Source organism: Clostridium muellerianum, assembly GCF_012926525.1.
Lineage (GTDB): Bacteria > Bacillota > Clostridia > Clostridiales > Clostridiaceae > Clostridium_AM > Clostridium_AM muellerianum.
Genome location: NZ_JABBNI010000015.1, coordinates 1 through 57,671 on the forward strand (window position 1 = coordinate 1; position 57,671 = coordinate 57,671).

52 protein-coding genes and 1 riboswitch (1 of these 53 running past the window's edge) are annotated in these 57,671 nt (G+C 29.7%); of the genes, 38 read left to right on the forward strand and 14 right to left on the reverse strand.

Annotated features, from left to right (window positions below):
• From HBE96_RS09080 to HBE96_RS09135, 12 genes are all read left to right on the forward strand, one after another.
• The coding region (locus tag HBE96_RS09080; protein ID WP_169297458.1) for an ankyrin repeat domain-containing protein at positions 1 to 764 on the forward strand (764 nt) is incomplete at its 5' end.
• Positions 765 to 955: 191 nt separating this feature from the next.
• The gene (locus tag HBE96_RS09085) at positions 956 to 1,174 is read left to right on the forward strand and encodes a hypothetical protein (RefSeq protein ID WP_169297459.1); all 219 of its coding nucleotides are present in this window, start codon (positions 956 to 958) and stop codon (positions 1,172 to 1,174) included.
• Positions 1,164 to 1,565, forward strand: coding sequence for a hypothetical protein (locus tag HBE96_RS09090; protein ID WP_169297460.1), 402 nt, complete (start codon positions 1,164 to 1,166; stop codon positions 1,563 to 1,565). Before HBE96_RS09085 ends, HBE96_RS09090 begins: the two co-directional genes overlap by 11 nt.
• 119 nt (positions 1,566 to 1,684) lie before the next feature.
• Positions 1,685 to 2,047 carry a hypothetical protein gene (locus tag HBE96_RS09095; RefSeq protein WP_169297461.1) on the forward strand — a complete coding sequence of 121 codons (363 nt, stop codon included), beginning with the start codon at positions 1,685 to 1,687 and terminating at the stop codon, positions 2,045 to 2,047.
• Between the two features lie 202 nt (positions 2,048 to 2,249).
• Complete coding sequence (locus HBE96_RS09100; protein WP_169297456.1) at positions 2,250 to 2,471, forward strand: hypothetical protein; 222 nt, start codon at positions 2,250 to 2,252, stop codon at positions 2,469 to 2,471.
• Positions 2,472 to 2,774: 303 nt separating this feature from the next.
• Positions 2,775 to 3,080, forward strand: a complete 306-nt coding sequence (locus tag HBE96_RS09105) for a hypothetical protein (protein WP_169297462.1) — start codon at positions 2,775 to 2,777, stop codon at positions 3,078 to 3,080.
• 14 nt (positions 3,081 to 3,094) lie between these two features.
• Positions 3,095 to 3,415: a hypothetical protein gene (locus HBE96_RS09110; RefSeq protein ID WP_169297463.1), complete on the forward strand. Its 321-nt coding sequence runs from the start codon at positions 3,095 to 3,097 to the stop codon at positions 3,413 to 3,415.
• A gap of 24 nt (positions 3,416 to 3,439) precedes the next feature.
• Complete coding sequence (locus HBE96_RS09115; protein ID WP_169297464.1) at positions 3,440 to 3,748, forward strand: WXG100 family type VII secretion target; 309 nt, start codon at positions 3,440 to 3,442, stop codon at positions 3,746 to 3,748.
• A 9-nt stretch (positions 3,749 to 3,757) separates the two neighbouring features.
• On the forward strand, positions 3,758 to 5,128 hold the full coding sequence (locus HBE96_RS09120) for a hypothetical protein (RefSeq protein WP_169297457.1): 1,371 nt from the start codon (positions 3,758 to 3,760) through the stop codon (positions 5,126 to 5,128).
• A gap of 18 nt (positions 5,129 to 5,146) precedes the next feature.
• Entirely contained in the window at positions 5,147 to 5,932 is a 786-nt protein-coding gene (locus HBE96_RS09125; RefSeq protein WP_169297465.1) for a hypothetical protein, read from the forward strand.
• A 77-nt stretch (positions 5,933 to 6,009) separates the two neighbouring features.
• Complete coding sequence (locus HBE96_RS09130) at positions 6,010 to 6,462, forward strand: GyrI-like domain-containing protein (protein WP_169297466.1); 453 nt, start codon at positions 6,010 to 6,012, stop codon at positions 6,460 to 6,462.
• Positions 6,463 to 6,478: 16 nt separating this feature from the next.
• Positions 6,479 to 6,919 (forward strand): DUF5085 family protein, encoded by a 441-nt coding sequence (locus HBE96_RS09135; protein WP_169297467.1) that lies wholly within the window; start codon positions 6,479 to 6,481, stop codon positions 6,917 to 6,919.
• Between the two features lie 215 nt (positions 6,920 to 7,134).
• Here HBE96_RS09135 and pdxT read toward each other — a convergent pair whose 3' ends face one another.
• Entirely contained in the window at positions 7,135 to 7,710 is a 576-nt protein-coding gene (pdxT, locus tag HBE96_RS09140; protein ID WP_169297468.1) for a pyridoxal 5'-phosphate synthase glutaminase subunit PdxT, read from the reverse strand.
• A gap of 3 nt (positions 7,711 to 7,713) precedes the next feature.
• Positions 7,714 to 8,583 (reverse strand): pyridoxal 5'-phosphate synthase lyase subunit PdxS, encoded by an 870-nt coding sequence (gene pdxS, locus HBE96_RS09145; RefSeq protein ID WP_169297469.1) that lies wholly within the window; start codon positions 8,581 to 8,583, stop codon positions 7,714 to 7,716.
• Between the two features lie 665 nt (positions 8,584 to 9,248).
• Here pdxS and HBE96_RS09150 point away from each other — a divergent pair.
• The 5 genes from HBE96_RS09150 (at position 9,249) to argH (ending at position 14,619) form a co-directional block, all read left to right on the forward strand.
• Positions 9,249 to 9,794, forward strand: a complete 546-nt coding sequence (locus HBE96_RS09150) for an NADH peroxidase (protein ID WP_169297470.1) — start codon at positions 9,249 to 9,251, stop codon at positions 9,792 to 9,794.
• A gap of 525 nt (positions 9,795 to 10,319) precedes the next feature.
• Positions 10,320 to 10,967, forward strand: coding sequence for an amino acid ABC transporter permease (locus HBE96_RS09155; RefSeq protein WP_169297471.1), 648 nt, complete (start codon positions 10,320 to 10,322; stop codon positions 10,965 to 10,967).
• Positions 10,968 to 10,986: 19 nt separating this feature from the next.
• A complete protein-coding gene (locus tag HBE96_RS09160) occupies positions 10,987 to 11,763 on the forward strand; it encodes an amino acid ABC transporter ATP-binding protein (RefSeq protein WP_169297472.1) in 777 nt (258 codons plus the stop codon).
• Between the two features lie 331 nt (positions 11,764 to 12,094).
• Positions 12,095 to 13,300: an argininosuccinate synthase gene (locus HBE96_RS09165; protein ID WP_169297473.1), complete on the forward strand. Its 1,206-nt coding sequence runs from the start codon at positions 12,095 to 12,097 to the stop codon at positions 13,298 to 13,300.
• Between the two features lie 2 nt (positions 13,301 to 13,302).
• Positions 13,303 to 14,619, forward strand: coding sequence for an argininosuccinate lyase (gene argH / locus HBE96_RS09170; protein ID WP_169297474.1), 1,317 nt, complete (start codon positions 13,303 to 13,305; stop codon positions 14,617 to 14,619).
• 332 nt (positions 14,620 to 14,951) lie between these two features.
• On the opposite strand, the gene HBE96_RS09175 is transcribed toward argH, so the two are convergent.
• Positions 14,952 to 15,179 (reverse strand): DUF378 domain-containing protein, encoded by a 228-nt coding sequence (locus tag HBE96_RS09175; RefSeq protein ID WP_169297475.1) that lies wholly within the window; start codon positions 15,177 to 15,179, stop codon positions 14,952 to 14,954.
• A gap of 96 nt (positions 15,180 to 15,275) precedes the next feature.
• Positions 15,276 to 15,758 carry an Lrp/AsnC ligand binding domain-containing protein gene (locus HBE96_RS09180; protein WP_169297476.1) on the reverse strand — a complete coding sequence of 161 codons (483 nt, stop codon included), beginning with the start codon at positions 15,756 to 15,758 and terminating at the stop codon, positions 15,276 to 15,278.
• Between the two features lie 330 nt (positions 15,759 to 16,088).
• On the opposite strand from HBE96_RS09180, the gene HBE96_RS09185 reads away from it, so the two are divergent.
• The 10 genes from HBE96_RS09185 (at position 16,089) to HBE96_RS09230 (ending at position 30,759) form a co-directional block, all read left to right on the forward strand.
• A complete protein-coding gene (locus HBE96_RS09185) occupies positions 16,089 to 19,130 on the forward strand; it encodes an AAA family ATPase (RefSeq protein ID WP_169297477.1) in 3,042 nt (1,013 codons plus the stop codon).
• 251 nt (positions 19,131 to 19,381) lie between these two features.
• Positions 19,382 to 20,278, forward strand: a complete 897-nt coding sequence (gene ftcD / locus HBE96_RS09190) for a glutamate formimidoyltransferase (RefSeq protein WP_169297478.1) — start codon at positions 19,382 to 19,384, stop codon at positions 20,276 to 20,278.
• Positions 20,279 to 20,646: 368 nt separating this feature from the next.
• The gene (locus HBE96_RS09195) at positions 20,647 to 22,680 is read left to right on the forward strand and encodes a urocanate hydratase (protein WP_169297479.1); all 2,034 of its coding nucleotides are present in this window, start codon (positions 20,647 to 20,649) and stop codon (positions 22,678 to 22,680) included.
• 116 nt (positions 22,681 to 22,796) lie between these two features.
• Complete coding sequence (hutI, locus tag HBE96_RS09200) at positions 22,797 to 24,050, forward strand: imidazolonepropionase (protein WP_169297480.1); 1,254 nt, start codon at positions 22,797 to 22,799, stop codon at positions 24,048 to 24,050.
• Positions 24,051 to 24,086: 36 nt separating this feature from the next.
• Complete coding sequence (locus HBE96_RS09205; RefSeq protein WP_169297481.1) at positions 24,087 to 24,725, forward strand: cyclodeaminase/cyclohydrolase family protein; 639 nt, start codon at positions 24,087 to 24,089, stop codon at positions 24,723 to 24,725.
• 39 nt (positions 24,726 to 24,764) lie between these two features.
• A complete protein-coding gene (gene hutH / locus HBE96_RS09210; RefSeq protein ID WP_169297482.1) occupies positions 24,765 to 26,288 on the forward strand; it encodes a histidine ammonia-lyase in 1,524 nt (507 codons plus the stop codon).
• Between the two features lie 249 nt (positions 26,289 to 26,537).
• On the forward strand, positions 26,538 to 27,935 hold the full coding sequence (locus tag HBE96_RS09215) for an APC family permease (RefSeq protein WP_169297483.1): 1,398 nt from the start codon (positions 26,538 to 26,540) through the stop codon (positions 27,933 to 27,935).
• Between the two features lie 184 nt (positions 27,936 to 28,119).
• Positions 28,120 to 28,491, forward strand: a complete 372-nt coding sequence (locus HBE96_RS09220) for a hypothetical protein (protein ID WP_169297484.1) — start codon at positions 28,120 to 28,122, stop codon at positions 28,489 to 28,491.
• Positions 28,492 to 29,302: 811 nt separating this feature from the next.
• Positions 29,303 to 29,944, forward strand: a complete 642-nt coding sequence (locus HBE96_RS09225) for a hypothetical protein (protein ID WP_169297485.1) — start codon at positions 29,303 to 29,305, stop codon at positions 29,942 to 29,944.
• A 395-nt stretch (positions 29,945 to 30,339) separates the two neighbouring features.
• Positions 30,340 to 30,759, forward strand: a complete 420-nt coding sequence (locus tag HBE96_RS09230) for a hypothetical protein (protein ID WP_169297486.1) — start codon at positions 30,340 to 30,342, stop codon at positions 30,757 to 30,759.
• A gap of 770 nt (positions 30,760 to 31,529) precedes the next feature.
• Here HBE96_RS09230 and HBE96_RS09235 read toward each other — a convergent pair.
• Together HBE96_RS09235 and HBE96_RS09240 are read right to left on the reverse strand one after the other, a co-directional pair.
• Positions 31,530 to 33,203 carry a cellulase family glycosylhydrolase gene (locus HBE96_RS09235; RefSeq protein ID WP_169297487.1) on the reverse strand — a complete coding sequence of 558 codons (1,674 nt, stop codon included), beginning with the start codon at positions 33,201 to 33,203 and terminating at the stop codon, positions 31,530 to 31,532.
• Positions 33,204 to 34,401: 1,198 nt separating this feature from the next.
• Positions 34,402 to 35,271 (reverse strand): hypothetical protein, encoded by an 870-nt coding sequence (locus tag HBE96_RS09240; RefSeq protein ID WP_169297488.1) that lies wholly within the window; start codon positions 35,269 to 35,271, stop codon positions 34,402 to 34,404.
• Positions 35,272 to 35,451: 180 nt separating this feature from the next.
• Here HBE96_RS09240 and HBE96_RS09245 point away from each other — a divergent pair, with 180 nt between their 5' ends.
• Positions 35,452 to 36,153, forward strand: coding sequence for a hypothetical protein (locus HBE96_RS09245; RefSeq protein ID WP_169297489.1), 702 nt, complete (start codon positions 35,452 to 35,454; stop codon positions 36,151 to 36,153).
• 381 nt (positions 36,154 to 36,534) lie between these two features.
• Here HBE96_RS09245 and HBE96_RS09255 read toward each other — a convergent pair whose 3' ends face one another.
• Both HBE96_RS09255 and HBE96_RS09260 read right to left on the reverse strand, forming a co-directional pair.
• Positions 36,535 to 36,897, reverse strand: a complete 363-nt coding sequence (locus tag HBE96_RS09255) for a reverse transcriptase N-terminal domain-containing protein (RefSeq protein ID WP_169297535.1) — start codon at positions 36,895 to 36,897, stop codon at positions 36,535 to 36,537.
• Positions 36,898 to 37,850: 953 nt separating this feature from the next.
• Positions 37,851 to 40,889 (reverse strand): vitamin B12-dependent ribonucleotide reductase, encoded by a 3,039-nt coding sequence (locus HBE96_RS09260; protein WP_169297490.1) that lies wholly within the window; start codon positions 40,887 to 40,889, stop codon positions 37,851 to 37,853.
• 243 nt (positions 40,890 to 41,132) lie between these two features.
• On the opposite strand from HBE96_RS09260, the gene HBE96_RS09265 reads away from it, so the two are divergent.
• Both HBE96_RS09265 and HBE96_RS09270 read left to right on the forward strand, forming a co-directional pair.
• Positions 41,133 to 41,324 carry a hypothetical protein gene (locus tag HBE96_RS09265; protein ID WP_169297491.1) on the forward strand — a complete coding sequence of 64 codons (192 nt, stop codon included), beginning with the start codon at positions 41,133 to 41,135 and terminating at the stop codon, positions 41,322 to 41,324.
• 122 nt (positions 41,325 to 41,446) lie between these two features.
• Positions 41,447 to 41,947 (forward strand): gamma carbonic anhydrase family protein, encoded by a 501-nt coding sequence (locus tag HBE96_RS09270; RefSeq protein WP_169297492.1) that lies wholly within the window; start codon positions 41,447 to 41,449, stop codon positions 41,945 to 41,947.
• Positions 41,948 to 42,202: 255 nt separating this feature from the next.
• Here HBE96_RS09270 and HBE96_RS09275 read toward each other — a convergent pair whose 3' ends face one another.
• From HBE96_RS09275 to HBE96_RS09300, 6 genes are all read right to left on the reverse strand, one after another.
• Entirely contained in the window at positions 42,203 to 42,379 is a 177-nt protein-coding gene (locus HBE96_RS09275) for a hypothetical protein (protein WP_169297493.1), read from the reverse strand.
• A gap of 25 nt (positions 42,380 to 42,404) precedes the next feature.
• Positions 42,405 to 43,370: an ABC transporter ATP-binding protein gene (locus tag HBE96_RS09280; protein ID WP_169297494.1), complete on the reverse strand. Its 966-nt coding sequence runs from the start codon at positions 43,368 to 43,370 to the stop codon at positions 42,405 to 42,407.
• Positions 43,367 to 44,347, reverse strand: a complete 981-nt coding sequence (locus HBE96_RS09285) for an oligopeptide/dipeptide ABC transporter ATP-binding protein (RefSeq protein ID WP_169297495.1) — start codon at positions 44,345 to 44,347, stop codon at positions 43,367 to 43,369. The genes HBE96_RS09280 and HBE96_RS09285 overlap by 4 nt, the downstream gene beginning before the upstream one ends.
• A gap of 12 nt (positions 44,348 to 44,359) precedes the next feature.
• Positions 44,360 to 45,271, reverse strand: coding sequence for an oligopeptide ABC transporter permease (gene opp4C / locus HBE96_RS09290; RefSeq protein WP_169297496.1), 912 nt, complete (start codon positions 45,269 to 45,271; stop codon positions 44,360 to 44,362).
• A 12-nt stretch (positions 45,272 to 45,283) separates the two neighbouring features.
• Entirely contained in the window at positions 45,284 to 46,243 is a 960-nt protein-coding gene (locus tag HBE96_RS09295) for an ABC transporter permease (protein ID WP_169297497.1), read from the reverse strand.
• Between the two features lie 143 nt (positions 46,244 to 46,386).
• Positions 46,387 to 48,105: a peptide-binding protein gene (locus tag HBE96_RS09300; RefSeq protein ID WP_169297498.1), complete on the reverse strand. Its 1,719-nt coding sequence runs from the start codon at positions 48,103 to 48,105 to the stop codon at positions 46,387 to 46,389.
• A gap of 361 nt (positions 48,106 to 48,466) precedes the next feature.
• On the opposite strand from HBE96_RS09300, the gene HBE96_RS09305 reads away from it, so the two are divergent.
• From HBE96_RS09305 to kce, 8 genes are all read left to right on the forward strand, one after another.
• Complete coding sequence (locus tag HBE96_RS09305; RefSeq protein WP_169297499.1) at positions 48,467 to 49,366, forward strand: ADP-ribosylglycohydrolase family protein; 900 nt, start codon at positions 48,467 to 48,469, stop codon at positions 49,364 to 49,366.
• Positions 49,367 to 49,460: 94 nt separating this feature from the next.
• Entirely contained in the window at positions 49,461 to 50,345 is an 885-nt protein-coding gene (locus HBE96_RS09310; RefSeq protein ID WP_169297500.1) for a S1-like domain-containing RNA-binding protein, read from the forward strand.
• Between the two features lie 137 nt (positions 50,346 to 50,482).
• Positions 50,483 to 51,304: an MBL fold metallo-hydrolase gene (locus HBE96_RS09315; RefSeq protein ID WP_169297501.1), complete on the forward strand. Its 822-nt coding sequence runs from the start codon at positions 50,483 to 50,485 to the stop codon at positions 51,302 to 51,304.
• Positions 51,305 to 51,459: 155 nt separating this feature from the next.
• On the forward strand, positions 51,460 to 53,169 hold the full coding sequence (locus HBE96_RS09320) for a sigma 54-interacting transcriptional regulator (protein WP_169297502.1): 1,710 nt from the start codon (positions 51,460 to 51,462) through the stop codon (positions 53,167 to 53,169).
• 395 nt (positions 53,170 to 53,564) lie between these two features.
• Positions 53,565 to 54,506, forward strand: a complete 942-nt coding sequence (locus tag HBE96_RS09325; protein ID WP_169297503.1) for a 3-hydroxyacyl-CoA dehydrogenase family protein — start codon at positions 53,565 to 53,567, stop codon at positions 54,504 to 54,506.
• 522 nt (positions 54,507 to 55,028) lie between these two features.
• Positions 55,029 to 56,585: an acyl CoA:acetate/3-ketoacid CoA transferase gene (locus tag HBE96_RS09330; RefSeq protein WP_169297504.1), complete on the forward strand. Its 1,557-nt coding sequence runs from the start codon at positions 55,029 to 55,031 to the stop codon at positions 56,583 to 56,585.
• Between the two features lie 186 nt (positions 56,586 to 56,771).
• Positions 56,772 to 56,954, forward strand: a riboswitch (Lysine riboswitch).
• 153 nt (positions 56,955 to 57,107) lie between these two features.
• A complete protein-coding gene (gene kal / locus HBE96_RS09335) occupies positions 57,108 to 57,488 on the forward strand; it encodes a 3-aminobutyryl-CoA ammonia lyase (RefSeq protein WP_169297505.1) in 381 nt (126 codons plus the stop codon).
• A gap of 20 nt (positions 57,489 to 57,508) precedes the next feature.
• Positions 57,509 to 57,671: the 5' end (the start) of a 3-keto-5-aminohexanoate cleavage enzyme gene (kce, locus tag HBE96_RS09340; protein WP_169297506.1), read on the forward strand. 653 nt of this gene lie beyond the right edge of the window; the window shows 163 of its 816 coding nt (coding positions 1-163); the start codon lies at positions 57,509 to 57,511; the stop codon falls past the right edge of the window.

Below are 57,671 nucleotides of genomic sequence, written 5' to 3' on the forward strand. Positions count from 1 at the left end.
CTGTAAAAAATGAAAATGTTAATAAGATAGAAAAAATAGCAAAAAACAAGCCAGAATTGTTAAATTATCAAGATCCTAAGTATGGAGCAACCTTGCTGCTATGGTCAGTAGGATCAGAAAAATATAAGTCAGCAGAAGCATTATTAAAATGTGGTGTAGACCCTAATATAGCAACAAAGGTTGCAGGAGAAACTCCACTTTTTCGAGCAGCAGGTTTTTCATGGGTAGATAATGAGGTGAAAAAAGATCCTAAATATGTAAGACTATTATTAAGTTATCATGCAGATCCAAATAAAAATTATATAGGAAGAAATGATGATGATATAAAAAGTGGTAAAAGTCCTTTGATGAATTCAGTTTCAGCTGGAATTGAGAAAACAAAAGCTTTAGTGGAAGCAGGAGCTGATATAAATTATAAAACAAAAAAAGGAAAGACTGCAGCGATTTGTGTATTGGATATCGGAGGAGGAAATGTTACAGAGGAAATGAGGAGATATGCATATTATTTAATTGCAGAAAAAAAAGCAAAAGTAAATGAATCCTATTATATTAGTAATCCTAATAGAAAATTCTATCCAGTAGATAGCTTAAGAGACTGGACTATTGAATTAGGATCAGAAGAATATAAAATGAAAATGGCAATTGTTAAAGAATTTGCTAATCAAGGAGTAAATTATTGGGACACTAAGATTTCTGATGATACACTTGAACATATAAAACAAATCCATCCTAACGATTGGGAAGAATATATAAAGAAATATTAGGACTGTGCTTAATTAAGGCATATTAATAAAGATAACAAGTCAAAGGTTTGTATATTTGATTTGTTATCTTCTTTATATGAAATTAGTAAAAAAGCTATTAAAGGAGTAAAGAAAGAAGGCATAAATGCGAAGAAGACTAATTATTATTATGTCAATTCTAGTAATTATAATATGTGCTGGTTTTGCAATAAATGATATTAAAGTGTGTAATAACTAAAGATCCAGTATTCGATGTTAAAAGCTTTAATCCTAGTAACATAACTAAAAAAGATTTTATTTATACTGGTGTTGATATACGAAATACTTTTAATGAAAATGGCACAGTGAAATCCTGGACTGACTCAGCTGATACTTATATTAAATCTAATCCAGACTTAGCAAAGGTATATGGTGGCAATAATGAAAAATAATAAAAAAGAAACAAGTTTAAAAAAAGAAAATAATTTAAGCAAGAATAAATATGAATACAAATTAATCTATTATGTAATTTGTTATGGGATTGGATATGTTATATCATTATGTGTTACTGGTGTACCTAACTTAATGTATTTAATACCTATTAAACTAGATGCAATATTTATATCTGTAATGATAGGTACATTTTGTAATATATATCATTATAATATACCTGGAGATAGAGGACGTCATTATATGTTTAGACCATTAATGATAGGAATATTATTGATATTCATAATACTTATCATAACTAAGGTATTACTTTTATTTGGAGTAATTGTAACACCAGATCCTTTTGGTGGAATGCTTGGAATGAATGACAAGTATCAAACAAAACTGTTCTAATTTTTGTAAGGAATCAGGCACCATTACAAAGCTTGGAAGTTAACAGACAATCTCTGTTGCTACAGTTGATACTTATATTAAATCTAATCCAGATTTAGCAAAGGTATATGGTGACAATAATGAAAAATAATAAAAAAGAAACAAGCTTAAATAAAGAGAATAAAAAGAAATACGAATACAAATTAATTTATTATGTGGTTTGTTATGTGATTGGATATATTATATCCTTGTGTGTTAGTGGTGTTCCTAGTTTAATATATTTGATACCAATAAAAGAAGATTCACTAGCAATATCTACAATTATGGGTACTATTTGTAATTTGCATCATTATAATATATCTGGGAATAGTGCACGTCATTATATGTTTAAACCAGCATTGATATTAATTGTAACAACAGTAATAATGCTTATCATAATTAAGGTAGCAATTGCACTAGGAGTAATTACAGATCCTAATCCTTTTTTTGGGTTTATCAAATAAAGGCTCAGGATAATTTTAGCTATAGGTATTGTGACTACATGACATATGAACAAATCAAAAGTTTGTATATTTGATTTGTTATCTTCTTTTGATTATTCGTAGAAGGGCAAATCTTAAATTTAAAGAAAGACTAAATTTAACAAGAAGTTTTGCTTGAATATTAGTTCCTATTTTTAAATCAATTACTAAGAATCTATAGGATTTGCAGATTAAGGGGGGAAAATTATTCTTTGGAGATATAAAGCAATGGTCATTTGGATTTAAAGAATTAAAGTTTTTTTTATTTAAGAAAAAGATTTATAAAATTTGTGGAAGAAAACAAATAGATAGTGAAACAAAGAAGGAATGGTGTAAAAACTATTCCTTTATTTATAATGTGATTTTTAAGTATGAAACGAGTTTAACAAATAGAAAGTTCTTATAAGTAAATATATTTTAAAACTAGGTTAAAGTTTAAAGAATAACTATTAACAAAAATTTAAAGCAGAATCAATATATTTACATTTTAGTCATGTTATAATAATATTTGAATAATATGTAACCTAGGATGATTATAAATAAAAAGTAGATTTTGTTTAAAAATTAGGTTAATAATAAGTTCTTACATTATGTGAAAAAATAATCTTTATCTTAGATTTTAGAAATCATATAATAATTTTTAAAACAATTATGAATTGATAATTAAAACATATATGCATGGAATTTATAAGTTTATAGTGAGGTAATTATGGGAAAGAGTGATGAAAAAAAAGTAAATTATGAGTTATTTGAAAAAACAATATCTGAACTTACTGATTTACACAAAGAATTAGAAAATGAGAAAAAAGAATTACAGAATAATAATACTACATTAACAGAAGAATCTAATTGGAAAGGTGTTTCAAGAAATTATTATAAAAATATAACTGTAAAACAGGAAAAAGCTTTTGAAAAAATAAATGATTCATTTAAAAATTTAATATTGAGTTTAAATGATACATTAAAGAAGTTTGACAGTTTGGATAAAAATATTTCAAATAAGTTTGAAAAATAGTAAGGAGGAGAGCAATGGGGTGTCATTGTAGAGAAATATCAATAATTGAGAGTGATCTTGTAGTAATTAGAAATGCTGTTTCAAAATTAGGAAATATGGTTACAAGCAGTGGAGAAATATCAAAGAATACATTTAAGTATGCAGAAAATCTTAATAGTAATATCGATATGACCAATAAGCAAAATGTAGTATTCACATTAAAGGATTTAAATAAAGATGAACCTAAGGGAATATCTAGTTGTGAAAAAGAATGTACAGATTACAAGATACAACTTGAAAATAGACTAGAAATTTTAAAAATGGAAGATACATATTATCATGAACATGATGATTAAAAAGGTTGAAAAGGAGGTATATACATGGCTGGATCAGATAGAGATTATTTGGTAGAATTACAAACTTTAGTAGAGTGTATACTTAAGTATTCTGAAATACATAATAATATTTCACAGAAAATAAATTCAGCTAAGAGTTCTGTTGAAGGACTATATGAAGTTGGCTGGAAAGGTGAAAGCAAAGATGCATTTAAGAAAACATTTGATAATTGGATAAAGGATGCTAAGGCTTTTAATGAAAATTTAGCTCAACTTGAAAATGCACTTAAGGTTATGTATGAAAAGGATACAGAACTTAAGGATGAAGGAGGAAAATTATTAAGATTTTTATAGGAGGCAAAAATGAGTAAACTTGCAATAAAATATGCAGGTTGTCAAGATACTGTGGACAACCTAAAAAATATTAGTTGTGTTAAATATGAAGATTTAATAAATAATTTGACTTATGTACTGAATTCATTAAATAAATTGACATATAAACCAGATACATCTCGAATAAGTAATTCTATTAACAAGGCTAAGGAAAATCAAAAAAAATTAATGAATTTTGCAAATGGATTAGAAAGTTATGCAAGAGAGTTATATGCATTTGATAATACATTTTACAATAATTTTGTTTTATTAGATGGGACAAACCTAAAAAGTTATAAAAACAATATAGGAACCATGGAAATAAGTGATGAAGAAATAGAAAAGATATTTTTTAGTGACAAGAACAGTTTGGAAAGATATTTATATTTGCTTTCAAAAGCGTTAAGAAATGATTTGAGTTCAAAAGATAATTCTTTAATCAATGCAATAGGAAAAGAAATGTTTAAATTTTCAATAGATCCAGGAAAGATGAAAGCATTAAAATTTCTTTTAGGAGGAAATTCATTTGAAATAATAGAGAATGGTGAGAAGATATTTATTAAATTAAAAAATAGCAAATTAAATCCTAATGATTTAGGAAAATGTGCTAAGTATTTTCACGATGAATTTAAAATGTTAAGGGATAAAGAGTTAAAGAGAATTTTAACTGGACGAAGCTCTAAAAACATTAATAAATTGAAAGATTATGTAGATAAATTAATAAATAAAGGTGTAGAAATTTATGATGGTGAAAGTGAAAAATGGACTAAAGATGCAAATAAAATATTAAAAGGGCGGTATGATGATTTAAATAAATATATTAAAATGGCTAATCTAGAAGATGAAGAACGTATTTTTACCAATGCTAAGGATGGTGCAATAGAAGATTTATTAGGAGAAGTAAAATACATTAAATCAGGTCAAGTTATTAAGGATGTAAAAAACATTAAAATACCGGTAAAGCATATAAAAGATATTAAAATATCATCAGGAGTAAACTTGTTTGGGAAAGCTTTTGGTGTTTATGATAAAGGGAAGACTATTTATAATAATGCAAATGATGATCTTAAAGATGAAAATGGAAAGTGGACTTTAGCTAATGGTGAAAAAACTAAGAAATTTGTGGTAGATACAACAGTTGATCTAGGCTCTAGCGCAGGAGCAGTAGCAGCAGGAGCAGCAATCGGATCTATAGTGCCAGGTGCGGGAACTGTAGTAGGAGCAGCAGCAGGAGCAACAATAAATGTATTGATAAACTATAAATACGGAGAACCACCAGAAAGTACTGTTGACAAAACGAAGAAGTTAGCTAATAAAGCTGTAGATAAAATAGGAAGTTATATAGGAAAAGTATTTCAGTAGTAATTTGGAGGAAATATTATGTTAGGATTAAAAAAATGTTCAGAAGAAGATTTTCATCAATTTATATATTCAAATTCAAAGTATCATCCTAGAAATACAGATGGTAAATTAATTGGTAACTTAATTGCTATTTTGATTTTTTCAGGACTAGGATGGTTTTATATTGAACAGAGTCATATAAATTGTCCTTATTTGATAAGTATAATAATTAAAATAATTATTATAGGAGATATTGGTCTTTTTATATTTAGTAGAATAAATAAGAAGAAATATGCATTTAAGTTTCAAAAGTTTTTTATAATTATTATAGCAATAAATTGGTTTGTATTTTCTTTACTTGCATATCCAATGCCATTAATTGTATTTTATTGCCATAATAATGTTTTGTTTAAGATAGTAATATACACAATTATATTAGTATGCATATATTCAATATTTGTTTTTATAAGACTTATAATTTTAATTAGAAAAGGTGAAATGGGAAAAGATTGCGTTGGACTGAATGAGAGACTTTTTGGTAAAAAAATAAGATATTTAGGATTTTCGATTCCAGTAATAGTCATAGCAAGCAAATTAGGACGTAGAGCAACAATAGATATGCAGAATAGAGGTATTAATATGGGACCACCAATATTAGTGTTTGTATTAGCGTTTATAATACAGGTAGCATTAGTCAGTATTATTCCAGAATGCATTATAGTGGTATATTGTAAATCAAGATTTGAATCCTTTAATTTCTCATATGAATCATATTTAAATAGAGGAAAAAAAGGAAAAAAACCAATGAGGCAAAAAAATAAATGATACCAAAATAGAGGATATTTTGGTATGACATAATATAAAGGAAAAATTAAGAAGTGGTAAATGGAGGGAACATTAAAATGAAGATTAAACGAAATCCGTTAATTTTTCATAATGTATTAAGTATAAAAGTAATTTGTAAAACAAATGAATGGGTAAATCATGCAAGGGAATTAAGAAACTCAATTATTAAAAATGGTCTTTATGTAACAGGACCAGTAATATATACAGTTGAAGATGTAGATAAAGAGAATAATACAGCTAAAGTTGGTATATATGTACCTATAAATACAGAGATTGATTTAGAACCAAATAATAAATATGTATTTATAGAAGAAATGAAATTTGAAGATGGTTTGATACTTAGACATGCTGATTTAGATGATGATATTGAGACTGTTACTTATGATACGTTAAGAGCGGCTGCTGGAAATTACAATTTAAAATTAGTAGAACCTTTTTATAATATATATTTAGATGTTTTTGGTGGTGGTGTAATTGATGTTTATGCACCTATAGAAAAAAGTATGTAATTTAGTGGAGGAAAAAATGATTAATAAGCATGACTATATTAGATTAACAAATGTAATTTCTCAAAAGTATTACTTTAATTATAAAGATTTTGAAAATGTAATGAAGGAGTTTCTTGATGAAGTAAATGCTCTAAAAGTGCACATAAAAGGGTTTCCGTTTTATTCTATTAATATGTTTCCAACTATAAATGAAAATGTAGGTATGGAGTTCTTTATTTCAGTAGAAGAAGATTACATAGATGTACCAGAAGGTATGGATTTTCATAGTTATTTTAGTATTGAAAATATGGTTTCTACTACTGTATTTAATGACTATGAAAAAAACAGTGAAGAAGCTTATTCAAAGTTACAAAGCTTTATAAAAGAAAATAAATTAGAACAAACAACACCATTTTTTAATGTGCCATCAGGTGATGATACATTACAATATGTGTTTTTAAAGATTGGGGTTATTTAAGTAAATAATACTGTTTCCTTTTAGTATAAAGTAAGTCTAATTATATATTTATAGTATTAACAAGAGCTAATGATTTTCATCAAATCATTAGCTTTTGTTATTATGTCTAGAAAATTTAAAGTAGCAAAGAATTATGATAAATGAGCTGACACAAAGATTTAAAATACATCTAGAGAGATATGGAAAAAGCGTAAAAACAATTTCCCTTTTGATTTTTATACATTTTTATCACACATTGATAAAAAGTATTTATGAAACTCAAGATTTTCAGTAAGTTCAGGATGAAATGATGTAGCAAGAATATTATTTTCTCTAGCAGCCACAACATTTTCATTAACTTCACAAAGGATATTTACAGTATTGTCATAACTAGAAATGTAAGGGGCTCTTATAAAAATAAGAGGAATGGGGTTAGGTGAAACTTCTTTAATTATTTTTTTAGTTTCAAAGCTATCAATCTGGCTTCCATATGCATTTCTTTTTACTTTTATATTCATAACCGAAAGATAGTTATTTTTATCATTTTCAATTTCTTTTGCAAGTAATATCATACCAGCGCAGGTTCCCCAAACAGGCATACCTTTTAATATTTTTTCTCTTAGCGGGGTAAGTAAGTTAGTTTCTTTTAGAATTTTACCAATTACAGTACTTTCTCCTCCAGGAAGAATTATACCATTAACATTTTCTAAATCACATAAGGTTTTAACCTCTAAGGTATCACAACCTATGGATTTTAAATGATTTATATGTTCAATAAATCCACCTTGAAGAGATAGGACTCCAATCTTCATGGCTTACCAGCCCCTTTCAGCATACCTGTTGTCTAAATCTCTTAAATCAAGACCTTTGATTGGTTCGCCTAAATCACTAGAAACTTCAGCAAGTACTTTGGGGTCATTATAGTAAGTAGTTGCAAGTACAATAGCTTTTGCTCTTTTTTCGGGATTAGAAGATTTGAATATACCAGAACCTACAAATACACCTTCAGATCCAAGTTGCATCATAAGGGCTGCATCTGCTGGAGTTGCAATTCCGCCAGCTGCAAAATTAACTACGGGAAGTTTGCCTTCCTTCCAAACATATTTAATAAGATCATAAGGTGCACTTAGTTCTTTAGCAAGAGTCATAAGTTCTTGCTTGGAAGAATTTTTAACTTTGCTTATTTCATCCATCATACATCTCATATGGCGTACGGCTTCTACAACATTTCCAGTACCTGCTTCACCTTTTGTTCTAATCATTGAAGCACCTTCGCCTATTCTTCTTAAGGCTTCGCCAAGGTTTCTTGCACCACAAACAAAAGGTACTTTAAAATCCCATTTGTTAATATGATAAGCTTCATCAGCAGGAGTTAATACTTCACTTTCATCGATGTAATCTATTTTAAGATCTTGAAGAATTTGAGCTTCTACAAAATGGCCTATTCTAACTTTAGCCATAACTGGAATTGATACTGCTGATTGTATTTCTTTAATCATTTTAGGATCAGACATTCTAGCTACTCCACCTTGTTTCCTTATATCTGAAGGAACTCTTTCAAGTGCCATTACGGCACAAGCTCCAGCTTTTTCTGCTAGTTCAGCTTCTTTAGGATTTACAACGTCCATAATTACACCGCCCTTTAACATTTGGGCTAAATTTTTATTTAATTCATATTTCTCCATGAAAAAAACCTCCAAATTTAAAAAATATAAAAAATTAAAAAGGCCTTATTAATAATTACCATGGTTTATACTAGTATACTAAAACAAAAGCAAAAATTAGTAAAATGTATGCATACACTTTAAAAACCAACCTGATATAGGGTTTAATAGCTTCTATATCTAAAGTTACAATATAAAAATAATGTGACGCAAAGGTACAGTGGAAGTTTGTATTTTAACTTTTACTCCGTGATATATGATAAGTGTTTCATCACTGCTAAATGTTTCTAATTATTCTAAAGCTCAAAGTTTGTGAAAACCTAAGAACTTTGTCAAACTCGGTTCCCTCAAACAAGACTAAAGTTCTAAGGCTTTCACAAACTTTTCTCTAAGAATAATAAGAAACAATTTAGCTAATGTGATGAAACACTTATCATATATCACTACATAAAAGTTAAAATACAAACTAGTAACTTCAAGCGTATACATATAATTAAATATCAATATTTATGGAGCTAGAAGTATTACTACCATAGGCGTGAGGTAAATTGTAGAAAAATATGAAAAGAATTTTAAAAAAAACTCTTGCAATCTAATAATGATTATTATATAATAGTAAATGTAAAAGATATAAAAAATAAAAATAAGTTGAAGATAAAAATTATTTTGAATTGGAGGAATTAGTAATGAAAAAATTTGTTTGTTCAGTATGTGGATATGTTTATGAGGGGGAGGAAGCTCCAGAAGTATGTCCTCAATGTAAGGCTAAAAAAGATAAATTTGTTTTAAAAGTAGATGGAGAAATGTCTTGGGCTGATGAGCATAAAGTAGGTACTGCTAAAGATGTTGACCCTGAAGTTATAGAAGGTCTTAGAGCTAATTTTACTGGAGAATGTACAGAAGTTGGAATGTATTTAGCAATGAGTCGTCAAGCTGATAGAGAAGGTTTCCCTGAAGTAGCTGAAGCTTATAAGAGAATAGCTTTTGAAGAAGCTGAGCATGCTGCAAAATTTGCAGAATTATTAGGTGAAGTTGTAGATTCTAGCACAAAGAAAAACTTAGAAGCAAGAGTAGAAGCTGAGCATGGTGCATGTCAAGGTAAAAAGGATTTAGCTACTTTAGCTAAAAAATTAAATTACGATGCAATTCATGATACAGTTCATGAAATGTGTAAAGATGAAGCTAGACATGGAATGGCATTTAAAGGATTATTAAATAGATATTTTAAATAAAAAAAGACCATCATCTCTATTTAAATAGATGCCTGTATCTGAAATATGATACAGGTTTTTTTATTTATCATTTTATATAGTTTTTTATTATAACAAAGTAAAAATTTTATGCAGAATATATACAAAATTAATGATTAAATGTATATTGTATTAATTCATAAATAAACACGTAAATGTTAAGGAATATCTATGTGTAAACATATACAAAGTGTTGACAAGTAAGATACACAGCTTTTTAGTACAAATCTAAGTGTAATTTTATGCTATAAATGAGAATAAAAAATATTAAAAAAACATTGCATAATTATAATTAAAGATGTATAATTATTACATCAATCTAAGGAGTAAAAAAGTTTAATTAAAAAAGGGGAGAAAGGTATGGAAAGGTTAAGAAAATCAGAGGAATTTATGATGTCAGTAATTTTGATTAATGAATTGTTAAGGGGATAGAAAATAAATTAAAAGACAATGAAAAACATTATTTTTATTGTACTATAGTTAAAAATTTGAATTGGAGTGAAAGTATTGGATACAGGAATAATAATAAAAGTATTACCCCTACTTTTAAAGGGAAGTGTAATGACAATAGAACTTACTGTCATTGCATTAATTACAGGAACAGTACTTGGAATATTTTTAGCACTTTTAAAGCTTTCTAAAAATGCAGTGTTTAGAATAATATCAAGTTTATATACATGGATATTTAGAGGAACTCCTCTTCTTTTACAATTATTTTTCTTTTATTATGGTTTACCTTTTATAGGAATAGAACTAACACCCTTTGGAGCAGCATCAATAGGATTAAGTTTAAATTGTGGTGCTTATATGGCAGAAATAATAAGGGGTGGAATTCAATCTATAGATAAAGGTCAGTTTGAAGCAGCAAAGGCTCTAGGATTTACTTATGGTGATACTATGAGAAAGATAATATTACCACAAACTTTTAAGGTAATAATACCACCTGTAGGAAATGAGTTTATAGCAATGTTAAAGGATACTTCATTAGTATCAACTATTGCTATGGTAGAGCTTATGAGATCTGCACAACAGATATATGCAAGTACTTTTAAACCTATAGAAGTATTTTTTACAGCGGGCGTTTTATATCTCTTATTAACTACTATATTTACAGGTGCATTTGGAATATTTGAAAAGAAACTTTCTGTTTATTAATAATAAAGGAGAAATTTTTATGGAAAATATAATCGGAAACAATTGTATAGATTTTAATGCTAAAAATCTTATGATAGAAGCTACAAATTTAACTAAGAAATTTAATGATTTAGTTGTATTTGAAAACTTAAATGTTAATGTGGCAAAAGGAGAGGTTTTAGTTGTAATAGGACCTTCTGGATCAGGTAAAAGTACGTTCCTAAGATGTCTTAATCATCTTGAAGAAATAGATGGTGGCAAAGTAGTAATTGAAGGTGAAGAATTAAATTCAAAGGATAAAAAGCTTATAAGAAGAATAACTACAAAAATGGGTATGGTTTTTCAAAATTTTAACTTATTTCCACATATGACAGCCATACAAAACGTAATGGAAGCACCAATTATGGTGAAAAAAGAAAATAAGAGTGAGGTTTTGGAAAGAGCTAAGAAGCTTCTTGAAAAAGTTGGACTTTCAGACAAAGTGGATTATTATCCATCAAAGCTTTCTGGTGGACAGAAACAAAGGGTTGCCATAGCAAGAGCACTTGCTATGAAGCCAGATATAATGCTTTTCGATGAACCTACATCTGCATTAGATCCTGAACTTGTTGGAGAAGTTTTAAGTGTAATGAAGGATCTAGCTAAAGAAGGAATGACTATGGTAGTTGTAACTCATGAAATGGGTTTTGCTAAAGAGGTTGCAGATAGAGTTATATTTATGGATGGTGGAAAAATTGTAGAACAGGGACCACCAGATCAAATATTTTCTCATCCAAAGGAACAGAGAACTAAAGCATTTTTAGAAAAAGTACTTTAAAAAATTAGTGTAAAGTAAGTGTCAGCTGCAGACAACGAAGTTGGCACTTATTTATAAAATTAAGTGTTTGAAAAATAAAAATATCAAGTGATTCTTAGACTCAGGTGGAGTTTTCTTGTGAGGAATACCTCTTACCAGAGCAGAGCTCGTAAAATGCTATTTAGGCATTTTACCCATCTGAGTCTTAGAAGAACTTATCCAGGCGCGTAGCAGTGCTTATTCCCCACTTAAAGAAGATGGGGTATTAGCAATGGTAGCGATCGGATAAAAATGATTTGTACTAAAAATAATGTTATAAATTATCAATGCGGAAAGACGGAGGTATTTTTTTATGAAAGATAAAGTTATATTAGCATATTCAGGTGGATTAGATACATCAATAATAATTCCTTGGCTTAAAGAAAACTATGATTTGGACGTTATTGCAGCATGCATGAATGTTGGCCAGGGTGATGATATGAAAGAAGTTGAAGCAAAGGCTATAAGAACTGGAGCTTCAAAGGTATATATAGAAGATTTAATTGAAGAGTTTGTAACTGATTATTTATTTAAGGGTATAAAAGCAGGAGCTTTATACGAAGAAAAATATATGCTTGGAACTTCTTTTGCAAGACCTTTAATGGCAAAAAGATTGGTTGAAATAGCACATATGGAAGGAGCAAAATATATAGCACATGGATGCACTGGAAAAGGAAATGACCAGGTGCGTTTTGAAATTGGTATAGCAGCATTTGATCCTACAATAAAGGTAATTGCACCATGGAGAATATGGGATATAAAATCAAGAGAAGATGCAATAGATTATGCTAATGCCAAAGGGGTAGAAGTGCCAGTAACTAAGGAAAAAATATATTCAAGGGATAGAAATTTGTGGCATTTAAGTCATGAAGGTGGAGAATTAGAAGATCCTAAAAATGAACATAATCAGGGAATGTATCTTATGACAACACCACCAGAAAAGGCAAAGGATGAAGTTACTTATATAGAGTTGTATTTTGAACAAGGAATAGCTAAGAAATTAAATGGTAAAGATATAGCTCCAGTTGAATTATTAGAGACATTAAATAAAATAGGTGGAGAAAATGGAATAGGAATAATTGATATAGTAGAAAATAGATTAGTAGGAATGAAATCAAGAGGAATATACGAAACTCCAGGTGGAACAATTCTTTATTCAGCACATAAAGAATTAGAACGATTAACTCTTGATAAACCTACATTCCATTACAAACAAACTATAGCTCAAAAATATGGAGAATTAGTGTATGATGGTTTATGGTTTACTCCATTAAAAGAAGCATTAGATGCTTTTGTAGATGTAACACAGAAAAATGTAACAGGTTCAGTAAAATTAAAATTATATAAAGGAAACATAATGGTAGCTGGAGTAGATGCACCATATGCACTTTATGATGAAAGTATATCTTCTTTTGGTGCAAGTGAATTATATAGTCACAAAGATGCAGAAGGTTTTATAAATTTATTCGGGCTTCCAAGTAAAATACAATCTATGACTAACAAGAAGAAGGTAAAATAATTATGAAACTTTGGGGTGGCAGATTTAAAAAAGCTGAAAATAAACTTATGGAAGATTTCAATAGTTCTTTAAGTTTTGATAGAAGACTTTATTATGAAGATATACAGGGAAGCAAAGCACATGTTGAAATGCTTGCAAAATGCGGCATATTAACAAAGGAAGAAAAAGAAAATATAAGAAATGGATTAGATTTAATACTTTCAGATATAGAAAATGATGTACTTCAATTAGAAGGTGATTATGAAGATATTCACAGTTTTGTGGAAACCAACTTAATAGAAAGAATAGGTCAAGTTGGCAAAAAACTTCATACTTCAAGAAGTAGAAATGACCAAGTGGCTGTGGATTTAAGACTTTATGCAAAGAAAAAAGCTTTTGAGGTTATAGAAAACATAGATGAGCTTAAGAATGTAATAGTAAAACTTGGAGAAGAAAATAACTTTTTAATGCCAGGATATACTCATCTTCAAAGAGCTCAGGTAGTAACCTTTAAGCATCATATTATGGCTTACTATAATATGTTATCTAGAGATAAAAAAAGGGTTCAAAATGCTATAGAAATTATGGATGAAAGTCCTCTTGGATGCTGTGCTTTAGCTGGAACTACATACAATATAGATAGAAGCTTTACAGCTAAAGAATTAGGGTTTAAAAAACCAGTAGATAACTTTTTAGATGGAGTAAGCGATAGGGATTATATCATAGAACTTTTATCCTGTTTTTCCATAATCATGATGCACTTAAGTCGTTTAAGTGAGGAATTAATCTTATGGAGTAGTAAAGAATTTGACTTTATTTTGATAGATGATGAATTTTCAACAGGAAGCAGTATAATGCCTCAAAAGAAAAATCCAGATGCTGCAGAACTCATAAGAGGCAAAACAGGGAGAGTATACGGATCGCTCATGTCACTGCTTACCACTATGAAGGGCATTCCCCTTGCCTATAATAAAGATATGCAGGAAGATAAAGAACAGTTTTTTAACTCCTTAGACACAATATTAAGCTGTTTGAAGATAATGAGCGGTATGCTTTCCACCTTAAAGGTTAAAAAGGAAAATACTTTTAATGCAGTAAAAAAAGGCTTTTTGAATGCTACAGAGGCAGCAGATTATCTTGTAAACAAGGGTATGGCATTTAGAGATGCTCATAAGGTAATAGGCGAAATAGTACTTTACTGTGAAGAAAAAGGTAAACCTATAGAAGATATTAATTTAAAAGAATTGAAAAATTTTAGTCAATTATTTGAAGATGATGTTTATCAATTCATAGACTATGAAAATACTTTAAGCAGGGGAATTAAAACAGAGTTAAAATAATAAGGCATATTCAAAAAAATAACAAGTCAGTATGTTAGTATATTTTGCGTCATACTGCGTCAACAGAACCCTTTGATAGAACAACTATCAGCGGAACCTGTTTCCTTATCCATCGCAAAATATACTAACATCTTTGACTTGCTACTTTCTTTCATATGCCTAATTAAGAAAATGAAAAGTTGTTTTAAATTTTTAATGAAATACTTTTTTACTCAGTAAAATAAAGAATATATCTAAGAAAAGCTATGAAATTAGAGTACTAAACCTAGTTTCATAGCTTTTAAATTTAAAATGAAATTTATATTATTATTTTCGCAAAGCATATTTTCATGTTATTTAACATCATGTCTGTCTCTGTTAACATCTCTGTCTCTATCTCTACCAAAGAAAGAAAAAGCATATAAACCAGCAATACCAACAAGAGCATATATAACTCTAGTAAAGCTGGACATTGTTCCAAATATCATAGCAACTAAATCGAAGTTAAAGAATCCAATTAATCCCCAGTTTAGGGCACCTATGATAACTAGTATTAGTGCAATAGCATCCAATGTTCTCATAATTACATCTCCTTTATAATTTTATATAATGTTATTATTCGCATATTTTTAAAAATTATAAGTAATAAAAAAACAGGGAAAAAATTTCCCCTGTTCTTATTCTTTATTTATAATATTTAATTCAATATTCCTATCAATAGGTTGAAATAAAGAAATAAAAGTATTTGTTCTTTGAATACCCTTAACTTTTTGAATTTTAGTCATCAGTAAGTTTTGAAGATCTGCTATATTTTTACAAATAACTTTCATGAATATGGAATATTCTCCTGTTGTATAATGAAGTTCAACAATTTCTTTTATAAGTTTTAAGTCATCTAATGCATCATTAAAGGTTTGAGCTTTATCTAAATATATACCTATAAAACAACAAACATCATAACCAAGCTTTGAATTATCGACAATCAGCTTAGTGCCTTTAATTATTTGGAGGTCTTCCATTTTCTTCATTCTCACGTGAATGGTTCCGCCGCTTACATGACATTGTCTAGCTATTTCTAGAAATGGAGTTCTAGAATCTTTTATAAGAATATCCAATATTTGAAGATCTAATTCGTCTAATCCGTTAACCTTTAAATTCATTGGTATCACTCCTTTTATAATTAGTTTAATAAGTAATTTATAACAAAAACATAGTAATTAAATATTATACAGATAATAAAAATATTAGCCAACTAATATTATAGCAGAAAAAATTGTTAAATTGATAACTTAAAACGATAACAAAAAAACAATTTTTTTGAAAGTTGATATACAGATTATTAAAATGATGTTACTGGTGATTTTTTATGTATTACACAAACATTGATGGTTTTAAGTAGCATTTGAATAAGTTGTTTAAAATTGACAAAAAAATTTGCAATATTTATAATAAGTGTAGAATATGTAAAGTGCGATTTAAGAGGTGATGGTATGGATTACATCCATGTAAAACTACTTGGCAACTTTATTGCAACGTTTAATGGAAAAAGTGTATCATTCCCATATAGTAAAGTACAAGCTTTATTTTGCTATTTAGTAATAAAGAAACAAACCACAAGAGACGAGTTATCAGGACTTTTATGGCCGGACATGGAAGAAAGTACTGCAAGGAAAAATTTGAGAAATGCTATATATAAATTAAAAAAGGTTTTTGGCAAACAGCAAGTAATAGATTTTTTAAATAAGTCTACAATTATATTTAATGAAAATACAAAAATAGATACAGATGTGGAAAAATTTATTAATAACGAAGATGAAGTAGACATATATCAAGGGCAATTCTTAAAAAGTTTTATGCCTAAGGGTGCAGAAAACTTTGAAAAGTGGATGTGTGAAACAAGAGAATACCTTGAAGGCATATATTTAAAAAGACTTAAAGATCAAATAAAAGTAGAAGAAAATCGTGGTAACAATGAAAAGATTGAAAAATATTGTAAATTAATTATAAAGACTGATGAGTTTAATGAAGAAGCATATAGACAATTAATTTATTGTTATAAAAATCAAAGAAAATTTAATAATGCTATTGAACTGTATAATAAGCTTTCAGACATATTAAACAAAGAACTAGCTATAGTTCCTGATATAAAAACAACAAAAGCTTTTAATGAAGTGCTGGATTTAATGAATGAAAGGCATAAAAGTGAAAGTAATGAGAGTTATTTCTATGGAAGACTTAATGAATTAAGATTAATGGAAAATAATTATTATAATTTTATCAAAGGTAACAGCTCAAAATCTATGTTAATAAAAGGTGAAATGGGTATAGGAAAAACAAGCCTTAAAGATAGATTTCTTGAAACTATTGATAAAAATAAAATATATGTTTTTGAAACAAACTGTTATCAATTTGAAAGTGAATACGCATTAAAACCTTGGAGAAATATCATTTCCAGACTGGCTTGCACTATAAGTGATAATGAAATTAAAACTTCAGATACTTTAGAAAATATAATAAAGAAACTTGTACCTGAAGTGAATAATGCTAATTGTTCAGAAACAATTAAATTAGAGGACACCATAGAATTATTAAAACATGATGTAGTTGGAAATATAATAACCTATATACTAAAAAAAGTATCTATAGATAAAAAGATTTTATTAGTATTTGAAGATATTCAATGGATGGACTCAGCTAGTGTTTCATTACTTACAAGCATTATGTCTAAATATGAAGGAAATAATATAATGTTTTTGCTTACATTTAGAAATGAATTCAATCATTATGTAGATAGATTTTTAGCTTCTACTAAAAAATATGACAAAATTCAAATCATAGAGCTTAACAGATTTAGTACTATTGAAGTTGAAAATTTCATTAATAAGGTTTTTCCAAAACATAATTTATCCAAAGAGATTATAAATAAGATATATAGGGAAACGGAAGGAAATGCTTTTTTTATAAAAGAATATCTTAATATTATAAAATCAAAAAATAATATAAATATAATAACATCTAAAATGCAGGATGTTTTAAAAAATAGATTCATGGATATATCAGGTGATGAAAAAAAGATAGTTGAAATAGCATCATTATTTCATGATGAGGTGCCTTTGTTTATTTTAAAAGAATTGACACAAAAAGATGAGCTAGAAATTATGGACATAATAGAAAAACTTGAAGGAAGATTTATTTTAAAAGAATCAAAAAATCAAAATGACATATGTTTTAAATTTACCCACCAGAAACTAAGAGAATTTCAATATATGAATTTATCTCAAGCTAAAAAAAGAATACTTCATAATAAAACAGGTCAAATATTAGAGAAGACATTAAAGAATAATACCAAGGATATTAACATCTATTATAAATTAATATATCATTTTGAAAATGCACATAATTTTGAAGCAGCTCTTAAATATAGGATTAAAAATTTAAACGTTTATCTTAATTTTAGCCATGAACTTTTTCCAATAATTTATTATAATAATAAATCTTACGATGAATTATATTTCAACGATAGTGAAAGTATAAAAAATCTTAAAGAAATTGAACATAGTTTAGAAAAATTAAGAAGCGAAGAGGGAAATTCAGATGGAGTATTAAAACTTGAAGTGAGTGTATTACATATAAAAGGAAGGTATTTAATAAGAAAAGGTGAGTATGAAGAAGGAATAAAAAACATTCAAGATATGATATGTAAGGCTAATGATATTAAATATACTGACTATGCCATAGAAGGCTATAAGCAGATGATTTACTATTGTATTCAAACAAATAAAACGGAGGAAATGATAAAATATATTAATTGTGGGCTTGAGATTGCTGTTAGTTGTAATTACTATGAGGAAGTTGGAATAATATTAAGACTTAAGGCATTGTATAAGAAGATGGTTGGAGATTATGAGGAAGCACAAACTTTAATGCAACAGTCTATAAATACATTAAGTGGGACTAAAAATACTTTGGAAAAATATGCACTAAATATAGCTGCTTGTTATAATTATATGGGTGATATAAGAAAGAAAAAAGAAAATTTTTTGGAAGCTTTAGATTATTATAATAAAGCTATTGAGATATGTGAACAAAAAAATGTACTAACCAGTCTTGCTTTATTTTATACTAATGCAGGGGAAACAGCCTTTTGTATTAGTGACTATAGTTTATCAACAAAGTATTTTAAAAAAGCTTTAAATATTTATAAAAAGTTTGATATTATATGGGGAAAGTCCATAGCAGAAGCTTTTATGTCAATAATTTTGATGAAAGATGGAAATTTTGAAGAGTCTTTAAAGTTCTTAAAAAATGCGGATGTAAATTCAAAGATTTTGAAGAATCCTAAGGAAATAGGTACGGTTTTTAGAGCTAAGGCAGAAATACTGCTAAATGTAAAGGATAATACATATTTTGAACATATATTTGGTGGATATTTAAATGAAGATTTTCAGGAATATGTTAATCAGGGAATAATATATTTAAAAGAAGCTAGAGATGAATACAGTGCTAATGCTTTAAAGAGACTAAAAAATTAAAGATAAACAGAATTGCATCAAAAGTGTAATTAAAAAGCTATGAAATATGGAGTTAAATCCATAATTTTATAGCTTTTTGTGTGTATTATTGTTTTTCAGACAAAATTTGCATTCATATGAGAATTTTACCGTCGATAGAAATATTCTAATTTTATATAAAATTCAAAAAAATATATAAAAATAGACGTTATGTAGATGTGTAAACGTTATAATAAAGACAAATAAAGAAAGAAACTAAGGGGGAAGTACATATGGCAAAATTAGTAGAATGTGTACCTAATTTTAGTGAAGGTAGAGATAAAGAAATAATTGAGAAAGTTGTAGATGAAGTTAGAAAAACAGAAGGTGTAAAGCTTTTAGACTATTGTTCAGATAAAGATCACAATAGATCTGTTGTAACTTTTATAGGTGGTCCAGAGGAAACAAAAGAGGCTGCTTTTAAACTTATTAAGAAAGCAGCAGAACTTATAGATATGAGTAAACACTCAGGAGCACATCCAAGAATGGGTGCTACAGATGTAGTTCCTTTTATTCCTATAAGAGACATAACTACTGAAGAGTGTGTTGAAATTGCTAAAGATTTAGGGAAAAAGGTTGGAGAAGAATTAAACATACCAGTTTATTTGTATGAAGATGCTGCTACAGCACCAGAAAGACGAAATTTAGCAGAAATAAGAAAAGGTCAATATGAAGGTTTCTTTGAAAAAATAAAGAAGCCAGAATGGAAACCAGATTTTGGTCCATGCGAAATGAATAAAAAGAGTGGAGCTACTGTTATAGGAGCAAGATTCCCATTAATAGCATATAACGTAAATTTGGGTACAGATAATATTGAAATAGCTAATAAAATAGCTAGAAAAATAAGACATATAAGCGGAGGCTTAAGATATGCTAAAGCTGTTGGAGTAATGTTAACTGAAAGGAATATAGCTCAAGTTTCAATAAATATGGTAAATTATGAAAAAACGGCTGTATATACTATTCAGGAAATGGTTAAGATGGAAGCAAAAAGATATGGGGTTCCTGTAGTTGGAGCTGAAGTTATCGGATTAATTCCAATGAAAGCTTTAATTGATTGTGCAGAGTATTATCTTCAAATTGAAAACTTTGATATTAAACAAGTTTTGGAGACAAATTTAAGTGAATAACTGCTCATATAGTAAGTAAGGTGCAGTGAAAGTTTGGATTTTAACTTTTACTACGCGATATACAATAAATATTTAATCACTGCTAAATGTTTTTAATTAGTCTAAAAATTAAAGTTCAGGAAGACTTAAGAACTTTGCTAAACTCGCTTAGGATCAAACAAGGCTAAAGTTTTAAGATATTCCTGAACATATCGCTAAGACTAATAAAAAAGTAATTTAGATAATGTGATGAAACATTTATTGTATATCCTTATGTAAAAGTCAAAATTTAAACTAGTAACTTCAGTTATATATTTAATTTTATGATAGTAGTTGAGTGACATTATGTTTAGAATATAAATTTGGTTAATAAACAAGGAGGAAACAAAATGATTAATAATATTAACATTAAAGAAGCTATGACTATAAAACTGGATGATGAATTCCCTGAAATGCCTAAATTTATTGAAGGCATAAGAAGAGCACCAGATAGAGGATTTCATTTAAGTAAATCACAAACTGAGATTGCTTTAAAGAATGCTTTAAGATATATTCCACCTAAATATCATGAACAATTAATACCTGAATTTTTAGAAGAGCTTACTACTAGAGGAAGAATTTACGGATATAGATTCCGTCCAGAAGGAAGAATTCATGGAAAGCCTATTGATGAATATAAAGGAAAATGTACAGAAGGTAAAGCTTTTCAAGTTATGATAGATAACAATCTAGATTTTGAAGTAGCATTATATCCTTATGAGCTAGTTACTTATGGTGAGACAGGAAGTGTATGTCAAAACTGGATGCAGTACAGGCTTATAAAGAAGTATTTAGAAGTTATGACTCAAGATCAAACCTTAGTAGTTGAATCTGGACATCCTCTTGGATTATTTAAATCAAAGCCAGATGCACCAAGAGTAATAATAACAAATGCTATGATGGTTGGAATGTTTGACAACCAAAAAGATTGGGAAATAGCAGAAGAAATGGGAGTTGCAAACTATGGACAGATGACTGCAGGTGGATGGATGTATATAGGACCACAGGGAATAGTTCATGGTACATTTAATACACTTCTTAATGCAGGAAGAATGAAACTTGGAATTCCAAATGATGGTGATTTAAGGGGTCATTTATTCATAACTTCAGGCCTTGGAGGAATGAGTGGTGCTCAGCCAAAAGCTATAGAAATAGCAAATGGAGTAGGTATAATAGCAGAAGTTGATCAGTCTAGAATAGATACAAGACTTAACCAGGGATGGGTTAAAGAATGTTCTTCTGATTTAGATAAAATATTTAAAATTGCACATGAATATATGGAGAAAAAGGAACCTATGTCCATTGCTTATCATGGAAACATAGTAGACTTACTAGAATATGTAGTTAAAAATGATATAAAGGTAGAATTATTATCAGATCAAACTTCCTGTCATGCTGTATATGAAGGTGGTTATTGTCCACAGGGAATTACTTTTGAAGAAAGAACAAAACTTCTTGCAGAGGATAGAGAAAAATTTGATAAATTAGTAGATAAGAGCTTAAAGCGTCATTTTGAATTAATAAAAGCTTTAGTAGATAAAGGAACGTATTTCTTTGATTATGGTAATTCATTCATGAAAGCTGTATATGATGCTGGAGTTAAAGAAATATCTAAAAATGGAGTAGATGAAAAGGATGGATTTATATTCCCTTCTTATGTAGAGGATATAATGGGACCTCAACTATTTGATTATGGCTATGGACCTTTCAGATGGGTTTGCTTAAGTGGAAAAGAAGAGGATTTAATTAAAACAGATAAAGCTGCTATGGAATGTATAGATCCAAATAGAAGGTATCAAGATAGAGATAACTACAATTGGATAAAGGATGCAGAGAAAAATAAATTAGTAGTTGGAACTCAAGCAAGAATATTATATCAAGATGCTATTGGAAGAATAAACATAGCACTTAAGTTTAATGAAATGGTAAGAAAAGGTGAAATAGGGCCTGTAATGATGGGAAGAGATCATCATGATGTTAGTGGAACAGATTCTCCTTTCAGAGAAACTTCAAATATTAAAGATGGAAGTAATGTAATGGCAGATATGGCTATTCAATGCTATGCAGGAAATGCAGCTAGAGGCATGAGCTTAGTTGCACTTCACAATGGTGGAGGCGTTGGAATAGGAAAATCTATAAACGGAGGCTTTGGACTAGTATTAGATGGAAGTTATAAAGCAGATGAAATAATTAAATCAGCACTTAGCTGGGATGTTATGAGTGGTGTTTCTAGACGTTCTTGGGCAAGAAATGAACATTCTATTGAAACAGTAATAGATTTTAACAAAACTCATTTAGGTACAGATCATGTAACACTTCCATATTTAGTTGAAGGAGAAGGCATAAAAAAGGAAGTGGATAAGTACTTTAGTAAATTGAAATAAGAATACTAACTTAATATAAGCATAGTGCGAAGCAAAGCTTCGCGATATGCTTAAACTGTAAAAGTTAAATTATTAACTAAAGAATTAATAATACTAAGTTTAGTGGAGGTGATAAAGTGATAATTAAGAATATAGGTTGTCTAGTAACCTGTGCAGGAGCTTATCCTAAAAAAAAGGATGATTTAAAAGATGCAGGTATAATTGAAAATGGATATATAATAATACAGGATAAAACTATAGTAGATGTAGGCAGTGGAGAAAGATACAAAAAGTATTTAAAAGATGATGAACAGGTGATAGATGCACAAGGTAAAACTATAACTCCAGGTCTTATAGATAGCCATACTCATGTAGTTTATGCAGGTTCTAGGGAATTTGAGTTACCTTTGAAGCTTAAAAACATGCAGTATATAGATATATTAAATGCTGGAGGCGGAATTTTAAGTACTGTAAGTAATACAAGAAAAGCTTCAATGGAAGAATTAGAGCAGGGAACAAAAGAGCGATTAGATTTAATGCTTGCTCATGGTACTACTACAGTAGAAAGTAAGTCAGGTTATGCTTTAGATTTTGAAAATGAAATCAAAATGCTAAAAGTAAATAGTGATTTAAATAAAAAACATCCTATGGATATAGTTTCAACTTATCTTGGGGCTCATGCTGTGCCTAATGAATTTAAAAAAAATAGAGAGGGTTACATAAAGCTTATAATTGAAAAGGTGATTCCTTATGTTAAAGAACATAACCTAGCAGACTTTGTTGATTGTTTCTGTGAAAAAGGTGTGTTTACTATAGAGGAAAGTAGAAAAATTCTAAAAACTGCTCAAGCATTAGGACTTAAAGCTAAAATTCATGTAGATGAAATAGAGTCTATAGGGGGAGCGGAATTATCAGGAGAAATAAAAGCAGTATCTGCTGAGCATTTAGTAGCAGCTTCAGATGAAGGGATAAAGGCTATGGCAGAAAATAATGTGGTTGCAGTACTTTTACCAACTACATCCTTCTATTTAATGTTGAATAAATTTGCAAGAGCTAGAAAAATGATAGAAGAGGGAGTTGCTGTGGCTTTAGCTACAGATTGTAATCCAGGAACTTCTCCTACTGAATCATTACAAAGTACAATGACTTTTGCATGTTTTGGACTTAAAATGATGCCTGAGGAAATAATAAATGCAATGACTATAAATGCGGCTTGTGCAGTTGGACGTGAAAAAGAAATAGGAAGTATTGAAAAAGGAAAGAAAGCTGACATAGCCATATTTGATGCCAAAAATTTAAATTATTTAATGTATCATTTTGGAGTAAATGCAATAGATACAGTAATTAAAAATGGAGCTATTGTAGTTCGAGAAGGAAAAACTGTATATTAAAGTTAAGACATATTTCTAAAATTGGAGGAATATAAAATGCTGCAATACATGACTGTAAAAGGTTTTACAGATGAATTAGGTTCTAAGTCACCAGCACCAGGAGGCGGGAGTATAGCTGCTCTTTCTGCTTCATTAGCCAGTGCTCTTGCAAGTATGGTATTTAACCTTACTGTGGGCAAGAAAGAATATATGGAATATGAAAAAACATTAAAAGAAAATATTGATGATTCTTTAGAAAAAGTTAATGTATGTAAAGAAGAATTTTTAGAGCTTATGGAAAAGGATACAGATGCTTTTTTATCACTGATGACAGCATTTAAGATGCCTAAGAATACAGAGGAAGAGATTAAAAGCAGAAAAGAAAAGATAGCAGAAGGAAATAAGAAATCTTTAGAAATTCCATTAGAAGTTGCAAATAAAGCATATGGACTTTATAACTACATATATGTAGCAGTAAAGTATGGAAATAAAAATGCACTATCAGATGCAGGAGTTGCAGCTTCATTAACAGAAACTGCTGTAGAGGGTGCAATATTAAATGTAAAGATAAATATCATGGGTTTAAAAGATGAAGCATACAAAGAAGAATTAAGGAATAAGTGTAATACTTTATTAGAAAATAGTAAAAGCAAAAAAGCAGAAATTATGGGGATAATAGAAAGTAAATTGATGTAATTACAAAATAAATTTATGAAAATTTGGGGGAGTATAATAATGAAAACTGTTAATTTAAAAGGCGAAAATCTTACTTTAGAGGACATTGTAAACGTTGCATATCATGGATATAAAGTTTCTCTTACTGAAGAAGCTAAGGAAAAGGTTAATAAGTCTAGAGCTATAGTAGATGATATAGTTGATAAAAATAAAATAGTATATGGAATTACAACAGGGTTTGGAAAATTCTCAGATGTAACTATAACAGGAGAGCAGTGTAAAACACTTCAAAGAAACTTAATAATATCACATGCATGTGGTGTTGGACCAAAATTCCCAAAGGAAATAGTAAGAACAATAATGCTTTTAAGAGCAAATAATTTATCTAAAGGATATTCAGGAATAAGATTAAGTGTACTTGAAACTTTATTAGATATGTTAAATAAAGGTGTACATCCTTCTATACCAGAAAAAGGTTCTTTAGGAGCATCTGGAGATTTAGCACCTCTTGCACACATGGTATTACCTATGCTTGGTGAAGGAGAAGCTGAATTTGAAGGTGAAATTTTATCAGGAAAAGAAGCTATGGAAAAGGCAGGAATACAAACAGTAGAGCTTGTAGCTAAAGAAGGTTTGGCACTTATAAATGGAACACAGGTAATGACTGCAGTAGGTTCATTAGCTTTACATAAAGCTATAAATCTTTTGAAACTTAGTGATATTACTGCAGCAATGACTATAGAAGCATTAAGAGGAATAAGAGATGCTTTTGATCCAAGAGCTCATGCAGTAAGACCTCATAAGGGACAAATTCAAACAGCTAAGAATATACTTAATTTAATAGAAGGTAGTACTTTTGCAACTAATCAAGGAGAATTAAGAGTTCAAGATGCTTATGCTTTAAGATGTGTACCACAAGTACATGGTGCAAGCAAGGATGCTATAAACTATGTTAAAGAAAGAGTAGAAATTGAAATAAACTCTGTTACAGATAATCCTATCGTATTTGAAAATGGAGATGTAATATCAGGAGGAAACTTCCATGGACAACCTATGGCTTTAAGTTTTGATTTTCTTGGTATAGCAGCATCTGAAATTGCTAATATATCAGAAAGAAGACTAGAAAGATTAGTAAATTATCAATTAAATGATTTACCACCATTCCTAGTAAAAAATGGAGGACTTAATTCTGGATTTATGATTACACAATATGCAGCAGCAGCTTTAGTATCAGAAAATAAAGTGCTTGCACATCCAGCTAGTGTAGATTCCATTCCTTCATCTGCTAATCAGGAAGACCATGTAAGTATGGGAACTATTGCTGCTAGAAAGAGCTTACAGATTATAAATAATGTAACTAGAGTAGTTGCAACAGAACTTATGGCAGCTTGTCAAGCTATAGATTTTAGAGATGGACTTAAATTAGGTAAAGGTACTCAGGAAGTATATAAAGCAGTAAGAAATAAGGTAGACTTTATAGCAGAAGACAAGGTTATGTATAAAGAATTAGAGAAATGTGAAGAGCTTTTAACAAGTGGAGAACTTTTGAAAGCAGTAGAAGAAAAGGTAAAAGTAGAAATATAAGGATAGTAATTTAAAAGAGTATTATTTGACTTAAGCATTGGAACCCTATGAAACATATAGGGTTCCTCAATAATAAAAGGGGAAAATTTAATCCTAAGATGAAGTTTTTTATCATATAAAAAGTTATTTATCACTGTGATACAATTTTGCTTTATCAAGATGCAGTAATGTTTATTATCTGATATAATAGAATGGCTGTTTATTTAAAGATGTATTCACATATTTATTTTTTATATAGGGAGGAAAAACATGGATAAGGAACAAGGAGTAGAAAATTCAGGTGGGGGTAAATTAAAGAGGGAATTAGGATTAGCTGCTGCTACTGCAATCGTAGTAGGAAATATTATTGGTTCTGGAATTTTTATGGCACCAGCATCTTTGGCAAGAGCGTCTAATCCGAAAACTGCTATTTTGGCGTGGATTATTACGGCTATAGGATCTTTATTAATTGCATTAAGTTTTGGTAATATGGGAGCAGCTATACCAAAAACAGGTGGACCTATTGTTTATACAAGGGCAGCTTTTGGAGATTTTGCAGGTTTCTTAATTGCATGGACTTATTGGATAGCAACTTGGGTTGGAAATGCAACTATTATTACTGCTTTTATGAGTTATTTTGTTTATTTTGTTCCTCAAGCGGGTACACCAATTATTGCGTTTTTAGTAACATCAGCAGTTCTTTGGATTTTTACTATAATTAATATTTTAGGTGTAAAAAACGCTGGATTTATTGGTATAGTTAGTACAGTGCTTAAAGTAGCAGCATTAGTAGTATTTATAATTATTGCTGGAACTCATTTTAATCCTAGCTTTTTAAATACTGTAGCTAAACCAGAATTATCAGGAATGGGAAGCTTATCTGGAGCTATAGCTATAGCATTATGGTCCTTTGTAGGACTTGAAAGTGCTACAGTTCCAGCTGGAGAAATTAAGGATCCAGAAAAAAATATAAGAAAGAGTACTATATATGGTACTTTAATCTCAGCAGCTATTTGCATTCTTATTAGTGTTGTTGCTATGGGAGCACTTGACCAAGCCTCACTTGCTAAATCAGATGCACCACTTGCAGATATTATAAATAATGTAACAGGTGGTTCATGGGGCGGTGCATTTATTGCTATAGGAGCTATTATATCAACTTTAGGAGGAACTTCTGGGTGGATTATGACTACAGGTAGAAGTGCTTTTGCAGCAGGAGAGGATAGATTATTTCCAAAGGTATTTGCGAAAATTCATCCAAAGTATAATACACCAGCTGCAGCATTAATTATCAGTGGTATATGTGCTAATGTAGTATTAGTAATGAATTATGTTGGTACTTTAAGATCAGCCTTTGATTTTATGATGTTACTTGCAACTTTAGCATTTTTGCCAGCATACACTTTTACAACTGCAGCAGAGATAGTTCTTTTAAGTAAGCATTCAAAGGATTTCAATTTATGGAACTTCTTAAAAAGTTCATTTATTACATTAATTGCATTGGCATACTCAATATATGCAATTTTTGGAACAGGAGCAGAAACAGTAATGTATGGATTTTTACTATTACTTATTGGTATTCCAGTTTACGTATATATGATGCTTCAAAATAATAAAGAAGATAAATCTGTAGATAAACTTAGAAAATCAGCAGGTTTAGATGTATAGGATGTTATTTATCTGATAAATTATGAGAAATACTGTCTCTTAAAATTAAAAAAAGAGGCAGTATTTTTTATTTATAAGCATATTTACATCAAATTGGAAGAATATTAATTAAAAAGGTATTGATATAAAAGGGAAAATATATAATAATATAGTTAAAAGACATAAAGTAAAGGGGGAAAAACATATGCCTTTATGGATGCAGGTAACCCTACAGGTTTTATTTATCGTAGTAATTTTTGTAGTGGCATATAATCAATTAAAAATTCACATATTATCAAAATTTCATCCCAACAAATGGATTATTCTAGCAATAGCAATAATAGCATTTTTTGTACCTAATATAATAGCCAGCTATTTTAAATATAATTTAGGTGGAAGTGTATGGCAGTATGTGCAGTCTACAATATTTATAGTTTTCTTTTTATGGTTTGTAGATTTAAGAAGTGGAGCTATATACAGGGTGCCAGGTAAAAGTGCTAAAGGAAAAGATGTGGTTATAAAACCTAAAGCAAAACCTAATAGAGTAAATAGAAATAAATCTAACAGTAAAAAATAGAATAATAAATAAAAGTAATAGAGGGGCCGCTGCATTAAGAATAAATATTACAACATATTGAGCTTGTTATTGAGTACAAAGAAATATATTGTATATAAGTTTCTTAATACACGAGCTCCTCTATTGTATGAATAAAAAGCAAGAAAATGCTGTCGAAATGTAATACTTTTTTATCAAAATGTATTGACTAATTCTATATTAAATGTTATTATCTTATTTGTAAAATAAGTCGAAAATTATCAATAATACTATTATCGTGGACAAGCTAAGTTTTATTGACAAGTCGAATCTTATTTTATTAATTAATATCCCCTATTAAGCCGCATGTTCCCCCATGTAGGCTTTTTTTTATTGTATAGGAATAAAGTATGATTAACTTAAAATTTCGTACTTTAATAAAAATATCACGCCATAAATGTAATAATTTAGGATAAAAGGTATTCTTTATAGCACAGAATCAATGTACTATATTTATAGTAGAATACATAAAACAATACATTCAAATTCACAACAATAAAAATGTCTATAGAAACAATGCCTATAAGCCCTTATATATAAATGGTTTATAATCTCTTCATAAATGTATTGTTTTATCTAAAATATTACATTCATTTTTTAAATAATTTACATATATATTTTAAAATTATAAAAATGACATAAAATACCACAGACAATAACATAACCATAAAAATAAATTGACCTACGGAGATTAATTGCATATAAATACACCTCTCTTTCATAAGTATTTGATCTAGGATTATATATTGTAATATATTTACTTATATGTTATATTATTCATGGGGGCGTTGTTGTGAAAAAATATATGAAATCATTAATATCAATGTCAGTGGCTGGATTAATTGTGTCTTCTTTAAGTTTTTCAAATGTATTTGCTCAAACATTAGATTCAAAAAGTAATGTACAAGTTAAAAGTACTGTTCTTACAAAAACTCAAAATAATGAAATGGCTAAGGCATTTAGCAAAGAAAATGTACAGGATGCATTAAAAAAAGTTGATTTCAACAAAAACAATGTTGTACAAACTATAAAACTAAGTGATAATTGTTCACTTAATGTTAAGGTAACATCAATTGTAAATAAAAATTCGCCAAATAAAAACTTGTATAGTAGCAATTCAATAACTAAGTCCGTTTATATTGATGCAAACGCTTTTGTAGGTTGGAAAATTTGGAGTTTACAAGTTGCAGGAACATTCGGTTATGATGGCTATAGCTCATGGGTACAAGATACTAATATTAGCCCTAATACTTTTGTTGCTGGTTGGAGTTATTGTGATTCAAGTGTTAGAGGTGTACAAATTTCTTCACATGAAGCAAAAGTTATAGGAAGTGCAAAATTTTATTTAGGATTACAAGGCACACCTATACAAAGCTTTACGCCAGTTATTGCTGTAGGGTGTGATCAAAATGGTGGAACTATCACATACAACTAAAAATATTCTGTGCAAAGAAAGAGTGTCAAAAGTTTTTGACACTCTTTCTTTGCACAGGATTATTTATGTTATCTTGAATATTAGTGTTAGCAATATTGATATTTTTTAAAACATGAATGTAATATTTTGTTTAAAAATTTACTCTATTATTTAACTATATGTTGTGATTTTTTTAGTATAAAAATCAATATATAGTAACTGAATAGTTACAGTAAAAATACTGATGCATACCAAGTCATTGTAGTATTACCAAAACCAAAATAAAATGTATTGCTTGAAGAATATGCTTGTTTATAACATTCATATGAAGAATCACAATGATAAATTAATGTTAACATCAAATTTTAAAGAATAAACAAAATATATTAATAACCATAATACAGGAGAAAAATGTAATGAAAAAAATTTATATTTTAAGTTTTTTATTAATTATAGTATGCTGTTTTTCAGTATACCTCATATCTACAGATAATGAAAAGTTTTCAAAGAAAGATATAAAAGCCATGTATATATATAAATTGGGTGAAGAAAAATCTATAAATGGTAATAATAAAGATTCTGTTTTAAATTTTTTAAATTCACTAAATTTAAGAGAAATAAGTTTTCAAGACAATTTAGATGGTAATGTATATTCTATTAAAATAATATATAATTCATCATCAAAAATAGCCTATCAAACCTTAAAGTTTTTTTCTAATAAGGTACAGATTACATCATATGATAATAAAAATAATATTTTATTAAACAAATGGTATACACAAAAAAGTAATTCAATAGAATCCTTGAATTATCTTTATTCTTCTGTCAATTATTAAACTTGCTATACACACAAATTATATCCTTATTTTTATAGGTGGACTACCAACAAAACTGACAAATCTCATGTTAAGGAGAATAGTTCTATAAACACTCATTATTGAAACTAAATTACTTACAGAATACAGGTATGAAGCTCGGTGAAGTCGGCGAAAATCAAACTTGTGATAGTGCGAAAAGTAGTCGGGGGGTTATAAAAACGATATGTTAGTGCTAGAATAAAAATAGTACAAGAGAAATTGAGAAAGTTCCCGATAAGAATTAAAGTAAAATTAAGAGATGGGGGGGAACTTAGTCATGAAAAAACAACATGATAAACAGTTTAAAGAAGAATATCCTACAGTGATAGTATAATATTATTTCTTTTCTTTTTTGAATAAGTGTTTAATTTTAAAATTGTTATGTATAATAAGGTTTATTTTTATTTGAATATTAATGAATAAATATTCATCTTTGAGAGCATAACTTAATTGTATTAGGACACAACTTAAATGTATTTGGATTAGTATTGTAAAATTACAACTATGAGGTATACTGAAAATCTAGATAACAGATATGAGGCAGTAAAACCTAATTAACGTATTTTGCAAAAGCATCTTTATATTAAAACAAAAGGTAATATAAAGATGCTTTTGCTTTGATGAGAAACTACTCTAGCACATACCAAAAATATATGATTAAATGCATGAATATGCACTTGCAAGTTTTTTTGTAGACCTCATGGGGTTTCTCGAAAGGACTTGCCGAACTAAAAGTTAATATTTATGATTTATTTGGTAAACTTTATATTATCTAAATAAATAGTATCTGAAGTTGATCCAATAAATAAAATCATATTATTAACTTTGCTGTCATAACTATCAGTAGCTATTTTGGCGAAGTTTAAACTATCATCTGTAGTAATAGTCAAAGTTGCTTTGTAGGTTCCATCGGCCTGTTTTATAAAGTCATTATTCCAAACACGTTTAGCTCTTGTAGGATTTTCCCAACTATAAGAAGAACTTTGTGGAATAGCAGCAATGGATACAGTTGTAGGTGATGGGGCTATAATGTCCAGTGTAAGTTTTTTGTTTCCATAGATACCAATAGATTGACCAAAAATATCAGCTGAAAGACGAACATTTGCCCAAAAGTTTCCTTCAGATATATCATTACTACCTTTAGTATTAAGTCCACTGAGCTTTAAAGCATTGTTAGAATTTTCAAAAGCGATAGTAGTTATTGGGCTATCTTTATTTATACCAAAACCTTGTGTAGTACCATCATTAAAATCCCAGTAGCCTGAAGAAAAGTCTTTTGGTGCTGTTGCAACACTTGATGTAGTGTCATCTTTCACATCATAATTAATTCCTTTAATACGAGCTCGTATATATTGACCTGAAGTAGTTAATTCATTATTTGACCATACAAGATCTGAACCAGGATCAAGGCTTGTTGAACTAGAAAGTGCAGATGCTACTTCATCTTTGTTACTTAATGAAAAATTACACCAGCTTATATTGTTTGCATTTAGAAAATCTAACCATGCATCACATTTGCTTAAGTAAGGACCGGTAGTACCTGTTGCTAAACTAGTTCCGAATTCTGATGCAAAAACAGCAACTCCATGGTTAAGAGCATATCTTACATTACTCATAGCATTTGCTTTATTAGTATCATCAGATGATACTGGGTTGGTACCACTATAAAAATGTACTGAATAAGCTGTGTTTGAATCATCAATAGGGTTATCTGCTGCTAAATCAGGTCTTTGACTCCAAAACGGGTTTCCAACAATGACAAGATTTTTATTGCCATTATTACGAAGTGATTTTATGATAGGAGTTGCATAGGATTTTACTTTAGACCAGCCAGTTGCATCATTTGTTACACCGGGATAGCTGGCATTATTAGGTTCATTACATATTTCATAAATTATATGTTTGTCATTTGGATATAATTTAGCAATATCAGTAATGAAACTTTCAGCTCTTGAATATACGCTGGCATTTGGATCTCCTGGGTTAAGCATATGCCAGTCAACAATAACATACATATCATTTGCAATTGCATAATTTATTCCATTAATAACTGTTTGCTTGATTGATAAGTTAGATGCATATCCACCTTCATTAACATACATAGCAAGACGGATTACATTGGCATTCCAATCGTTAGAGAGTGCTGCAAAAGCATTATTATTAACAATGCCTGGAAACCATTGTAGACCATGGGTACTCATACCTCGCAATTGAATAGATTGTCCACTTGCATCGCATAGTGTGCTAGTACCATTTTTCTTAACAATTTGTAATGCACCTGCATTGGATGGCTTTTTTACATTATAATTACCAAGCAAGTGGTTATGAGTTGTTTCAGCAAAAGCTATTGTTGGAACTAATGATACTAAGAGTGCAGTGACTGCTATAATCGAAAGTATCCTCTTTTTAATAATTTTAAACATGTGATCCCCTCCTAAATGTGTAAATAATAAGTTTTGAAAATAATTACATAAAATGGGCTTTCACATTAATTTAGTATTTTCATGAGTATCTAGAATTATTAAAAGTATATATAGTAGTATAATTATACAAAACATTTTATGCATTGTTTTCCTTTAATCAGAATACAACTTTGTTACTTAATTGTCAATAATTGCATAATGACCATTTAAAAGCTTAGATAAAATTAAAGATAAACAGGAACTTTATGAGAGAATTACTATTTCACTTCTTCAAAAATATATAGGATATTATAACCTACATCAAAATAAGAGTAGACTTCTTAAATGTTTTGAACTTATAAATGTAGAATGTGAAACAAGAATTGATTATCAAAAATGTAGAATCAATTATGTTATGAAGGAAATGGAAGACAGTGGTATTAAGATAACTATTGCTAAAGTATTGCATAAAGCAGGATTAAGAAATAAAATAAATGAAGAAGTTCTTTCTTATTATAAGTGATAAGATAAAAGAAATATAATCGTATAAATTTATTTCCAAAATATAACAACTACTTTTGTAATAAAGAATCCTATTATCCACTGTAAGATATGTTCAACATGTTTTCAACATACTGAACATATCTTGCAGTGGATATAGTTACATAATAAGAAGATTCCGAAGCAACTTCAACGTAACTTACAATTTTTCTAACCATTCAATTGCAAATGCTCTGACTTCATTAATAGACATATTATCAACATTTATAAATGTAGTGTAATTATATCTTGCAAACTACTGTTTTTTATAAGTATGTAATCCATTGAACACTGTCTTAACTTATATAACTCGTCTTTTAGTAGTACCTCTTTTCTATACATGGCAATATTAAGGATTTTTAGAACGCTTTGGATTGTGGCCAGACTCTCCATAGCGTTTTTTCTTGCTTTCAATTTCTATTTTTATTAAATTTAATGTAACTAAAACCATTGCAGTGAATTAGTCGTTTTAAAAGATAGATTATTCAAAGCTTAAAATAATGAATTTAAAGGTTAAACAATATTTATAGATGTATGTAAAATATATTAATAACCTTTATAGACTTAATTAAAAATTCAGCATATATAAATATCAATAGAGTAATGAAAAGCCACATAATAGAAATAACATCTATCATGCAGCTCACTTCTAGATATGTCCAAAACATATCATAATATTTTAGTTATCAGCCTCATACATATAGTTAAATGTAATTGTTGGATTTAAAGAATATGAAGTATATCCACTAGAAAATCCAGATGCTGAATGTTTAAATGACCAATTTTGCTTTAGTGATATTGACGATGAAGGATTTAATACATTTGTATAGAATAATGACACCCCAGGAATATCTATCCATGAATATTGTGAATATGGTCTGATTGAACGTACTTTATTATCTACATAATATTTATTAGTTTCTGTTCCTGAAACAGTTATTTTTCTAACTACTGCACTATTGGGAATTGAAGTATTATTGCTTAAGTCAAAATTTACAGTACGTGATACTTTATTATATGGAGTAACAGTAAGATTAGTATTAAGTGATTGAGTATATGAACCATTTAAGTACCATGGCGCCCCTATAAATATACTGTAGTCACTTCTTGTACTAAAACTTTCAGTAGAAAATATCTTTATATAATAAGTTCCCGAAGTACTTACTTCAAATTTTTTTTGCTGTTTAGTTGAAGGATCATGTATACTTTTGGAGATGATAGTAGAACCATCTTGTGAAATAACATCAGCAGTTATATTGTTATTTGCAGAGTTAATTGTTAATGTTTTAGTACCAGCAGAAAGAAATACTTGATACCAGTCAGTATCATTAGAATTACTTAAATAACAATTCCATAAAATCTTAGGAGTAGATGATAATGAATCTTGAACTGTATTTTCTGTAAGTTGATATGCGGAATTTATAGTGTTATTTACAGTTGTAGTTGAAGTCGAATCAACAACATGAGCAAATGCCACACCAGGAGTGGTAATTAAAGTAATACTTAATGTAAATAAAATTGTCAGGATTTTTTTCTTTAAATTTTTCATGAATTTCCCCCCATAAAAATTAATATTATACTAAATTATAACATAAAATCTATAAAAATTAAGTTGAGCAAAATATTAGTAGTATATGTATTATTTTGGATTTTCTTGCTTTTATTATAAATTGTATTTACAGATAGTCGATAAATATATATATACTAAATTTGTTGGGGGGAGTTTCATTTGTACAGCAAGATATCTTCATACATGAATTACAAAAATAACTTTAATATTTTAAAATCTAATATATTGAATAATAAAACAAGTACTAACAAGATTAATTCAATTGCTAATAAATATAGTTCTGCTAATCTTAGTGAACTCAAGTTCAATAATAATGTTTTAAACTTGAAAAGTGGAGTAAATTATAAAATTAAAACCTTAATGCATGGTTATGCAGAAATATCAGTAAGAGGAAATAACAATGTAAACTTACTTTTTTATGATAAGTACCCAAATACAGATGTTTCTGAAGTATTTTCAGAAGGTGAATTCAATGATATGGCTCAATCAACTAAATTAGTTAATATTATAGGTGGTAATTATCCCTTAGATGAAAAACTAAATTTACTGAGAATTTTTTTTCCTAACTGTCAAGAAGTAAAAGCCAGACTTGAAAGTTTAGGTGCCGAAACTGGAAAATTCATTCAGCTTGGTACCAATTCTGAAAAAGTATTATTTGAACCAAATGGTTGGCTATATACTCAGGATGATATTAATGGTCTTCGAGACGCATATAATCGTAATAATTTTTCTGACTTTGGATATAATGAAAATTCTAAGTTTGAAATTGATGGTAAAGAATTTAAGTTGGATAGTACTGGTCATCTTAATATTCCAGAAGGCACTATATGTACGCCAGATAGAGTTAAAGTTATAAAATAATAAGTTATTTAGAGGATAAATTAAAAGAGCTTAAAGGAGTATAGCCAACATTTCCGACAAAACCTACGCTAAGACATATATTACTAAAACACTGATATATTCAAAAAATTCTTTGAATATATCAGTGTTTTAATTACTATAAAATATATTTTAAAAATGAAAAATGTAGGATTTGAATCACACTATAAGAAAATTGTTAAATAAATTTAATGTAGATTACATCTGATTCTTTTATTGGTTTTCCAATTCTTTTATCCTGTTTCCATTGTGGAGCAATACTATCTTCGCCTCAATATTCATCAAGGCTTATTATCTTTTCTACTAAAAGTTTTATAAACGATGTAGCATGAAATGAAGCACTATTATCAGAGAGCCAAATTATTATAACTGAAATATTCTATCCTTAATAATTGGTATTCCTAAAGGTCTCATTTTCCCATTTTTCTTTGGAATATATGCTCTTTTAGCTGGATTAGGTCTGATATTCTTTATATCATATTCTTTTAGAAGGTTATATAGTTTCAACCTATCACTTGAACTTAGAATAATTTGACCGTCAACACAAGGGGTTTGTTTACCTTTATTAATCTGCGTAACTCTCTTTATTGAGAGTAGTAAATTAGCATTACTTCTAATCATTAATCTTTGGAGCTTTTTTACTTTTCTTTTCTGTCCCAACTGTTCAGCACGAAAAATCCGTTGGCGAAGTTTCTTCACATATCCGTATATTTTCTTCCAGTCTATTGCTTTTCAGCTTTGTATATGTGGAGAAACAGCCGACGTATCAAATTTATTAATAGTTTTCAAAACTTGTCTCTCCTTTAAGATTCCTCTTTACGTTTTCTTTCGTGTTAATGACCATGTGGAAGTCTGCCCTCTTTCGAGTGAGTTATTAAACTCTATCCAATAGGTTATTTCTTTCCTTAAACTTTCGTTTCACTGGCATTTGCTTTCTCCACATTCCTTTACCCTCTGGTATTGTAACTTTCTTTCGATTATCCTACCTCTATCGAGGAACTCAAAGGGCTTACCAAGTTCCACTATTAGCAGATTCAAGTGGGGAAGCATCCTTCTTATACTCCGATGGATATATGGGTTGCTGCATGATTGGAATGCGATTCAATCTTTCCTATCCATATTAAGCTTGTTACACCGCAGTACGCTTATCGTAAATTACGAAGATTACAAAGGTTTAACTTTCATTTATACTTTCCACTTTTCCCCTAACCCTGTGTTGCTTCTGCGTAAGGCAATACATTAGGTAGCTAACTCTCATGCAACCTACAAACCAATTACTTGGAATGCAGTTCCAAGCGGGGATACGTTTAGCAACTAACGTAGTTTCTATCGAAACACTACTAAATAGCGACTTCTTGTCGCACCGCCATATTTTACAACTATGAACTAAATGTTTAGAAAAGTAATTATATCCTACAGTAAGAGAATAATATTATTTCTTTTCTTTTTTTGAATAAGTGTTTAATTTTAAAATTCTTGTCTACAACAAAATTTATTTTAGCAGAAAAAATAAGCTTTAGGTACTCATTCAAAGTATCTAAAGCTTATTTTTATTTGAATATTAATGAATAAATATTCATTGGCTGGTAAAGCTCAAAGTTGTACTGCTAACCCTCAAAGTTGTACTAGTGAAGGTCAAAGTTGTACTTGGACTAGTGTACTAAAGGACACTTATATTTTTAGCTGCAGCCTGTAGTAGATCCACAATCTAAACAAACCATGCAGGTTCCATTCCTAACCATCCTTGTGCTGGCACAATTTGGGCAGGTAACGCCATAAAGCCTTTCGCCGTCAACCTTTTTTAATTTAAATTTGTTTTCCAAAATGTTTGGTGAAGATATAGTGCTTTTATTATTTGTATTTAAAGTATTTTCATCATAGTTTTCAGGTTTAACCTGGCATCTTGAAAAATCTCCTAGTTCAATATCAATAACTTTACTTATTAAGTCAGATATTGAAGATACATGTTTTATATAAGGATGTTTTTGTACAAAACCATAAGGTTCATATTTTTGACCTCTTAGCATTCTTGCGATATCCTGAGGAGGTACATGGTATTGAAGCATTACAGAAACAGCTTTAGATAGAGAATTTAAAAGTCCCATTATTATAGTTCCTTCTCTGTCTGTAGTTATATATATTTCTGATATTTCACCATTTTCACGTCTATTAACAGTGGTATATATTTTAACATCGTCAATTTGTGCAGGGTGAGTTGTACCACATCTTATACCTACAGGTTTATCACGTTTTGAAGGTTTTATTCCCTTTTGCAAATCTTTAGCTTTTTGTAGAAGCTGCTTATAAGTTAAATTTTCAAGCTTGGAATCTGTATTATCTGCAAGGCTGGTATTTAAAGGTTGTGCAGCTTTAGATGAATCTCTATAAAGCGCTATACCTTTTACACCAAGCTTCCAGGAAGATAGTACTATATTTTTAAAATCTTCTATAGAAGCAGTTTTAGGTAAATTTACAGTTTTAGATACTGCTCCAGATATAAGGGGAGTGATAGAAGCTACCATAAGTACATGACCCATAGGTGATATATATCTTTCGCCACTGCCGCATCGGTTAGAAGTATCAAAAATAGGTAAATGTTCTTCTTTCAAATGAGGAGCACCTTCAATTTTACCATCTAGAACTTTTTCATATGTAAAGCCGTTTTCTGTTACTGTTTCTTTTTCAAGTACATAAGCTAAAATGTCTTCTATTTCATCACTTGAATATCCAAGGTTTTTTAAAGCTGTGGTTATAACAGGATTTATCATGGTTAAAAATCCACCACCTGAAAGTTTTTTATATACTATATGACTGAAGAATGGTTCAATTGATGTAGCACTACAGTCCATAGCAAAAGATATAGTACCAGTAGGGGCTATTACAGAAACTTGGGCATTCCTATATCCATAATTTTCACCATAAATTAAAGCTTTAGAAAAACAGTCTTTAAGACATAAGCTTATATATTTAAAATTTTCTTTGTTTAAAGTATCATGGTTTACTTTTAGTGGGGTATAATTTAAGCCTTCAAAATTATTGCCATATTTAGTTGAATTATCTTTAAGAACAGTATCAGGATTAACGCCTGCAGTTCTTGCATGATTTCTTATAACTTTCATCATATAAGGTTTATTTATTTCAAATTTTTTAAAAGTACCAACTTCTTTAGCCATTAAAGAAGATATATAATATGAATAACCTGTAAGAATTCCTATTAATGAAGCTGCTAGATTTCTAGCTTCATCAGAATCATATGGATAGCCAATTACCATAAAAAGCGATGCTATATTGGATACACCAAGTCCTGTAGGTCTAAATAAATAGCTTTTTCTTGCAATATCCTCTGTAGGATATTGGCCCCAATGTATAGAAGCCTCAAGAATTAATTGAACTAAGCCAATTACATGAAGATATCCATCTATATCAAATTTGTGTTCAATGTTATTATAAAATCTATATATGTTTATAGAAGCTAGATTACAGGATGAATCATCTAAAAAGGCATATTCACCACAAGGGTTTGTGGAATTAATTTTATTATAAGGAGCATTTAAAATACCATCCTCTCCAGCAGGGCAAGTATGCCAGGCATTAAAAGTATCACTAAATTGAGGAGCAGGATCAGCACACTGCCAGGCTGAAGAATTAAAAGCCTCCCAAATGTCAGATACATTAATAATTTTATCTAGTTTAGAATCAACTCTACCTTCTAGTTTTATAGTTTCTTCAGGTTTATTATTTAAATTATCAACCTTGTTCATAAAATAATCTGAAAATCTAACAGAATTATTGCTGTTTTGGCCAGAAACCGTTTCATAAGCTTCTCCATCAATATCCATGTCATATCCCATTTTTCCAAGAGCTCTTACTTTATTTTCTTCTTTAGCTTTCCAGGTTATGAAATCCATAATTTCAGGATGATCTACATCTAAACATACCATCTTAGCAGCTCTTCTTGTTGTGCCACCGGATTTTATAGCACCAGCATTCCTATCTAAGCCTTTTAAAAAGCTCATTAATCCAGATGAAAAACCACCACCAGAAAGTTTTTCGTCTTTTGCTCTTATAGAAGAAAAGTTAGTGCCTGTTCCAGAACCTCCCTTAAAAAGTTTTGTCTCTGTAACATATTGCTCAGATATAGAGTGTGGACCTAAAAGTTGATCTTCTATAGACAATATGAAACAAGCTGATGCTTGAGTTCTAGTATAATTGTCAGGAGACTTAATCACCTTCTCTTTATTCTCATCAAAATAGTAAAGACCTTGGTTACTTCCTTTTATATCATAAGAATGAGCAAGTCCTGTGTTAAACCATTGAGGGGAATTAGGTGCATACATTTGATTTAACAAAGCGTAAACACTTTCATCATAAAATATAGAAGCCTCTTCTTCAGTTTTTATAATGCCTTCGTTTTTTAAAGCTTCACACCAAAAGTTAACCATCCTATGAGCTACAGCTTTCATACTATTTTCACAGCCACTTTCGCTTGGAACACCTGCTTTTCTAAAATATTTAGAGGCTATAATATCACAAGCAGTCTGGGAATATTGCTCAGGAAATTCAACATCCTTCATGTCAACTAATACTTTACTACTTTTATGGTCTTTAAAAAAAACATCTGTTTTTTTCCACTTAAATAAGTCGTATACAGTTTTATCTGTATTGCTTGTTAGTTCCTTTGTGTAATATCTTTTAAATAAATCTTTTATGGATTTCAAAATAAATATCCTCCTTGTAATATAAAACTATGTTATACTATATGTAGTATAGTATCCAAAATATAATACTATATGTAGTAACATGTTTATTATAATGGATAACAGTGTTAAATTCAACAATAAATATTATTAAATATTTGTTATTTTTAAAGAACTAATAATGCAGTAATTAATTTTAATAGAGTATCTAATTTTATATAAGAATTAGTAAATTATACATTTCATCATTTAAAAAGTTTAATTTTGAATATTAACAAAGTTGACAATAGTAAGCAAGAAGTTATAAACTCTATTCAAAGTATAAGTGCTATTTCAGAAGAAGCAGCAGAGGCTGCAGAAGAAATATCTGCTATAATACAAGAATATACAGTAAGTATGGCTCATATTCAGGAAACAGCTAAAAATCTCACTGATGTAGTAGATAAATTGGAGTAGAGTATAAATAAATTTAAAATGTAATAAATAATATAGTAAACCTTTAAGAGTAGCAGCAAAATATTTATATATATTAAAATACCAATGATAAATTTATATATTATAAGAGAGGTGATAAACTTATGATAATTAAATATAAAAATATAAATCCTAAAATAGATGAAAATGCTTTTATGGCGCACAGTGCGGATATTATAGGAAAAGTTACTTTAGAAAAGGATGTTAGTATTTGGTTTGGGGCTGTACTTAGAGGAGATTGCAATTCTATATACATAGGTAAAGGCAGTAATATTCAGGATAATTGTACTGTGCATGTTGGACATGATAGTTCTGTAGAAGTAGGGGAATATGTAACTGTTGGTCACAATGCTGTTATACATGGATGCAAAATTAATGACTATTGTTTAATTGGTATGGGATCAACTATTATGAATGATGCAGAAATAGGCACTGGAACTATTATAGGTGCAGGAAGTTTAGTAACTGAAGGAAAAAAGATACCTTCTGGAGTTTTGTGTATGGGATCACCTGCTAGGGTTGTACGAGAGCTTACAGAAAAAGAAAGAGAATATATCATAAATTCAGCACATAGTTATATAGAAGAATCAAGAGATTATAAATAGTGGAGTGTAGGCTTTAAAAGGCCTACGCTTTTTTTGAGAGGACAACTGACAGAGGACAGAGGACAGTGAAGGTTGATTTTTTGCTAACGCAAAAGAATCTTTAAATTTATACAAACCAACAATCTTTCGCTTTAGCGAAACGAGGTATCAAAAATTTAATTTAAGATTTTTCGTAGCTCAGCGGAGAAAAATCATCCTTCACTGTCCTCTGTCAATTGTCCTCTGTCCTCTTAAAAGTATTGTGTCATAGTATTTCTAGTTAAGCCAAACTTTAGTAATGAATAGGATAATAAATCCAAATATAGTAAAGGCTATTGCAAAAATAGGCACTAAAACTTCAAACATAGCGATAGTTATTGCAGCTATATCTTTAAATTCCAATTTAGGTTTTTGGTACAATTGGTTTTCATCACTATTTTTATTATTTTTCATAAAGATGCAACTCCTTTTGTGTGTTTTATGTCAGATGACAACTTACAAAATGGCCGCCACCTACATCTTTATACTGAGGTACCTCAGTACTACATTGTTCTTTAGCATATGGACACCTTGTATGAAATTTACATCCTGAAGGAGGATTAGCTGGACTAGGTATATCACCTTTAAGTATAATTCTATTTCTTTTAAATGTAGGATCTGGCACTGGTGCTGCAGATAATAAAGCTTTTGTATATGGATGAAGAGGATTTTTGAAAAGCTCATTTTTTTCTGCAAGTTCTACCAGGGAACCAAGATACATGACACCTATTCTATGGCTTATATGTTGAACAACACTTAAATCATGAGATATAAATAAATAGGAAAAGCCTCTTTTTTCTTGCAAATCAGTAAGAAGGTTTATTATTTGTGCCTGTATTGATACGTCAAGTGCTGATACTGGTTCATCTGCCACAATAAACTTAGGATTAAGAATAAGAGACCTTGCAATTCCTATCCTTTGTCTTTGTCCTCCAGAAAACTCATGAGGATATCTTTTTATATGATATGGTGCTAATCCGCATATTTTCAAAGTTTCTGATACTTTATCTTTTAGGTCGGATTTAGAACAAAGTTTATGGTCTAAAAGAGATTCTCCTACAATTTCTCCTACAGTCATTCTAGGATTTAAGGAGCTGTAAGGATCTTGAAATATTATTTGCATATCGGTTCGCAGTTTTCTTATTTCATTTTTATTTAACTTATAGATGTCTTTGCCATCAAAAGTTACTTGGCCAGCAGTTTTTTCTAGTAGCCTTAATAAAGTTCTTCCTGTTGTTGATTTTCCACAACCAGACTCTCCAACAAGACCTAAGGTTTCACCCTGTTTAACTTCAAAGGATACATCATCGACTGCTTTAACTTGCCCAACCACTTTTTGAAAAACTCCACCTGTTATTGGAAAGTATTTTTTTAGGTGTTCAACTTTTAATATGCAATCTTTCATTTAGTTACCTCCTTATAATTCCAACAAGCAATTTTATGTCCAGGTTCTACTTCTACAAGAGCAGGTTGAGATTGTACACATTTATCAGTACATTTACTGCATCTTGGATTAAAATAACATCCTGTTGGCATATTTAGAGGATTTGGCACTTGCCCAGGTATAGAATACAATCTATCAGATTCTTTATATATAGCAGGTTTTGAGTTAAGAAGTCCAATAGTATATGGATGCAGTGGATTTTTATATAGTTCTAATACTGAGGTTTCTTCTACAATTTTTCCAGCATACATAACTACTATATAATCAGCCATTTCAGCTACAACTCCAAGATCATGGGTAATAAGCATTATAGATGTTTTTAACTTTTTTTTAAGTTCTCTCATAAGATCAAGTATTTGTGCTTGAATGGTAACATCTAATGCAGTGGTAGGTTCATCAGCTATAAGTAATTTAGGATTACAGGAAACTGCCATGGCTATCATAGCTCTTTGTCTCATTCCACCACTTAATTCATGAGGATAGGAATCCACTATTTCGTCCGCTCTTGGTATTCCTACTAATTTAAGGGATTCAATACTTTGTTTTCTAGCTTCTTTCTCGTCCACATTTCTATGAAGTATTATAGCCTCGCTTATTTGTTCACCTACAGTAAAAACAGGATTTAAGGAGGTCATTGGTTCTTGAAATATTACGGATATTTGATTACCTCTTATTTTCATCATTTCTTCATCGGGTAACTTTATTACATCTTTCCCATCAAAATAAATTTCTCCACCTATGATTTTTCCAGGTGGGTTAGGAATTAATCGCATAATTGACATAGCTGTAATACTTTTTCCACATCCGGATTCGCCAACTACAGCTAAGGTTTCTCCTTCTTTTATTTTAAAACTAACATCATCTACAGCTTTTACTAACCCGTCTTCAGTATTAAAATAAGTTTTTAGGTTTTTAACTTCTAATAAGTCTTTTGTCACTTTGAACACCTCCTACTTCTTTAATTTTGGATCTATGGCGTCTCTTAATCCGTCACCCAAAAGATTTATTGCTACAACTGTTAAAAGTATACACACTCCAGGTGGAATCCAGTTCCATGGCTGATATTGAAGTACATACATATTTTGAACTGATTGAATTAGAGTTCCCCAGGATGGTGTAGGTGGTGTTACTCCAAGTCCTAAAAAGCTTAGAGTGGATTCTGTAAGAATAGCACCTCCAATTCCTAAGGTGGCTGTAACTATAATAGAAGCAAGGGTATTTGGAAGTAAATGTCTAAGTATTTTTCTTGAATCTTTTAATCCTAGTGCTTCTGCTGCCTGCATGAATTCTTGTTCCCTTAAGGAAAGAATTTGAGCTCTAACTAAACGGCAAAGTCCTGGCCAACTTAAAGCACCTATAATAAACATAACTACAAACATTTTATTTTCAGGTCTTACCTTTAAATCTGACATAAGTGCTCCAAGAGCCATTAATATAGGTAAGAAAGGAATACATAAAAATATATCAACTATTCTCATTATTATTGAATCTATTAATCCACCGTAAAATCCAGCTATTGCGCCTAGAATACTTCCTAAAACGATTTCAACTATTACAGCGAAAAAACCAACAGCAAGAGAGATTCTGCCTGCATACATTAACCTTGCAAAACTATCTCTTCCAACTTCGTCTGTACCAAGCCAATGATGTATTGAAGGCGCAGCAGATATATTGACTAAATCTAAAGTATCCATTTTGTAAGGGGATATATAAGGACCTACTATAGCAAATAATAGCATAAATACTAATATACCCAGGCCAACAATTGCTAATTTATTTTTCTTCAATCTATTCCAAACAATTCTAGTGGGACTTAATATTTTTTCTTCTTTAATTTTGTTTGTATTAAGTTTTGCTTCCATAATAACCTCCTCCTATTTTAATCTAATTCTTGGATCAACTACTGCGTATGCTACATCTGCAATTAAGTTTCCAAGTAGAGTTAAAATTGCAAGCAACATCGCGATAGCCATAAGTAGTGGATAATCTCTAGCATTTGTAGCTATAACCTGAACAGGTCCGATTCCAGGCCAACTGAATATTTGTTCTGTAACTATAGCACCAGAAAAAAGTCCAGGTAACCAAAATCCAAGAAGAGTTATTACAGGAATTAGAGCATTTTTTAAGGCATGTTTGTATATTACAACCTTTTCTCTTAGTCCCTTTGCTCTAGCAGTTCTAATATAATCTTGTCTTATAACTTCTAACATGCTGGATCGCATGTATCTCATTATGCCTGCTACGCTTGCAAGGGTTAATACAACAAAAGGTAAAAACATATGGTACATACAATCACAAAGTTTAGATAGTCCAGTAGCAGTACTTCCCGGAGCAGACATTCCGGACACTGGGAATATGCTTAAATCTACTGCAAACCATTTAATTAATAGTAAACCAAAGAAAAATGTTGGTATGGATATACCTATAAGGGCAAATATGGTAAAAAAGGAATCGAAAAAGGAATATTGTTTTGTTGCAGATATAACTCCTATCGGAATAGCAATTAAAATAGTAGTTATTGAAGAAATTAATCCTAGGTAAAAAGAATTCCATATAAAATCACCTATTACTTTTGATACAGGCTGTTTATAAAAATAAGATTCACCTAAGTCACCATGAACTATTCCCTTTACCCAATAACCGTATTGTACAATTTTAGGTTTATCTAAATGTAGTTTATGTCTAAGCTCTGTTCTTTGCTCAGCGGTAGCATGTGGATTAAGTGAAGTTATTGCATCACCAGGAGCTAATGTAAGTATAAAAAATATAAGCAAAGATACACCTATAAGCACTGGTATCATTTGCAGTAATCTTCTAATTATATATTGTCTCATTTTATTCCTCCTTATTTTATGTTTTAAACAAATAATTACTTATAATAATAGATAAACTTAGACCAAAAAGTAGGTTGTCCTAAATTTAAAAGTTTTTCAGTCATGCTCAAGTATTTCATGAGCATGACTAAATTACTCAATAATTATTTTAATTCTACCTTGTATATATCATATGTCCAGTCACGGAATGGAGATATCTTCATGCCTTCTACTCTTGAGCTTACTCCCCAAAGGTATTTAGTTTGATCCAAGAATATATATGGAAGTTCTTCATTTATAAGTTTAGCCCATTTATTATATATTTCTTTTCTTTTAGCCTTATCTGTTACTTTAAGTCCTTCCTCTAAAAGTTTATCACTATCAGCATTGCGGAAAGACATATTGTTTGATCCACCAGGTACATCCTGTGAACTGTGGAATATCTGAGTAGAATCAGGATCTATTACAAGACTCCATGACATGTTATAAATTTCATACTGTCTCTTATCAGCTTTATCAAGCACACTATTAAAGTCCATTGATTGGGGAATTAGTTCTACACCAATTTTTTTCCAGCTGTCTTTTGCTATAGATATTAGAGAGTCTTCATATTTACTGCCAGTGTAAGTTAACCAGTTTATTGTAAATTTCTTGCCATCTTTATATCTATAGCCATCAGAGCTATTTAGCTTCCAGCCTGCTTCATCCAGCATTTTTCCAGCTTTATCTGGATCATATTTATATTGATTTACATCTTCACTATAAGCCCATTGGTTTGGTGAAAATGGCTGATTACATACGCTGGCATAACCCTTGTAATAAGAATCTACAAAACCTTGTCTATTTAGTCCATAGGTTAAAGCCTGACGAACTTTTTTATCCTGGAATCTTGGGTCTTTTAAATTAAATGCCATATATCCATAACCATTGTCTGTATAGAACTGCTTATTTATAAAGCCTGCTCCATCTAACATAGATATGTTTTCAGGCTTAGCTGGAATTAAATTTACATCAACTCCACCTGTGGTTATCTCTTGAATCATAGTAGAAGCATCTGTTTTTTTCATTATTATATTCTTTATTTTTGCAGGACCTCTCCAGTAAGAAGGATTACTTTCAAAATCTACTTCCTGTCCTGGTTTAAACTTTTTCATGATATAAGGACCAGAACCCATTGGTTTTTGATCTAAAGATTTAAGTCTTTGGAAATTTCCTTTTTCAAAGCCATAATATTTTTTTGATAGTATTGTTATTCCGCCTAAGTCCCATAGAGCACTAGCTTTTGGACTACTTAATGTAATTTCTATAGTATAAGGGTCAACTACCTTAATTCCTTCAACTGTTTTAGCATCACCTTTGTTGTACTCTTTATATCCTTTTATGTGATTTGCTTGATTAGATATTTGTCCGTCATAATTAGGATCACATAGTGCAGTATAAGTAAATGCCACATCTTCTGCTGTTAAAGGTGTACCATCACTAAACTTTACATCTTTTTTTAAGTGAAATGTATATTTTGTCCCATCTGATGATATTTCCCATTTTTCAGCCACAGTTGGAACTGGATTTCCTTGTTCATCATTTGATATTAAAGTATCAAATACAAGTTCATAGGCATATTGGTCATACAAAGATTGAGCTGTTAAGGCATTCATGTTTCCCTTTGGCGCATCATTGCTTCCAACAATAAGAGTATCCTTTCTGTTTTTAGCATTTTGAGGTACTTTTGATGGGTCTTTTGCCTTTACAATTTCAGTGGCAGAATTTTTTAAGTCTTGCTTTTTAGTAGGTGTTGCTGCAGTATTATTACTTCCACATGCAGTTGCCGCAAATGATAACGTTACTAGCAAACATATTGAAGCAAAGATTTTTTTCTTTTTCATTGATTTTCCCCCTTTTATAATTTGATTGTTTGTATAGGTATTATCTCAACTTTCACATATACAAAATTTTGAATTAATATTTTTAAACTGCGGAAGTTGAGTTATTGTTTAATAAGTTTTAATTTTTGCCTACACTAATATTATGTGTGTATCTATTTTTGTAGTATATTATCATAATATTCATGCAATATACGATATTATGCCAATACATATATTTTTTTTCAGTGTATATAAACTAATAATTTATTAAAAAACAAAGTATTGTAAAGAATAAAGTAAAAGAACTATAATAAAATTTAAAGAATGGATAAATAATAATTGTTTCTTTTATATATTTTAAGAATCAAAAGGGGGGATATTTATGAAAAAGGAAGCTAGGATACTTGGAGGATTATTTGGAGTAGCTTGTGGAGATGCACTGGGTGGAACCCTGGAGTTTCTTTCTAAAAGAGAGGGTAAGGAAGAGTACGGGTACTTAAAAGAAATAGTAGGTGGCGGTGTTTGGAACTTAAAACCAGGGGAAGTTACAGATGATACTATGATGACTATTGCAGTAGCTTGCGGTATACTACAAAATCCTAAAGATCCTTTAAAAAACATAGGGGAAAATTTTATTGATTGGTATGATGGAAATCCTAAGGATGTTGGAAATACTGTGAAGCTGGCAATGGAAGGATATAAAAGGTATAACAGCTGGAAAAAGGCAGCTACCTATGCACACAAACAATTAGACGGTCATACAGCAGGAAATGGAACCTTAATGAGATGTATTCCTGCAGCACTTTATTATGATGATTTGAAAAAAATAATAAAAGTAAGTAGAGAACAGTCTATGCTTACTCATTATGATGAAAAAGCAGCTGAAGCTTGTGAATTATACAATACTATAGTTTATAGATATATGAATGGCGAAGAAAAAATGAAGGTTATTGAAGAGGAAACTACAAAGTATCAAGATTATGAGGATATAACATCTACTGCAAAAATAGAATTAAATCCTTCTGGATATGTTGTTGATACACTGCAGTGTGCTTTGTGGTGTTTTATAAATAATGGTAATTCAGAAGATGTTATTTGTGAAGCAGTAAATCTTTATGGAGATCCAGATACTATAGGAGCAATAGCAGGTGGGCTTGCAGGAGTCTATTATGGAATTAATGATATACCAGAAAGATGGAGAGAAAAAATATTAGTTAAAGACAAGTTAAAAGAAATTGCTAAAAAGATGCAGGAAAAGGCAATTAAGAAAGATTCTTTATAATTATTAATTAATATATAGTAAGTAGTTTGTTATTAGGATATAATATATTGTATTGAAATATTATGTCCATTGAATTACAGGGAGTTGAAGATAAGTGGTAAACATAGGAGAATTTAATACCTTAAAGGTTGTTAGAGAAGCAGATTTTGGTTATTATTTAGATGCAGGTACAGGAAGAACTAGTGATGATATACTTCTACCTACTAAAAGTGCATTAGAAAAGGAACTTTCTATAGGTGATGAAGTTAATGCGTTTATATACAGGGATTCAAAGGATAGAATTATAGCTACATTGAAAGAGCCTTTAGCTACAGTTGGAGAAATTGCCTATCTTAAAGTAGTATCCAAAACTAAAATTGGAAGTTTTATAGACTTTGGTATGGAAAGAGATATCTTTGTGCCAATGAAGGAACAGCTTTATACATTAGAAATAGGAAATTACTATTTGTTCTATATATATTTAGATAAGACAAATAGAATTGCTGCTACTACAGATATAGATAGATATTTAGAGGATTTAGATGTTGAAGAACCAGATGAAATTGTAAACAGTAAGTATAGAGTAGGGGATGAAGTTACAGGAATTGTTTATGGTTTTCAAACTAATGGAAGTGCTATGGTAGCTATAGATAATGTGTATAGAGGTGTAATACTTAGAAATGAGTATTTTGTAGACTTTAAAGAGGGATATGAATTAAAACTTAGAATAAAAAAAATATATGAAGATGGAAAAATTGGGCTTACTCCAAGAAAAAGAGCCGCTGAAGAGAGAACAGAATTGCAGGAAAATATAGTGCAGTATCTTAAGAAGCATAATGGAAGTATGCCTTTTAATGATAAAAGCTCTCCAGAGGATATAAAAAAAGTGTTTCATGAAAGCAAAAATTATTTTAAAAATGCATTGGGTGGACTTATGAAACAGGGAATTATAGAACAGGATCAGGAAGGAACTAGACTTAAGGCATCTTCAAAAAAATAATATTTGATTTAAATAAAAAAACATCTTTAGTGTAAAAAAACACTTTTGATGTTTTTTATTTTTTTGAAATTTTTTACTGGTATATTGATAATGAAAAATACAAAAAATAGGTAAAATAAAAATTGGAGCTGATCTTTGTGAAAAAGAGAGTAATGATATTATGCATAATTGTAATTCTTGCTACAGGTAATGTATTTGCAAAACAAAATAAATACGAAGTACATTTTTTAGATACAGGACAAAGCGATTGTATATTAATAAAAACGGATACTAAAAATTATTTAATAGATACAGGGGCTTCTTATTATTCAGATAAAGTTTTAAAGTATTTAGATTTAAATGGAGTTAATAAAATAGATACAGTAATATTAACCCATTATCATGATGATCATTATGGAGGATTAACAAAAATAGCAGATAGTATAAAAGTAGATAAGGTATTATTACCAATGCATAATGATAAAATGAAATATGATATGTATAAACAATTAAGCAAGAGAGGCATTGATGTAAAATACATAGCTAATAATTATGTTTTAAAAGAAGAAAAAATGAATTTAAAAGCTCTAACTCCATTTAAAGAAGATAAAAGATTAGAAAATAATAATTCTATAATTTTGCAAGGAGAAATAGATGGAGTAAATTATTTATTTGCTGGTGATTGTGAAAAAGCAGAAGAGGAATATATGATAAAGAATAATAGAATAAATTGCTGTGATGTTTTAAAAGTACCACATCATGGTTTAAATACAAGTAGCACAGAAGATTTTTTGAGAATAACTTTGCCTAAAGTTGCTATTGTGACTTCTAACGGAGTAGAAAGTCCAGAAAATAAGGTATTAGATAGAATTGGTAAAATGGGAACTCTAATAATAAGAACAGATTTGCAGGGAGATGTAGTAATTAAAAATGGAAGTTTAAAAATGTCTAGATCTGATTTAAGTATAAAGATTAAGTAACTACAAACTGTGAAATTCAATTAGCATGAACATAGAAGAGTAATAATATCACCACTTAATAAGGAAATTTTAAATTATTTATGTATTAATATGTAACTAATGTAGTAATATGTAAGTAATATGGGTTACACGGGATATATAAAGGTGGTGAATTTATGATTATAGAAGAAAGCCTTAAACTAATAGTTAAAAATATTAGTGAAGGAGTAATAACAATAGATAATAAAGGTAATATAGTTATTATTAATAAAATTGCAGAAGATTTACTTTGTATAAGTGCTAAAGATTGTATTGGAAAATCTTTAAAAGAAGTTATACCAAAGACTCATCTTTTAAAAATACTAAAGACAAAGAAAAATGAATCAAATGAGAGGTTTTTTTTAAATGGCAGAGAATTTATAACAAACAGGATTCCTATAATGTTAAATAATGTTGAAGAAGGGGCAATAGCCATTTTTCAGGATATAAATATTTATAAGAAAATGAAAAATGAAATGAGTGATGATAAGCTAAATGTAGATATTTTAAATACAGTGATAAATACAATTAATGAGTGCGTTGTAGTGATAAATGAAAAAGGAATTATTACAATGATGAGTAAAGCATATAAGGAATTTTTGAATTGTTCCAACCCAGAGGGTAAGCAAGTTATAGATGTAATAGAAAATACAAGACTTCATAAAGTTTTAGAAACTGGAATTATGGAAGTAGGAGATTTACAAGAGATAAGTGGAAATAAAATGGTATCTATGCGCATGCCCATAAAAAAAGATGGAAAAATTGTTGGAGTAATAGGAAAAGTAATGTTCAAAAGCATTGGTGATTTGCACTCTTTAAATAAAAAATTAAATAATTTAGAAAAGGAAGTTGAATTCTATAAGAATGTATTTAATACAGAAAAAGTAGCCAAATATTCTTTTGAAGATATAGTGGGAAGTTCTCCTATTGTAAAAAAGGTAAAGGGTTTAGCCAAAAAGGCGGGAAACACTAATTCAAATGTATTAATAGTAGGGGAAAGTGGTACAGGTAAAGAATTATATGCGCATGCAATACATAATTCCAGTAAAAGAGTTTTAGGACCTTTTGTAGAAATAAACTGTGCTGCAATACCACAGGAATTATTGGAAGCTGAATTGTTCGGTTATGAAGAAGGTGCGTTTACAGGTGCAAAAAAAGGTGGTAAAAAAGGAAAGTTTGAAATAGCTAATGGAGGAACAATTTTTTTAGATGAAATTGGGGACATGCCAATGAATATGCAAGTTAAGATTTTAAGAGTAATTCAAGAAAAGGAAATTGAAAGAGTTGGTGGTAATGTAGTAGAACAGGTAGATGTTAGAATAATTGCTGCTACTAATAAAAATTTAGAAGAAGCGGTGAGAGACGGAAAATTTAGAGCGGATCTTTATTATAGATTAAACGTTATTAAAATTTCACTTCCAGCTTTAAGAGAAAGAAAAGAAGATATACCACAGCTAGCAAATGCCTTAAGAATAAAGGTTTCTAATAGACTGGGAATGTATGTAGAGGGCATATCTAAAGAAGCTATTGAATGTTTAGCAAATTACAATTGGCCGGGAAATATTAGAGAGTTAGAAAATGTTATTGAAAGAGCTATAAATTTATTAGATTCAGATTTGGTTATACAACCAGAACATTTACCAGAAAGATTAAGAAAAAATAAGTTTAAATCATATATAAAAGAAAATAAATATTTAAAAGATATAATTGAAAGTGTAGAAAAAGATGTTATTTTGGAATGTTTAAATAAAACTAAATGGAATAAAAATAAAACGTCTCAATTATTGGGCATAAGCAGAGCTGGATTATATAAAAAGATAGAAGAATACAAATTAAGTAATGTATAAAAGTATATAAAATAATAAAATATTAGTATAAAACTTATAAATAACTCAACTTTCGCAGTTTAAAAATATTGTGGAGCAACATTTTCAGAGGACATTTGACAGAGGACAGTGAAGGTAAGTTTTCCTCCTTATGTTGGAAAGCTAATTTATTTTTAAAGCTTATTTTGCTAACGCAAAAGAAGCTTGGAATTTATACAAATCAGCAATGTTTCACTTTAGTGAAACGAGTCATTAAAAATTTAATTAAAGATTTTTCGTAGCAAAGCGGAGAAAAATCCTCCTTCACTGTCCTCTGTCCTCTCAAAAATGCTTAGCATTATATTTATATTAAGCCAAAGTTTTTGTGCACGAAAGTTGAATAAATAACTATTATTTTAAAAGGGGGATGTTGAATAATGAATATTAAAAATGTATCAGTACTAGGCACTGGAACTATGGGACATGGCATAGCTATGCTTTCTGCAAGAGCAGGATTAAATGTAGTTATGTATGGAAGATCTGATGAAAGCTTAGAAAGAGGGTTTAATAACATAAAAAATAGTTTAAACCGTTTAAAGGCTGAAGGAAAAATATCAGATAAAAAATGTGAAGAAATTTTAAGTAAGATAAAGGGTGTTAAAACTATTGAAGAAGCTGCTAAAGATGCTGATTTTATAATAGAATCTTTAGCTGAAAATTTAGAGCTAAAACAGAAGGTTTTTAAGCAGTTAGATGAACTTTGTCCATCAAATGTAATTTTAGCTACTAATACTTCAGGACTTAGTCCAACAGCTATAGCTAAACATACAAAGGATCCTGAAAGAGTAGTAATTGCTCACTTTTGGAATCCACCACATTTAATACCTTTAGTAGAAGTAGTACCAGGAGAAAAAACATCACAGGATACAATGGGAACAACCATGGAATGGGTTGAATTTATAGGTAAAAAAGCCGTTCGTATGGAAAAAGAATGTTTAGGTTTCATAGGAAACAGGCTTCAACTTGCGCTTCTTAGAGAAGCTTTATATATAGTAGAACAAGGCTGGGCGAAACCTGAAGAGGTAGATAAAGCTATAGAATATGGACATGGAAGAAGATTACCTGTTACTGGACCATTATGCAGTGCAGATTTAGGAGGACTTGATATATTCCATAATATATCAACATATTTATTTGAGGATTTATGTAATGATACGAAACCTTCTAAATTAATGCAGGATAAAGTTGAAGCTGGAAATTTAGGAAGTAAGAGCGGACAAGGTTTTTATAATTGGAGACCAGAGGCTATAGAAAAGAAGAAAAAGGAACGTGAAGAAGTACTTTTACAGTTTTTACAGAGAGATTTAGAAAAAAAATAATTTTAATAGGGGCTTTTGGCCCTTATTTATTTTCAAATTATTAGGAGGAGAGTTATGTTTTTTATTGTACAAAAAGTATACATGTAAAGAATATATACACTTTTATGAAATGTATTAAAATATAAGCTGTATCCCCAAGAATAACAAGGAAGTCATATGGTTTATTTGGCCCATGCCATATAAGTGGATATCTAAGGCATCTTGAAAAAAATAACAAGTCTATTTTTTGTAATACTGAGTTGATAGAATCCTTAGATACTTAAGCTTTTGCGGAACTTGTCTATTTGTTTTACAAAAGATATATGTAGCATATCGGATTTGTTTTTTAGATTGCTAATATAAAAAGTGTCTATAAAATAGACAGTTTTTATAAAATAGTTAAAACACATGGCATGACAGTTTTCTAAATTAGGACTAGTAAATACAGTAATTTAGGTAATATATTTTATGGAAGATTAAGTTGGCATGACAGTTGCTATTTAATAATATAGAAAAGTATTGTTAAGTGGGGGATTAATAAAAATGAAATCAAAGGTTATGTCAAAAAAGCAGGCGGTAAATTTAATAAAAGATAGAGATACTGTTGCAGTGGGAGGATTTGTTGGATGTGGTCATCCAGAAGAAATTACTTTAGAAATTGAAAAAAAATATTTAGATAAAAAGCAACCTAAAAATCTAACATTAGTTTATGCAGCAGGGCAGGGCGATAGTAAAGAGAGAGGATTGAATCATCTGGCTCATGAAGGACTATTATCCAAAGTAATAGGAGGACATTGGGCATTAGTACCAAAGCTTCAGAAATTAGCTTTAGATAATAAAATTGAAGCATATAATTTACCACAAGGAGTTATATCACATTTATATAGAGATATTGCCGCTGGAAAACCTGGAACTATCACACATGTAGGATTAAAAACCTTTATAGATCCTAGAAATGAAGGTGGTAAGTTAAATGAAGTTACTAGGGATGACTTGGTAAAAGTAATTGATATTGAAGATAAAGAATATTTATTTTATAAATCATTTCCTATAGATGTTGCAATTTTAAGGGCAACTTATGCTGATGAATATGGAAATGCTACATTAGAAAAAGAAGCTGCTACACTTGACACAACAGCTATGGCTCAAGCTGCTAAAAACTCTGGAGGAAAAGTAATACTTCAAGTTGAAAAAATTGTAGCTAATGGGTCTTTAGATCCGAGAAAAGTTAAGGTACCAGGAATATATGTAGATGCAATAGTTGTTACAAGTGATGTAGAAAATCATATGCAGACATTTTCAGAAACTTATAATCCATCTTATTCTGGGGAAGTTAAGTTTTCAATAGATTCTATAGGGGGTTTACCTCTTGATCAAAGAAAAGTAATAGCAAGAAGAGCAGCTATTGAGCTTTCACCTGGGGATATTACTAATCTCGGAATAGGTATGCCAGAAGGAATATCTATGGTTGCTAATGAAGAGGGAATTGCAGGTGAAATGACTTTAACTATAGAAGCAGGTGGTATAGGAGGAGTTCCTGCTGGAGGTTTAAGCTTTGGAGCCTCAACTAATCCAGAATGTATACTTGATTCAGGTAGTCAATTTGATTTTTATGATGGAGGAGGACTTGATATAGCTTTCCTAGGTCTTGCACAGTGTGATAAAAAGGGCAATATAAATGTTAGTAAATTTGGAACTAAAATTGCAGGTTGTGGAGGATTTATTAATATAACTCAGAATTCTAAGAAAGTAGTATATTGTGGAACATTTACTACAGGTGGGTTAAGAACAAGAATACAGAATGGTAAATTAATAATAGAGAATGAAGGAAAATTTAATAAATTTTTAGAAGCTGTTGAGCAAATTACTTTTAGTGGTGAATATGCAGTAAGTATTAACCAGCCAGTTATTTATATAACAGAAAGAGCTGTATTGAAATTAACTAAAAATGGATTAGTTTTAGAAGAAATTGCTCCTGGAATAGATTTAGAAAAAGACGTACTTTCTCATATGGAATTTAAGCCAATAATATCACCTAAATTAAAGTTAATGGATGAAAGAATATTTAAAGAAGCACCAATTGGTATGAAGATTAGTTAAAAAATTTAAAATACAAAAGAAAATAAATTTGGGTACTAGTAAACAATAAGTGTCAATAAAGTATAATACCTTTTTTAATGCACCTGCACTAAAAGAATGATAATAGGAAATAGTTATTTTTGTATTTACAATATTAGGGGTATATGGTATGATTTAGAAAAGAGGAGACTTTAATAAGAAATAACATACATAAATAGAGGTGCAAACAAAAAAGGTAACTTTTAGATGCAAAGGAGAAGAACTTCCAATGCTAAAAGCGAATGGTTTGTTTTGCCGAAAGGGATTAATTCGTTCTTGGGTTGTCTCTTGGTGATAGAACATACAAGCTATCACTGTTGGGAATATAGTTCTCAAAGCGCTATTTATGTGATGAAAAGATTGATTTTCATTGCATGAATGGTTTAGGACTATACATGTTTACTAAAAGCACTGAAAATCATTCAGTGTTTTTTATTTTGTCTTTTCTTATGTTCAAAGGATAAATGTTAGTAAATCAAATATGAAACTTAGGGGGGATTATTTGTGAAATCATTAATTAGACTTAGAATGAGTGCAAGCGATGCACATTATGGTGGAAACTTAGTAGATGGTGCTAGAATGCTTAATATTTTTGGAGATGTTGCTACAGAACTCTTAATTATGAAAGATGGTGATGAAGGTTTATTTTGTGCCTATGATAATATAGAATTTCTTGCCCCAGTATATGCAGGGGATTTTATAGAAGCTGTAGGTGAAATAGTTAAGTGTGGTAATTCATCTAGAAAAATGATCTTTGAGGCAAGGAAGGTAATTAGTTCAAGACCAGATATAAATGACTCTGCTGCAGATATTTTATCGGAGCCAATAGTGGTTTGCAGAGCAAGTGGAACTTGTGTAACTCCAAAGGACAAGCAAAGAAAATAAAGGTATGGAGGTAAAAATCTATGGAAAAACTAATTATTACTGCGGCTATTTGCGGAGCAGAGGTTACAAAAGAGCATAATGAAGCTGTTCCTTATACTGTAGAGGAAATTGGAAGAGAAGCTGAGATTGCCTACAGAGCTGGTGCTAGCATTATACATTTACATGTAAGAGAAGATGATGGAA

Bases quoted from the DNA above. Each gene is read 5' to 3' on its own strand.
- HBE96_RS09085 (WP_169297459.1), top strand. From the start codon at position 956: ATGATATTAAAGTGTGTAATAACTAAAGATCCAGTATTCGATGTTAAA.
- HBE96_RS09090 (WP_169297460.1), top strand. From the start codon at position 1,164: ATGAAAAATAATAAAAAAGAAACAAGTTTAAAAAAAGAAAATAATTTA.
- HBE96_RS09095 (WP_169297461.1), top strand. From the start codon at position 1,685: ATGAAAAATAATAAAAAAGAAACAAGCTTAAATAAAGAGAATAAAAAG.
- HBE96_RS09105 (WP_169297462.1), top strand. From the start codon at position 2,775: ATGGGAAAGAGTGATGAAAAAAAAGTAAATTATGAGTTATTTGAAAAA.
- HBE96_RS09110 (WP_169297463.1), top strand. From the start codon at position 3,095: ATGGGGTGTCATTGTAGAGAAATATCAATAATTGAGAGTGATCTTGTA.
- HBE96_RS09115 (WP_169297464.1), top strand. From the start codon at position 3,440: ATGGCTGGATCAGATAGAGATTATTTGGTAGAATTACAAACTTTAGTA.
- HBE96_RS09120 (WP_169297457.1), top strand. From the start codon at position 3,758: ATGAGTAAACTTGCAATAAAATATGCAGGTTGTCAAGATACTGTGGAC.
- HBE96_RS09125 (WP_169297465.1), top strand. From the start codon at position 5,147: ATGTTAGGATTAAAAAAATGTTCAGAAGAAGATTTTCATCAATTTATA.
- HBE96_RS09130 (WP_169297466.1), top strand. From the start codon at position 6,010: ATGAAGATTAAACGAAATCCGTTAATTTTTCATAATGTATTAAGTATA.
- HBE96_RS09135 (WP_169297467.1), top strand. From the start codon at position 6,479: ATGATTAATAAGCATGACTATATTAGATTAACAAATGTAATTTCTCAA.
- pdxT (WP_169297468.1), bottom strand. From the start codon at position 7,710: ATGAAGATTGGAGTCCTATCTCTTCAAGGTGGATTTATTGAACATATA.
- pdxS (WP_169297469.1), bottom strand. From the start codon at position 8,583: ATGGAGAAATATGAATTAAATAAAAATTTAGCCCAAATGTTAAAGGGC.
- HBE96_RS09150 (WP_169297470.1), top strand. From the start codon at position 9,249: ATGAAAAAATTTGTTTGTTCAGTATGTGGATATGTTTATGAGGGGGAG.
- HBE96_RS09160 (WP_169297472.1), top strand. From the start codon at position 10,987: ATGGAAAATATAATCGGAAACAATTGTATAGATTTTAATGCTAAAAAT.
- HBE96_RS09165 (WP_169297473.1), top strand. From the start codon at position 12,095: ATGAAAGATAAAGTTATATTAGCATATTCAGGTGGATTAGATACATCA.
- argH (WP_169297474.1), top strand. From the start codon at position 13,303: ATGAAACTTTGGGGTGGCAGATTTAAAAAAGCTGAAAATAAACTTATG.
- HBE96_RS09175 (WP_169297475.1), bottom strand. From the start codon at position 15,179: ATGAGAACATTGGATGCTATTGCACTAATACTAGTTATCATAGGTGCC.
- HBE96_RS09180 (WP_169297476.1), bottom strand. From the start codon at position 15,758: ATGAATTTAAAGGTTAACGGATTAGACGAATTAGATCTTCAAATATTG.
- HBE96_RS09185 (WP_169297477.1), top strand. From the start codon at position 16,089: ATGGATTACATCCATGTAAAACTACTTGGCAACTTTATTGCAACGTTT.
- ftcD (WP_169297478.1), top strand. From the start codon at position 19,382: ATGGCAAAATTAGTAGAATGTGTACCTAATTTTAGTGAAGGTAGAGAT.
- HBE96_RS09195 (WP_169297479.1), top strand. From the start codon at position 20,647: ATGATTAATAATATTAACATTAAAGAAGCTATGACTATAAAACTGGAT.
- HBE96_RS09205 (WP_169297481.1), top strand. From the start codon at position 24,087: ATGCTGCAATACATGACTGTAAAAGGTTTTACAGATGAATTAGGTTCT.
- hutH (WP_169297482.1), top strand. From the start codon at position 24,765: ATGAAAACTGTTAATTTAAAAGGCGAAAATCTTACTTTAGAGGACATT.
- HBE96_RS09215 (WP_169297483.1), top strand. From the start codon at position 26,538: ATGGATAAGGAACAAGGAGTAGAAAATTCAGGTGGGGGTAAATTAAAG.
- HBE96_RS09220 (WP_169297484.1), top strand. From the start codon at position 28,120: ATGCCTTTATGGATGCAGGTAACCCTACAGGTTTTATTTATCGTAGTA.
- HBE96_RS09230 (WP_169297486.1), top strand. From the start codon at position 30,340: ATGAAAAAAATTTATATTTTAAGTTTTTTATTAATTATAGTATGCTGT.
- HBE96_RS09235 (WP_169297487.1), bottom strand. From the start codon at position 33,203: ATGTTTAAAATTATTAAAAAGAGGATACTTTCGATTATAGCAGTCACT.
- HBE96_RS09240 (WP_169297488.1), bottom strand. From the start codon at position 35,271: ATGAAAAATTTAAAGAAAAAAATCCTGACAATTTTATTTACATTAAGT.
- HBE96_RS09270 (WP_169297492.1), top strand. From the start codon at position 41,447: ATGATAATTAAATATAAAAATATAAATCCTAAAATAGATGAAAATGCT.
- HBE96_RS09275 (WP_169297493.1), bottom strand. From the start codon at position 42,379: ATGAAAAATAATAAAAATAGTGATGAAAACCAATTGTACCAAAAACCT.
- HBE96_RS09280 (WP_169297494.1), bottom strand. From the start codon at position 43,370: ATGAAAGATTGCATATTAAAAGTTGAACACCTAAAAAAATACTTTCCA.
- opp4C (WP_169297496.1), bottom strand. From the start codon at position 45,271: ATGGAAGCAAAACTTAATACAAACAAAATTAAAGAAGAAAAAATATTA.
- HBE96_RS09295 (WP_169297497.1), bottom strand. From the start codon at position 46,243: ATGAGACAATATATAATTAGAAGATTACTGCAAATGATACCAGTGCTT.
- HBE96_RS09300 (WP_169297498.1), bottom strand. From the start codon at position 48,105: ATGAAAAAGAAAAAAATCTTTGCTTCAATATGTTTGCTAGTAACGTTA.
- HBE96_RS09305 (WP_169297499.1), top strand. From the start codon at position 48,467: ATGAAAAAGGAAGCTAGGATACTTGGAGGATTATTTGGAGTAGCTTGT.
- HBE96_RS09320 (WP_169297502.1), top strand. From the start codon at position 51,460: ATGATTATAGAAGAAAGCCTTAAACTAATAGTTAAAAATATTAGTGAA.
- HBE96_RS09325 (WP_169297503.1), top strand. From the start codon at position 53,565: ATGAATATTAAAAATGTATCAGTACTAGGCACTGGAACTATGGGACAT.
- HBE96_RS09330 (WP_169297504.1), top strand. From the start codon at position 55,029: ATGAAATCAAAGGTTATGTCAAAAAAGCAGGCGGTAAATTTAATAAAA.